This window comes from Pseudomonas syringae group sp. J309-1 (genome assembly GCF_032582135.1).
Taxonomy (GTDB): Bacteria; Pseudomonadota; Gammaproteobacteria; order Pseudomonadales; family Pseudomonadaceae; genus Aquipseudomonas; species Aquipseudomonas quasicaspiana.
Genome location: NZ_JAWHNU010000025.1, coordinates 1 through 57,671, shown reverse-complemented (window position 1 = coordinate 57,671; position 57,671 = coordinate 1). Strand labels below are relative to the sequence as shown.

The 57,671-nt window shown below is 57.5% G+C and carries 52 protein-coding genes and 1 other RNA gene (1 of these 53 running past the window's edge); 27 read left to right on the top strand and 26 right to left on the bottom strand.

Going from position 1 to position 57,671, the window contains the following annotated elements; all coding sequences use genetic code 11:
* On the bottom strand, positions 1–392 hold the 5' portion of the coding sequence (locus RX972_RS15230) for a GNAT family N-acetyltransferase (RefSeq protein WP_316876611.1). 103 nt of this gene lie to the left of the window's left edge; only the first 392 of its 495 coding nucleotides appear in the window; it begins with the start codon at positions 390–392; the stop codon falls past the left edge of the window.
* Entirely contained in the window at positions 389–1,027 is a 639-nt protein-coding gene (locus tag RX972_RS15225; protein WP_255881329.1) for a TetR/AcrR family transcriptional regulator, read from the bottom strand. The genes RX972_RS15230 and RX972_RS15225 overlap by 4 nt, the downstream gene beginning before the upstream one ends.
* A gap of 72 nt (positions 1,028–1,099) precedes the next feature.
* Between RX972_RS15225 and RX972_RS15220 the strand changes: the two genes are divergently transcribed.
* Positions 1,100–1,969: an aldo/keto reductase family oxidoreductase gene (locus RX972_RS15220; protein WP_316876608.1), complete on the top strand. Its 870-nt coding sequence runs from the start codon at positions 1,100–1,102 to the stop codon at positions 1,967–1,969.
* A 53-nt stretch (positions 1,970–2,022) separates the two neighbouring features.
* Here the strand turns inward: RX972_RS15220 and RX972_RS15215 are convergent, their stop codons facing one another.
* From RX972_RS15215 to RX972_RS15205, 3 genes are all read right to left on the bottom strand, one after another.
* Complete coding sequence (locus tag RX972_RS15215; RefSeq protein WP_316876606.1) at positions 2,023–2,526, bottom strand: hypothetical protein; 504 nt, start codon at positions 2,524–2,526, stop codon at positions 2,023–2,025.
* Between the two features lie 234 nt (positions 2,527–2,760).
* The gene (locus RX972_RS15210; protein WP_316876670.1) at positions 2,761–3,687 is read right to left on the bottom strand and encodes an alpha/beta hydrolase; all 927 of its coding nucleotides are present in this window, start codon (positions 3,685–3,687) and stop codon (positions 2,761–2,763) included.
* Positions 3,688–3,937: 250 nt separating this feature from the next.
* Positions 3,938–4,864: a LysR family transcriptional regulator gene (locus RX972_RS15205; RefSeq protein ID WP_316876604.1), complete on the bottom strand. Its 927-nt coding sequence runs from the start codon at positions 4,862–4,864 to the stop codon at positions 3,938–3,940.
* Between the two features lie 127 nt (positions 4,865–4,991).
* On the opposite strand from RX972_RS15205, the gene RX972_RS15200 reads away from it, so the two are divergent.
* The gene (locus RX972_RS15200; RefSeq protein WP_027901925.1) at positions 4,992–5,255 is read left to right on the top strand and encodes a DUF2798 domain-containing protein; all 264 of its coding nucleotides are present in this window, start codon (positions 4,992–4,994) and stop codon (positions 5,253–5,255) included.
* 291 nt (positions 5,256–5,546) lie between these two features.
* On the opposite strand, the gene RX972_RS15195 is transcribed toward RX972_RS15200, so the two are convergent.
* A complete protein-coding gene (locus RX972_RS15195; RefSeq protein WP_316876602.1) occupies positions 5,547–6,182 on the bottom strand; it encodes a LysE family translocator in 636 nt (211 codons plus the stop codon).
* A 219-nt stretch (positions 6,183–6,401) separates the two neighbouring features.
* Here RX972_RS15195 and RX972_RS15190 point away from each other — a divergent pair, with 219 nt between their 5' ends.
* Genes RX972_RS15190 through RX972_RS15175 form a run of 4 tightly spaced genes read left to right on the top strand, consistent with a single transcriptional unit; the run spans position 6,402 to position 8,535 of the window.
* The gene (locus RX972_RS15190; protein ID WP_099269707.1) at positions 6,402–6,707 is read left to right on the top strand and encodes an NIPSNAP family protein; all 306 of its coding nucleotides are present in this window, start codon (positions 6,402–6,404) and stop codon (positions 6,705–6,707) included.
* Between the two features lie 37 nt (positions 6,708–6,744).
* Positions 6,745–7,272 carry an AAA family ATPase gene (locus RX972_RS15185; protein ID WP_316876599.1) on the top strand — a complete coding sequence of 176 codons (528 nt, stop codon included), beginning with the start codon at positions 6,745–6,747 and terminating at the stop codon, positions 7,270–7,272.
* A 30-nt stretch (positions 7,273–7,302) separates the two neighbouring features.
* Positions 7,303–7,737 carry a GFA family protein gene (locus RX972_RS15180; RefSeq protein ID WP_316876597.1) on the top strand — a complete coding sequence of 145 codons (435 nt, stop codon included), beginning with the start codon at positions 7,303–7,305 and terminating at the stop codon, positions 7,735–7,737.
* A 39-nt stretch (positions 7,738–7,776) separates the two neighbouring features.
* A complete protein-coding gene (locus tag RX972_RS15175) occupies positions 7,777–8,535 on the top strand; it encodes a carbon-nitrogen hydrolase family protein (protein WP_316876595.1) in 759 nt (252 codons plus the stop codon).
* Positions 8,536–8,563: 28 nt separating this feature from the next.
* Here the strand turns inward: RX972_RS15175 and RX972_RS15170 are convergent, their stop codons facing one another.
* From RX972_RS15170 to RX972_RS15115, 11 genes are all read right to left on the bottom strand, one after another.
* The gene (locus RX972_RS15170; RefSeq protein ID WP_410478235.1) at positions 8,564–9,034 is read right to left on the bottom strand and encodes a GNAT family N-acetyltransferase; all 471 of its coding nucleotides are present in this window, start codon (positions 9,032–9,034) and stop codon (positions 8,564–8,566) included.
* 315 nt (positions 9,035–9,349) lie between these two features.
* The gene (locus RX972_RS15160) at positions 9,350–9,895 is read right to left on the bottom strand and encodes a hypothetical protein (RefSeq protein WP_316876592.1); all 546 of its coding nucleotides are present in this window, start codon (positions 9,893–9,895) and stop codon (positions 9,350–9,352) included.
* A 115-nt stretch (positions 9,896–10,010) separates the two neighbouring features.
* Positions 10,011–10,655, bottom strand: coding sequence for a hypothetical protein (locus tag RX972_RS15155; RefSeq protein ID WP_316876590.1), 645 nt, complete (start codon positions 10,653–10,655; stop codon positions 10,011–10,013).
* Positions 10,656–10,848: 193 nt separating this feature from the next.
* Entirely contained in the window at positions 10,849–12,045 is a 1,197-nt protein-coding gene (locus RX972_RS15150) for a CaiB/BaiF CoA-transferase family protein (protein WP_316876588.1), read from the bottom strand.
* 2 nt (positions 12,046–12,047) lie between these two features.
* A complete protein-coding gene (locus tag RX972_RS15145) occupies positions 12,048–12,989 on the bottom strand; it encodes a hydroxymethylglutaryl-CoA lyase (RefSeq protein WP_316876586.1) in 942 nt (313 codons plus the stop codon).
* 50 nt (positions 12,990–13,039) lie between these two features.
* Complete coding sequence (locus RX972_RS15140) at positions 13,040–14,326, bottom strand: CitMHS family transporter (protein WP_255876809.1); 1,287 nt, start codon at positions 14,324–14,326, stop codon at positions 13,040–13,042.
* Positions 14,327–14,438: 112 nt separating this feature from the next.
* Positions 14,439–15,137: an RraA family protein gene (locus RX972_RS15135; RefSeq protein ID WP_027898037.1), complete on the bottom strand. Its 699-nt coding sequence runs from the start codon at positions 15,135–15,137 to the stop codon at positions 14,439–14,441.
* Between the two features lie 13 nt (positions 15,138–15,150).
* Entirely contained in the window at positions 15,151–16,125 is a 975-nt protein-coding gene (locus RX972_RS15130) for a hydroxyacid dehydrogenase (RefSeq protein WP_316876582.1), read from the bottom strand.
* Between the two features lie 529 nt (positions 16,126–16,654).
* Positions 16,655–17,572, bottom strand: coding sequence for a LysR family transcriptional regulator (locus RX972_RS15125; protein ID WP_099269699.1), 918 nt, complete (start codon positions 17,570–17,572; stop codon positions 16,655–16,657).
* A 53-nt stretch (positions 17,573–17,625) separates the two neighbouring features.
* Positions 17,626–18,099, bottom strand: coding sequence for a response regulator (locus tag RX972_RS15120; protein ID WP_122707169.1), 474 nt, complete (start codon positions 18,097–18,099; stop codon positions 17,626–17,628).
* A 419-nt stretch (positions 18,100–18,518) separates the two neighbouring features.
* Complete coding sequence (locus RX972_RS15115) at positions 18,519–19,403, bottom strand: alpha/beta fold hydrolase (protein WP_231667196.1); 885 nt, start codon at positions 19,401–19,403, stop codon at positions 18,519–18,521.
* 305 nt (positions 19,404–19,708) lie between these two features.
* Between RX972_RS15115 and RX972_RS15110 the strand changes: the two genes are divergently transcribed.
* Complete coding sequence (locus tag RX972_RS15110; protein ID WP_316876580.1) at positions 19,709–20,620, top strand: LysR family transcriptional regulator; 912 nt, start codon at positions 19,709–19,711, stop codon at positions 20,618–20,620.
* Positions 20,621–20,932: 312 nt separating this feature from the next.
* On the opposite strand, the gene RX972_RS15105 is transcribed toward RX972_RS15110, so the two are convergent.
* A complete protein-coding gene (locus RX972_RS15105; protein ID WP_316876579.1) occupies positions 20,933–21,469 on the bottom strand; it encodes a GNAT family N-acetyltransferase in 537 nt (178 codons plus the stop codon).
* Positions 21,470–21,835: 366 nt separating this feature from the next.
* Between RX972_RS15105 and RX972_RS15100 the strand changes: the two genes are divergently transcribed.
* Positions 21,836–22,627 (top strand): N-acetylmuramoyl-L-alanine amidase, encoded by a 792-nt coding sequence (locus RX972_RS15100; RefSeq protein WP_316876578.1) that lies wholly within the window; start codon positions 21,836–21,838, stop codon positions 22,625–22,627.
* 124 nt (positions 22,628–22,751) lie between these two features.
* Here RX972_RS15100 and ffs read toward each other — a convergent pair.
* An RNA gene (gene ffs, locus RX972_RS15095) (signal recognition particle sRNA small type) lies at positions 22,752–22,848 on the bottom strand.
* Between the two features lie 454 nt (positions 22,849–23,302).
* Here ffs and RX972_RS15090 point away from each other — a divergent pair.
* Together RX972_RS15090 and RX972_RS15085 are read left to right on the top strand one after the other, a co-directional pair.
* Entirely contained in the window at positions 23,303–23,578 is a 276-nt protein-coding gene (locus tag RX972_RS15090) for a hypothetical protein (RefSeq protein ID WP_231677666.1), read from the top strand.
* A gap of 52 nt (positions 23,579–23,630) precedes the next feature.
* Complete coding sequence (locus RX972_RS15085) at positions 23,631–24,116, top strand: GNAT family N-acetyltransferase (protein ID WP_316876577.1); 486 nt, start codon at positions 23,631–23,633, stop codon at positions 24,114–24,116.
* 137 nt (positions 24,117–24,253) lie between these two features.
* On the opposite strand, the gene pyrF is transcribed toward RX972_RS15085, so the two are convergent.
* Positions 24,254–24,955 (bottom strand): orotidine-5'-phosphate decarboxylase, encoded by a 702-nt coding sequence (gene pyrF / locus RX972_RS15080; protein ID WP_164705987.1) that lies wholly within the window; start codon positions 24,953–24,955, stop codon positions 24,254–24,256.
* A 281-nt stretch (positions 24,956–25,236) separates the two neighbouring features.
* On the opposite strand from pyrF, the gene eat reads away from it, so the two are divergent.
* Together eat and RX972_RS15070 are read left to right on the top strand one after the other, a co-directional pair.
* Complete coding sequence (gene eat, locus RX972_RS15075; protein WP_316876576.1) at positions 25,237–26,601, top strand: ethanolamine permease; 1,365 nt, start codon at positions 25,237–25,239, stop codon at positions 26,599–26,601.
* Positions 26,602–26,687: 86 nt separating this feature from the next.
* Positions 26,688–26,861, top strand: coding sequence for a DUF2897 family protein (locus RX972_RS15070; RefSeq protein ID WP_316876574.1), 174 nt, complete (start codon positions 26,688–26,690; stop codon positions 26,859–26,861).
* Positions 26,862–26,897: 36 nt separating this feature from the next.
* On the opposite strand, the gene RX972_RS15065 is transcribed toward RX972_RS15070, so the two are convergent.
* Positions 26,898–27,689 (bottom strand): substrate-binding periplasmic protein, encoded by a 792-nt coding sequence (locus tag RX972_RS15065; protein ID WP_049826917.1) that lies wholly within the window; start codon positions 27,687–27,689, stop codon positions 26,898–26,900.
* Positions 27,690–28,131: 442 nt separating this feature from the next.
* On the opposite strand from RX972_RS15065, the gene RX972_RS15060 reads away from it, so the two are divergent.
* On the top strand, positions 28,132–28,674 hold the full coding sequence (locus tag RX972_RS15060; protein WP_095093612.1) for an exonuclease domain-containing protein: 543 nt from the start codon (positions 28,132–28,134) through the stop codon (positions 28,672–28,674).
* A gap of 89 nt (positions 28,675–28,763) precedes the next feature.
* Positions 28,764–29,045: a pyrimidine/purine nucleoside phosphorylase gene (locus RX972_RS15055; RefSeq protein WP_316876568.1), complete on the top strand. Its 282-nt coding sequence runs from the start codon at positions 28,764–28,766 to the stop codon at positions 29,043–29,045.
* Between the two features lie 122 nt (positions 29,046–29,167).
* On the opposite strand, the gene RX972_RS15050 is transcribed toward RX972_RS15055, so the two are convergent.
* Positions 29,168–30,946 (bottom strand): ABC transporter transmembrane domain-containing protein, encoded by a 1,779-nt coding sequence (locus tag RX972_RS15050; RefSeq protein WP_099269689.1) that lies wholly within the window; start codon positions 30,944–30,946, stop codon positions 29,168–29,170.
* Positions 30,947–31,232: 286 nt separating this feature from the next.
* Here RX972_RS15050 and RX972_RS15045 point away from each other — a divergent pair, with 286 nt between their 5' ends.
* Together RX972_RS15045 and RX972_RS15040 are read left to right on the top strand one after the other, a co-directional pair.
* Positions 31,233–31,403, top strand: a complete 171-nt coding sequence (locus RX972_RS15045; RefSeq protein ID WP_316876564.1) for a PA1571 family protein — start codon at positions 31,233–31,235, stop codon at positions 31,401–31,403.
* Between the two features lie 170 nt (positions 31,404–31,573).
* Positions 31,574–32,554 carry a zeta toxin family protein gene (locus tag RX972_RS15040; RefSeq protein ID WP_316876562.1) on the top strand — a complete coding sequence of 327 codons (981 nt, stop codon included), beginning with the start codon at positions 31,574–31,576 and terminating at the stop codon, positions 32,552–32,554.
* Position 32,555: 1 nt separating this feature from the next.
* Here the strand turns inward: RX972_RS15040 and pdxB are convergent, their stop codons facing one another.
* From pdxB to RX972_RS15025, 3 genes are all read right to left on the bottom strand, one after another.
* Positions 32,556–33,704: a 4-phosphoerythronate dehydrogenase PdxB gene (gene pdxB / locus RX972_RS15035; protein WP_316876560.1), complete on the bottom strand. Its 1,149-nt coding sequence runs from the start codon at positions 33,702–33,704 to the stop codon at positions 32,556–32,558.
* A gap of 209 nt (positions 33,705–33,913) precedes the next feature.
* Positions 33,914–34,168, bottom strand: a complete 255-nt coding sequence (gene tusA, locus RX972_RS15030; RefSeq protein WP_027898617.1) for a sulfurtransferase TusA — start codon at positions 34,166–34,168, stop codon at positions 33,914–33,916.
* A 49-nt stretch (positions 34,169–34,217) separates the two neighbouring features.
* Positions 34,218–34,688, bottom strand: a complete 471-nt coding sequence (locus tag RX972_RS15025; RefSeq protein ID WP_027898616.1) for a DUF1289 domain-containing protein — start codon at positions 34,686–34,688, stop codon at positions 34,218–34,220.
* A 395-nt stretch (positions 34,689–35,083) separates the two neighbouring features.
* Here RX972_RS15025 and acnB point away from each other — a divergent pair, with 395 nt between their 5' ends.
* Entirely contained in the window at positions 35,084–37,693 is a 2,610-nt protein-coding gene (acnB, locus tag RX972_RS15020) for a bifunctional aconitate hydratase 2/2-methylisocitrate dehydratase (RefSeq protein WP_316876555.1), read from the top strand.
* Positions 37,694–38,161: 468 nt separating this feature from the next.
* Here acnB and RX972_RS15015 read toward each other — a convergent pair whose 3' ends face one another.
* Positions 38,162–43,018, bottom strand: a complete 4,857-nt coding sequence (locus RX972_RS15015) for an NAD-glutamate dehydrogenase (RefSeq protein ID WP_316876553.1) — start codon at positions 43,016–43,018, stop codon at positions 38,162–38,164.
* 347 nt (positions 43,019–43,365) lie between these two features.
* On the opposite strand from RX972_RS15015, the gene RX972_RS15010 reads away from it, so the two are divergent.
* The 10 genes from RX972_RS15010 (at position 43,366) to RX972_RS14965 (ending at position 57,489) form a co-directional block, all read left to right on the top strand.
* On the top strand, positions 43,366–43,731 hold the full coding sequence (locus RX972_RS15010; protein ID WP_122397157.1) for a hypothetical protein: 366 nt from the start codon (positions 43,366–43,368) through the stop codon (positions 43,729–43,731).
* A 1,149-nt stretch (positions 43,732–44,880) separates the two neighbouring features.
* Positions 44,881–45,840, top strand: a complete 960-nt coding sequence (locus RX972_RS15005) for an AAA family ATPase (protein ID WP_027900522.1) — start codon at positions 44,881–44,883, stop codon at positions 45,838–45,840.
* A 4-nt stretch (positions 45,841–45,844) separates the two neighbouring features.
* The gene (locus RX972_RS15000; protein ID WP_027900523.1) at positions 45,845–46,789 is read left to right on the top strand and encodes a DUF58 domain-containing protein; all 945 of its coding nucleotides are present in this window, start codon (positions 45,845–45,847) and stop codon (positions 46,787–46,789) included.
* Entirely contained in the window at positions 46,786–47,280 is a 495-nt protein-coding gene (locus RX972_RS14995; protein ID WP_316876551.1) for a DUF4381 domain-containing protein, read from the top strand. The genes RX972_RS15000 and RX972_RS14995 overlap by 4 nt, the downstream gene beginning before the upstream one ends.
* A complete protein-coding gene (locus tag RX972_RS14990) occupies positions 47,273–48,355 on the top strand; it encodes a VWA domain-containing protein (protein ID WP_316876550.1) in 1,083 nt (360 codons plus the stop codon). The genes RX972_RS14995 and RX972_RS14990 overlap by 8 nt, the downstream gene beginning before the upstream one ends.
* Positions 48,352–50,091, top strand: a complete 1,740-nt coding sequence (locus RX972_RS14985) for a VWA domain-containing protein (protein ID WP_316876548.1) — start codon at positions 48,352–48,354, stop codon at positions 50,089–50,091. The genes RX972_RS14990 and RX972_RS14985 overlap by 4 nt, the downstream gene beginning before the upstream one ends.
* On the top strand, positions 50,088–51,749 hold the full coding sequence (locus tag RX972_RS14980) for a BatD family protein (RefSeq protein WP_316876546.1): 1,662 nt from the start codon (positions 50,088–50,090) through the stop codon (positions 51,747–51,749). The genes RX972_RS14985 and RX972_RS14980 overlap by 4 nt, the downstream gene beginning before the upstream one ends.
* Before the next feature lie 255 nt (positions 51,750–52,004).
* The gene (locus tag RX972_RS14975; RefSeq protein ID WP_122807776.1) at positions 52,005–53,249 is read left to right on the top strand and encodes an exonuclease SbcCD subunit D C-terminal domain-containing protein; all 1,245 of its coding nucleotides are present in this window, start codon (positions 52,005–52,007) and stop codon (positions 53,247–53,249) included.
* The gene (locus RX972_RS14970) at positions 53,246–56,890 is read left to right on the top strand and encodes an AAA family ATPase (protein WP_316876542.1); all 3,645 of its coding nucleotides are present in this window, start codon (positions 53,246–53,248) and stop codon (positions 56,888–56,890) included. Before RX972_RS14975 ends, RX972_RS14970 begins: the two co-directional genes overlap by 4 nt.
* A complete protein-coding gene (locus RX972_RS14965; protein WP_316876664.1) occupies positions 56,887–57,489 on the top strand; it encodes a glutathione S-transferase in 603 nt (200 codons plus the stop codon). The genes RX972_RS14970 and RX972_RS14965 overlap by 4 nt, the downstream gene beginning before the upstream one ends.
* The last annotated feature ends 182 nt before the right edge of the window (positions 57,490–57,671 follow it).

Below are 57,671 nucleotides of genomic sequence, written 5' to 3'. Positions count from 1 at the left end.
TTGAAGACATAAGCAACCAGTTGCACAAGCCCCCAACGCTCTTTTGCCTGTCCAATCATATGCTTCAACGCCAATGTGGCCAGCCCTTGTCCGCAAGCATCCTGGTCGATTCGATACCCGACCTCACCAGTCTGGCCTGACGAACTCATGCCTTTCAGATTTGCCCGCCCGACTATTCGCCCACTGGAATCTTCGATGACAAATGGATGCCAGACGCCAAGGGCAAAGTCGGCGAGATAGCAGTCGATATGCTCCGCGACACCTTGCAACGAATAGAAGTCAGGCTCGCGGGCATCAATGTGCGATTCAAACCACTCACGGTTACGGACTTCAAACGCCAGCAACGCTTCAGTGTCGGCTGAAGTTAACTCACGAATTCTAAAAGGCTTCATAGACGTTTAACGCGCTGATTAACTTGAAGATAGGCCGTCAACATCAAGGTCAATTGCTCTTCGAGGCAGGTCTCGAAGTCAGGATTGCCATGCCCTTCAAGCAAGGCTCGCACAGGTCCGACCACTGCGGTATGCGAGATCGAGGCAATCAGGGCGGGATTGTCAAAATGTGCGTCAGACGCCGTGGTCAGCATGTTCGTCATCGCGACTAGCATGCGGGCGTTTATGCGGGCGACCAGTTCAGCTCCGCCCCGCTCTGCTGCGATGGCGTAGAGCGCTTTCGATACCACCGGATCACGCAGTTTGACAGCCAGAAACGCCACGATAAAACCCGATGCCATTTCAGCGACTGTTTTTCCGTGACATCGACCGCAGGCCAACTCAACGGTATCGACAACTTCCTGCAGATGCTTTTCGAGCACCGCCGCCAGCAACGCATCGCGATTCGGGTAGTACTGATAGACGCTGCCAACCGACATGCCGGCCCGCTCAGCGACACGCGTGGTAGTGCAGCGGGTCAGCCCGTACTGGGTCAAAACCTGAAGGGTCGCCGTGTGAAGCGCCTCAACCGTCGCAACGGATCGGGCCTGAACCGCTGATTTTCTTGGCTTTAACGATGCTTTGACAGTGCTCATGGAATGCGAATTCAAAACCTGAAGGTTCCTTCATATCATAGTTTTCCCTCAAGCGAAGCAAGAGCGATAGACATGACGAATGCTTTAAACAAAAGCGGCACGTTCAATCTTGGCGACCGCCAGGTGAACCGAATCGGTTACGGCGCAATGCAGCTCGCAGGTCCCGGTGTATTTGGCCCGCCGAAAGATCGTCAAGCCGCGGTGGACGTGCTGCGTGCAGCCGTCGAGTCGGGCGTGAACCACATCGACACCAGCGACTTTTACGGGCCGCATGTGACCAACCAGATTATTCGCGAAGCACTGCATCCCTATCGAGATGACCTGACGATAGTTACCAAGGTGGGCGCCATTCGCGGCGAAGACGGCTCCTGGATTCCAGCCACGTCGAAAAAAGACCTGACCCAGGCTGTGCACGATAACCTGCGTAATCTGGGCCTGGACGTGCTGGATGTGGTGAACGTGCGCTCCATGTTCAGCGCAATGGGAACGGCCGAAGGTTCGATAGAAGAACAATTGAGCGCCGTTGCAGAATTGCAGCAGCAAGGACTCGTTCGCCATATCGGCATCAGCAATGTCACGCCCACGCAAATCGCTGAGGCGCGCAAACTCGTCAATGTCGTCTGCGTACAAAATCTCTACAACATCGCTCATCAGGACGATAACGCGGTGATCGACCAACTGGCGCGTGACGGTATTGCCTATGTGCCGTTCTTTCCGTTGGGCGGGTTCACGCCGCTGCAGTCGTCCGCGTTATCGACCGTCGCGCAGCGACTCAGCGTCACGCCAAAACAGTTGGCACTGGCATGGCTGCTGCATCGTTCTCCCAACATCCTGCTGATCCCCGGTACATCCTCGGTGACTCACTTGCGCGAAAACCTTGCCGTGAGCGAGCTGGTGCTGTCGGATGAAATCATGACAGAGCTGAACTCAATCGCAGATTGAGCCATGACAGGAAGCTGCCTTTCCCGGCGGATCGGCAGCCCTGGATGAATGCATCAGCTGGTGATGCCGGCCATGTCTTTGAAACGCGAAGGCAGTGAGGTGTTGAAGGCCAGCACTTTATCGAGGATTTCAGCAGCGGAAGTCCCTTTCGCCCTTTCAGCGTTCAAGAGCTCGGTACGATCAATAAGTGCCGAGGCGCTGGTGGATTCAAAGTACGCTTTGGACTCGGGAGTTTGTAATTCACCCGACACTGAATAACGGATGGTTGGCCATTCCGAAACGTTGATCAACTGGTAGTAGCTGCCGCTGGTAACGTCCCCCAGCAATTTCTCGGCATGGGCATCATCTTGCTTTGCAGAACTGACCAGCACGCTTCTGTAATCACTCGCTTGCGGCGCAGCAGTGGCTACGTTGGCACTGGTCGCGGTTTTCGTTACAGAGGCTGATGCCAGTACGTCGGCGAAGGCAGAAGACTTGCTGCCTTGCACATTATTGTCAACTTTTTGCGTCTGTACGCCGTTCGTCAATAACGTGTTCAGTCCATTATCAATCTTCATGCTGTCTCCAGTCGGCTGTCCATAAATGAGTGGTGGTGCAGTGCTCGCTATTCGCACCGCTACAGTTCAAGCCTTATCGATATAGCAACCCGTATGCCACTTCTTATCGCTATCCAATAACGCCGCGTTGTCTGGCCCGTAGACAGTCAGCGTGTTTTTTCATCGGGAACGCCAGGCAATAAACTGCCGCCTCCGGCAATGAATAACCGGAGCGCATGAAACATGCCTGTCAGTTCAACGCGTGACTGCGCTGATCCGGTCCGAAATCCACCGATGGCTGCGCGCAAGCACCCGTCCCGTTATCGCCGTAGGGAAGTGAATGAAGCCGTGCGCACAAACCGGCATCACGTGTACTTCCACTTCCGACGACTTCGCCCATCGTTCAGCCATCTGCACAGTGTCGTCCAGCAGCGGGTCCAGCTCACCGGCAAACATCAGCGCAGGCGGCATGCCCGTGAGGTCGCCGTACAAGGGCGATAACGGTGGTTGACGACGCTCTTCATCAGTTGCATCCGGCGTCAGCAGACGCAACGCATCGACCATGCCCGGGCCATGCAGCACCAGGGTTTCAGGACCGGCAGCGCGGACGCTTGGCGTTCCGGTCAGATCGTAAACGCCGTAATACAGGACCGTCCCGATCACTCGCCCAAGCAAATCTGGCCAGGCTTTGAGCCGTAAAAGTGTCGCCGCAGCCAGATGCCCGCCTGCCGATTCGCCGATAACGATCACGGGTAAACCGGCAAACTCCTCGCTGGCACCACTCAGTAACCAGCGCGCCGCAGAAAGACAGTCATCCATCAAACCTTCAACGGGCGTCGATACCGCGAGGCGATAGTCCACCGAGACCACGGCGACTTCGCATGCTTTCACTAAAGCAAGGTTAAGGTCGTCGTTCATTTGCGCATTGCCTATGACCCAGCCACCGCCGTGGATATCAAGCACCACGCCTTTTGCTTTGCCTTTGGGCCTCAATATCCGCACAGGGACCGAAATGCCATCGACACCGACTGAACGCTTTTCAGCCTGCTGTCCCTGCTTGGCCAGCTTGCCCGCGCCAGCGATTTGACCCGCTTTTAGCAGAGTCTGAATCACCTGAGGCGTGAAGCGATTGCGGATTCGAAAACGCGGTAGCCAGCCGAGCTTTTTGTTGAAGCGCTGCATTTCTGCGACTTCATGTTCGCTAAAGGACTGAAGCTCGTCGTGACTCAATGTGTGGTCTCCTGGCAAACAACGCATAGCCTTAGGGTTGAAACGCATACTTCTGTAGGAGCCAACTTGTTGGCGAGGCGGAATAAATGACTTTGCAGGGCCGACGTCTCGCCAACAAGTTGGCTCCTACAGGCCCCGTGTTTGCTGCACAGTAGCTTTCAGTAGAACGTCAGGTGGGGTGCGAGTTCTGATCGCCCGACATTCATTTCTGCCCAGTCGAACCGTCCTGCAACGCACCTTCCAGAAACGCGATAAACGCACGTACCTTCGCATTCAATGCCGACCGTTCTGTGACACACGCATAAATATCCATCGGCTCAGACTCGGCAGACACAGCATCGCGGTTGTCTGAGTCAAACAATGGCAGCAAACGACCGCTGTCGATAAGCGGTTGCGCGATAAAGCTGGCCAGCCGGGCAATGCCACCCCCGTTCAGGGCGATCTGCGTGAGCATGTCGATGTCATCGCAGATAAACCCGGGATTGACCTTCGCCTCGAAACGCTTGCCGTCGAGTATGAAATTCCACGGCAAAAAACGCCCGTCGGTGGGGTAACGAAACACCAGGCAGGCGTGCGTCTTCAGCTCGTAGGGCGAGACAGGTACGCCAGCCCGATCAAGGTAGGCAGGCGAAGCGCAGAACACGAATGGAAGCGATGCAATACGCCGCGCTACCAACTGATCGCTCAGTTGGGCCTCGATACGAACGCTGACGTCCACGCCCTCCAGACGATGATCGACGCGCCGGTCTGCACTGATCAACTCGATGTCAATGCGCGGGTAAGCCGCCTTGAAAGCGGGCATGAGCGGTGCCAACACATGACGCCCGAACGCCGCAGTAGTCGCGATGCGCAGCGGGCCTTGAGGATCAGTGGCGACAGCTGCGGCTTGCGAGGCAAGTTCGATATCGCGCGGGATGTGTCTCACCTTTTCGTAATAGCGCGTACCGCTTTCAGTCAGCGCCATCCTGCGCGTAGTACGCGAAAGCAGCCGTGTGCCGAGGTGTTTTTCCAGCCGACTGATGCTCTGACTTACCGCCGCCGCACTCATGCCCTGAGCACGAGCCGCCGCAGCAATGCTGCCCGCTTCTACCACGCGGATAAAGGTGTTGATCAGCCCCAGAATATCCATCGCGTTCCCGATGCCTTATTCGTTGATTTTACTTAACAGTGATTCAAGCATTACGCCGCTACCGGCATCCTCGACGGCTTGCTAGCTTGGCGGCTCTTTTGACAAACAACATTGACGAGGTTAGCCGATGCCTGCTGAAACCAATCAAAATACCTTACGTCTGCGCTTTCCCAAACGAGCGACGCCTTACATCTTTGCGCTCTACATGGCGACCATCATGGCGTTTCTGATGTGCCTGGTGATCACCCTGGCGGAGTTCGGCTTCGATGAACACTACATGAAGAATGTGATGAATGCGTATCGGGTGGCGATGCCATCCGCATTCATTTGCGTGCTCGTGGTCAGGCCAATGGTTGCCCGGCTGGTGGCGTGGACTGTTCATGGGCATTGATGAGGTTGCAGGATTACATCGATACCTGTGAGAGATTCCATGTAGGATCGCGCAGGCGGCGATCCGGCTTGCGATGTCCTTGTGGGACCGAATTCATTCGGGAAAGCGGCATATCAGACGATACGAAAGCGGCGAATTTACTGGCTCCTTCGCGAATGAATTCGCTCCCACGGAAATGTTATTTGCAAGCCAACATAGAATCTCTCACGGAGCCTGTTTCGCTTCATAACCGCAAGGTACAAAGGGAATCCGATGGGCTCAAGCGCCACGAAATGCTACAAACCCGACCATTTACCGACGCCCTTCAATCAACATTCGCATCGCCAGCCCCGCGAGTACTGTGCCCATCAGCCAGCGCTGTACGACCTGCCAGAAAGGCCTGCCCACAAAAAACGCAGCGATTGAGCCAGCCATAATGGCAATCGCCGCGTTGACGGTCACACTGATAAAAATCTGCGTAAAGCCCAGCACCAGCGATTGCATCAGTACGCTGCCGTGGTGGGCAGGATCAATGAACTGCGGCAACAACGACAAATACATCACCGCCACTTTAGGATTCAGAAGGTTAGTGATGAAACCCATCATGAACAGCTTGCGTGGGCCGTCCTTGGGCAGGTCCTTCACCTGGAAAGGAGAGCGCCCACCGGGCCGGACTGCCTGCCACGCCAGATACAGCAGATACAACGCCCCGCCGATTCGCAGGGCGTCGTAAGCATAAGGAACCGCCATCACCAACGCGGTGATACCCAACGCAGCGAGAACCATATAAACGACAAAGCCCAATGCTACGCCGCCCAGAGAAATCAACCCGGCCACCCGGCCCTGGCAGATCGAACGCGAAATCAGGTAAATCATATTCGGGCCGGGGGTCAACACCATGCCAAGTGAGATCAAGCCATAGGCAACCACGGTGGACAGTTCGGGCATGGTGTCGCTCCTTGAGAATGTTCGGAGCAAGATTAAGCCGCGAAAAGCAAAGATGTTAGACACAGATTCAAGAACAAAACGGCATACACAGACCCGTCACATGTATCCGGGAAGTCGGCAGCGACGACGTTATTTCAAGCAGAAGTATTCAGATCAGGGCTGAATTATTGATAACCTTTGCGCCCTGTTAACGAACCATTGCGAACAAGGAAAGCTCGTGTGATTACCTGCCACGTGAAGTACCAGATTGATCCGTACCAAATCCCTGCCTTTGAAATCTATTCCCGCTTATGGATACGGTTGGTAACGCGCTTGGGCGGCTTGCACCATGGCTACTTCCTGCCGGCAGAAGGTGCCAACAATATCGCCTGTTGCCTGTTCAGTTTCCCAAGTCTCTCGGACTACGAGCGCTATCGCAAAGAAGCCGAAACCGATGCTGAATGCATTGAAGCGGTGGCACTGGCGACAGAGAAAAAATTCATTGTCAGCTACGAACGTAGTTTCATGCGTCCCGTGCTTGATTGACCCCAACAAGACGGGCAATACAGCCTAAGGACACCGAATGCTCATTGTCTTCAGCGGTCTTCCCGGTACCGGTAAAACAACCATCGCCCGCGAACTCACCCGCCACATGCGTGCGGTTTACCTGCGAATAGATACGATTGAACAAGCGATCCGAAACTCCGGCGAACTTGCTCAGGATGTCGGTCGGTGCGGGTATATGGCTGCGAACGAACTCGCGCTGAGCAACCTGCAACTGGGCAGTTCGGTTATTGTTGATTGCGTTAACCCGGTCATGGAAAGCCGTAAAGCCTGGAACGAAATTGCCGCACGGGCTGGCGTCCAGTTAGTCGACATTCAGGTGGTTTGCTCGGACAAACGAGAGCACCAGCGTCGGGTTGAGAGCAGAAACAGTGATGTACCGGGGCTGACCCCGCCCACCTGGACGTCTGTGCTCAGTCATGAATACGAAGCGTGGAATAAAGCGCCGTTTACTGTAGACACTGCGTTGATGTCCCCAGTGGAGGCAATCGCAATCATCACCGGAAGATTTTTATCAGGCCTTAGCAATGAACCGGACAACAGCTAATCAACAGGCACTTCAATAAGGAATTTATAAATGCTGACAGGACAATGTCTGTGCGAAACCGTGGTTTTTTCCCTCAAGACAGAGCCGCTGTATTTCTACCGATGCCACTGCTCCCTTTGCCGCAAACAAACAGGCACCGGTTATAACTGCGCGACGATCGTTCCTGAATCCGGCTTCCAGTGGGAGGCGGGACAGTCTGAAATCAACACATGGCTCAAACCCAGCGGCTACCGGAATGATTTCTGCAAACACTGTGGCTCGACCGTTCCCAATGCCTTGCGTGGCAAACCATACATGTGGATACCCTTGGGTCTTCTGGATTCGCAAGTCCACGCCATGAAGTGTATCGGCGACTACTGCCTGAGCGACGCCATGCAATGGGATACGTTGAAGTCTGAAAGCACGTTTAATAAATCGCCGGAATCCTTGGAGTCGCTGCTTTCTGCTCTGCGTGTTGGATATTAATAATGTCCTTTACTGGAGAACTTTTAATGGAGAGCTTTCATGCCACCTGTTTTAGCTGCCGCCCAATGCGCCATTCAAGCAGGCGATATCAATGCAAACGTGAATCTGCACATCGAGTTTATGCAGTGCGCCAGTGAGCACGGAGTAAATCTTCTGGTTTTTCCCGAGCTGTCGCTCACGGGTTATGAACCCACTCTGGCCGAAGCGCTGACGCAAGATGTGAACAGTCCGGTTCTGCTCCCCTTGCGACAACTCGCGCGGGAAAACTCCATGACCACTGTCGTCGGTTTACCGCTGCGCATGCCAGGCCATGAAAAGCCATTGATCGCAGCCTTCATACTCCATGGCGACGGTTCGGTCACGGTCTATACCAAACAGCATTTACACCTTGGCGAAGAACAGTATTTCAGTGCCGGTAACGGCGGCGATTTGATAAACATCGCGGGCTCGCCCATCGCGCTGTCGGTGTGCGCTGATTTCAGCCATCCAGAACATCCGTCGGCAGCAGCCAGACAAGGCGCTCAGGTTTATGCCTCAAGCGTGCTGATCGGTGAAGCAGGTTATCCACGAGACAGTTCGCTGCTGCAAAGTTACTCCCGGCTCCACGAAATGGCCGTACTCATGGCCAATCATGGCGGGCCGACAGGTGGCTGGGCAGCGGCTGGGCGAAGCGCGTTCTGGGATGAAAAAGGTGTCTGCGTTGCTTCGACGTCTGGCGTGGGAAATCGCCTGCTGGTCGCTTCCAGGCAATTGCAGGGCTGGCAGGGCTTCGAAACTGCGGTCGAGTGTTCTGATTGAGTCTCTGCGCACCTTTGACGGCACATTTTCAGCCTGTAACACCCCGACGAATATAGTAATGATCAAACTCGCCGCTTTCCAAAAACTGAAACCCGTGGCGCGTGTAAAACCGGTTCGAGGCGCTCTCTTTAAGCGCCCCGACTTTAATCGGCAGCCCCAAAGCATCCGCCTCTTCGAATATCAGCGACAGAACCGCAGAGCCTAAGCCCAAACCTTGCGCGGCCAGCTTCAGGTACAGGTGATCAAGCACCAGTTCATCATCGTGCCGCTTGACCACGACAAAACCCACGCGCTCTCCAGCCAATTCGATATAGCGCGTATCCCGTGCATCAAAAGCGCTGGCAAAACGCTCGCGAGCACGCACCGGATCAAAGCGCCCTACCCGTTCAAGACTTTCGCGCATGGCTTCAATCCGGATGGCGACGAGATCATCGAGGTCAGTTTGTTGGGCGGGGGCCAGAGTTACGTTGGGATGGTGGTCAGTTGTAGCGAGCATCATTTGCACGCCTCTTTCATAAGGGGAGTTATATAAGATTTTCTAAGTCATCACGAACTGTTTGAGTGCTGCCATCATCGCGATCACCAATACCGCGAGCCCAATCGCGGACGTCCATTCGTCCTGAGGGGTTTGGGTAAACCAGGACCCTTTTACCGGGTACTTTCCCAGTGTAAAAATCTTCATAACTGGCCAGCCTATGGGATAGCAAATGGTACGAAAAAATAGCCCAGCCAATATTTCCATCATTATCGATGCGCCTTGAATGACTTAATCAACCTGCGATGGCGATGTGTGGGTTGATTATCAAACTCCGCCTCACTGCCATCCCGGCTTCGCATTCCACGGATAGCCGCGAACACCGTAGCGCCGTGTGTCAGCGTCATCAAGGTTTGCCTGATGACAGAAAGATATCCATGCACCACTCGTGGTGTCATCAAGCCCCGCCAGCCATTCGCTGACCTGGGCATCCAGCGCATCCGCATCGCCGTACATCATCCAGAGTTCAGTCAGATCGATCTGAACCGTTGAGCCGTGCAACTCGCTGGCAATGAACGCCTCCCACTCAGCCACACTGGTCGCGCTGTCAGCACCTAATGCCGCCTGAAGGTCCTGCCTTCTTGAGCTGTAAGTCTTCAGTGCTTTCTCGGTGGACGCAAAGCAAGTCAAAATCAGCTCGCTATCCAGCTCACCCGCATCGTTTTCGCAATGTACAAGAACGTTGACCAAGTCATCCGAATCGAACAACGCCAACCACAAAATTGGTAACTGATAACTGGCGGCCAGCAAACAGGCATCCTCCAGTTCTGCAGCCAGGGCGGGTTCGGATTGGCTGTGATTCATCAAGTAAACTCGATTTGCCATTTACAACTCCTTGACCAACGTCCGCAAATGGATTGGAAGTCTGTTCTATCATTCTGACGCGGTCAAACCAGCGCTCGCTTTATCCAGATAAAACAGTCGCAGCCCTGACCAAGGCTCAACCACAGGGATAGCCAATCTCTGCAGCGAACTCCCGGGCCTCGGCAAAATCCAGATCCGGATTGAGGGCCTTCACCAACTCCTCGGTCAACAGGCCGTGCTCGTAAATGCGTTGCACCGGCAAAAGTGGTAACTCAACTTCATAATACTCTTTGGCGAAAACGACATAAGAAGCTGCGGGTTCGCACAAGAGTGCGAATTTTGACGAGCCGTCATCAACCACATCCGACAGCGAATTTGCACACGCCACTTTATGCCAGCTTGAGTCCTCCGGGCGCCTCCAGTAGCAGTAGCTCACGCTATCCATGCTGAACGCGGGCTCATTCAGAAATGATTCAAAAGGCTGAGGAAGTTGAATCCTCGCGGCGGCTGCAAGGTCGTTATTGCAAGCATCTGATGCTTCGTGAGCAAACCCTTTTATCGCGGCACCGAACGCTCCGAAGAGCAGAAACCAATCGTCGCCCGATCCGTTGCGCATGGACGCCATCTCCTCACCACTACCCCAATGCGCATCGAAGCTGTAATACCTGTACTCCCAATCGGGTGAGACGATAGCTTCAAGCATCGCCAGTGCTTTAGCCTTTAGTCGAACAGTTGCGATGTCAGGAAGTAATACGGGGGCGAACGGAATACTGTTACGCACATTCAATTCCGGCAATTAAAAAGTTATAGGGTCGTTGGGATTGTAGCCATCATCGGAGCGGAGCGCGCTTGCCCGCGATTGCATCTGGTCAGGCTTTTGCTGACACACCGCATCGCGGGCAAGCGCGATCCTACAGAGCCCCGTTTGCTTCGCGACAGCGGTATGTCGTGGACACAAGGCACGGTCACCACCCCTAACCTTGAACCACACCAGCAGCCTGCAACGCCTGTATGTCCTCATCGCAATACCCTAACTCCCCAAGCAGTTCAGCGGAATGACTGCCAAGCTCGGGCACGTTGAGGCGTGTACCGAAACGTTGGCCATCCATTTCGAACGGTAACATCGGTACTTTCACGTCAGCACCATCAGGGGTCTTCAACGCCGCCATGCCGCCCGATGCATTCAGGTGATGATCCTCAAACAGGTCCTCCGGGCGCTGAATGGGCGAGAACGGTAAACCCGCCGCTTCGCAGCGCGCCATGACTTCGAGCTTGCTCATGCCGCCCAGCCACTCGCGTACACGCGGCAGGATGTCGTCACGCGCTTGTACCCGCTGGTTGTTCAGAGCCAGCGTCGGATCCACGGCCCACTCTTTGAAGCCGAAGGCCTTGCAGAAGCTTTGCCATTGGCCGTCGCTGACGACGCCGAGAAAAACCTGTTCATCGTCGGCGGTGGTGAACACGTCGTAAATCGCCCAGGCCGAGACCCTATTGGGCATCGGTGCAGCGGCCTTGCCCGTGACGACTTTCTGCATCATGTGCTGCGCAACGAGGAAGGCCGAGTTTTCGAACAGACCGGTCTGCACAAACTGCCCCAGGCCGGTGGAGTTGCGCTGATGCAGAGCAGCCAGAATTGAAATGGCGCTGAACATGCCGCCCATGACATCGTTCACGGAAGCCCCGGCCCGCAAAGGCCGACCGACTGGCCCGGTCATGTAGGCAAGCCCGGTCATCATCTGCACCACTTCATCGAGTGCCGGTCGTTGGTCGTAAGGTCCGGGCAAAAAACCTTTCATTGAGCTGTAGATGATCGACGGTTTGATTGCTTTGACCTGCTCGTATCCCAGCGCCAGTTTCTCCATGGCACCGGGACGAAAGTTTTCGGTGACGACGTCCGCACTGGCGATGAGCTTACGAACGGCCGACATCCCCTCTTCGGTTTTCATGTCGACGGCAAAGCTTTTTTTGTTGCGGTTGTAGGTCATCCAGTAACCGGCGCCAGAGCCACGCAAGCGCCGCGTATTGTCCCCCGATGGCGCCGGTTCAACCTTGATCACCTCTGCGCCGAGGTCAGCGAGGACCAGTCCGCAGGTTGGCCCCATGACCATGTGTACGAACTCGATCACACGAATACCTGCGAGCGGCAGCGCCTTTTCAGTCGTCGGTTGCATGTTCATTGACCCTTGCTTGCATAATGAAAATTCTTGCCAACACCGGCGTCAGGAATGAACCCGTAAAGCGGCTCACCGGGCAGCCCTTTATGCAGCCACTCGCGCGCAGCAACCAGACGATCGATGTCGACGCCAGTGCGCAGGCCCATGGATTCGAGCAGGTAAACCAGGTCTTCAGTGACGATGTTCCCCGATGCGCCTGGCGCGTAAGGGCAACCGCCCAATCCGCCTTGAGAGGCGTCAATCGTGGTCACGCCGACATCAAGCGCGGCCACAACATTGGCCAGTCCCTGCCCTCGGGTGTTGTGAAAATGGGCACTGCCCGCGACCGGCCCCAGCTCGTTGCGCAAACGGGTGAACAACTGGCGAACCTGGGTCGGGTTGGCATAGCCCACCGTGTCGGCCAGCCCCACCTCATCTACCCCAAGTCCGGCCATGGTCACGGCCATACGAATGACGTCATCGGCGGGGACTACGCCTTGCAAGGTGCAGCCAAATACAGTCGAAAGACCCGCCTCGATCAATATGTGCGGGTACTGCTGATCGCGTAGCGCAACGACAGTGCGGACTTCTTCAATAACCTGCGCATGGGTCTTGCGAATGTTTGCCAGAGAGTGGGGTTCACTGACCGAAATCGGCAGGGTGATCTTTTGCACCCCAGCGTCGAATGCGGCCTGCGCGCCTTTCAGATTGGGCACCAGAGCGGTGACGAATAATCCCGGCAAGGTTCGCGCATGAGCGACCAACTGTGCGGCGTCGGCCATCTGTGGCAGCAGTTTGGGCGATACGAACGAACCGATTTCGATTTCACGTAAACCGGACGCCGCGAGTGCCGTGAGCCACTCGATCTTGAGCGCGGTCGGCATGCTTGCCTTGACGCTTTGCAGCCCGTCACGAGGGCCGACCTCGCTGATCAAAATGTCGATGTCGTGATTGTTGTACATGAACATGACCTCGGATGCAGGCCATCGGCACAGGGCCGATGGCCAATGCTTTAGTGCAGGATGGAAAGCGCGCCGATCAGCAGCGACATCACAAACATGACGCCCACGGTGCCCACCGACCATTTGAAGGAAATACGCTGGTTGTTCGCGTAATCGACATCCAGCAAACCGCACAGCAGGTAAGTCGATGCAACCAGAGGGCTCAACACATGCACCGGTTGCCCGATCAACCCGGCGACAGCCATTTCCATAGGCCCGATGCCGTAATGGCTGGCGGTCTCGGCGAGGATCGGCAGGATGCCGAAGTAAAACGCATCGTTAGTCAGTACGTAGGTGCCCGGCATACTGATGAACGCAGTAATCAACGACATGTACTGCCCGGCCCACTGCGGGATGACGTAGATCAGGCTTTCTGAGATGGCCTTGATCATGCCGGTGCCAGTCATGATGCCGACGAAGATCCCGGCGGCGAAAATCAGTAGCGAGACCAGCATCACATTGCCGGCATGGCGCGAGATCAGGGCTTTCTGGTCTTCGATTTTCGGGAAATTGACCACCGCGCCTATACCGAAGGCCAGCATGAACAGAATCGGCAGCGGCAATACGCTCATGACCATGCAGGTAATCAGGGCAATCGTCAGCACAGCGTTGAATGCGAAGCGCCAGTCGCCGGGTGCGGACTCTTTGAAGTGATCCATGCCCTCGCCTTCGCGTAACTCGATCACACCTAAACGACGCTTCTCCATGCGCCCGAGCAGAAACGCAACAAACACAACCCATGCCACGGCCGCCAGCATCATCGGCAGCATTTCCATGAACAGGTCGGCGACGTCCACGTGCATGGCGCTGGCGGCGCGCGAAAAGGGCCCGGCCCAAGGCAGCATGTTCATCACGCCGTTGCTGAGCAGCAACACCGTCGCCATGACTTGCAGGCGAATCCCGGTGCGCCGGTAAAGCGGCAACAGCGCGGCCGTGGTGATGATGTAAGTGGTCGCACCGTCGCCGTCCAGGCCGACGCAAATCCCCAGAATGGCGCTGCCGATCACGATTTTCTGCGGGTCGCCCTGCACCACTTTCAGGATCAGTTTGACCAGCGGGTTGAATAGCCCGGCGTCGGTCATCATCGAAAAGTACAGGATCGCAAAGGTCAGCATGATGCCGGTGGGGGCAAGCATCTTCACCCCGTCGATCATCATCGGGCCAAGGCCCGCAGCGAACCCGCCGATACAGGCGAATACCACCGGCACCAGCATCAATGCCACCAACGGCGAAAGACGGCGGCTCATGACCAGGTACATGAAGCAAATGATCATCGTATAGCTGAGGATCGTCAGCATGGGTTCCCTCTTTTTTTTAGTTTTATATGGGTGACTTTTTTACAGATGCGAAGCGCCAGCTATAAGCATGGATCGCCCGTGCAGGGGTTTAACGAGAGTCAGTGAAAGGTGCTCAGACCGGCAGGCCTTTGGCGCGCAGCAGTGCGTCGAAGCGTTCCGGATCGGCAGTGCCAAGGCGATTGGTTTCGCGAATGGCCGCCTCCCGCTCAAGGTGCGCGAGGGCCTTCGGCAGCAGTGCCGCGACATCCGCCTGCGGCACCGCCAGCACGCCGTCTGCATCACCCAGCATCAAGTCGCCGGGCATCACGCAAAGTCCGGCGCAGGCAATCGGCACGTTGATTTCGCCGGGGCCATCCTTGCTCGGGCCACGATGGGTATGCCCTGCTGCAAACACTGGCAGGATGCCTTCGGCCAGCTCCTCAAGATCACGGACCGCCCCGTCGATCACAATGCCGCCGAGCTTTACTCGCAATGCCGTGGTTCGGACCAGGCCACCAATCACCGCCTGGCTGATATCGCCCGCACCGTCGATAACCAATACATCACCGGGCTGCACCATCATCAGCGCCTTGTGCACCATCAGGTTGTCGCCGGGGCGAACCCGCAGAGTGAAGGCCGGGCCACACAACTTGAGCGACAGATCGCCGTGATAAACGTGCAGGCCTCTGGCGCCGATGCCGCGCCCCAGGCAATCGCCCGCCACCGCCACAGGAATGTTCCGGAAGGCTTCGATCAGTTCAACATTGAGGTCGCCGTTACGCGGATTGATGCGGTAGCCGGTTGGCCAGTCATTGAGAGCAGAAGCGGTCATGGTGAATCTCCAGTCATAGGGAAAGCAGATCAGCGTTGACGCATGAAGTACGCGGCACAGGCTTGCCGTCGAGAAAGCCCAGAACGTTGGTGGCAGCGTCTCGGGCCATTGCAGCCAGTGCAGCCGGGGTCGATCCGCCGACATGAGGAGTCAGCACAACGTTATCCAGATGCAATAAGGGACTGTTGGACGGCAGAGGTTCGATGGCCATAGTGTCCAGACCTGCTGCATACAATTGACCGCTGCGCAGCGCATCAACCAGCGCGGCTTCGTCTACGACTTCACCGCGAGCGGTGTTGATCAGAACCGCGCCTACGGGCAGCATTGCCAACTCGGCGGCGCCAATGAGGTTGGCGGTCTGTGCAGTGAGCGGCACGTGCAGGCTCAGGACATGGCTTTCACTGAGCAATGCTGCCAGCGAGTCCACGGCCACAGCGCCCTGCAGATCGCTGTCGTCTTTGAGAAACGGATCGTAGACCCGCACCGGCATACCGAGGGCCTGACAGACCGTCGCGACTTTGCGCGCCACCTGACCAAAACCCACGAGGCCCAGCGTGCGCCCACTCAACTCCAGCCCGTCCTGCGCACGGGACCAGCGACCGGCGCGGATCTCGCTGTCCATCCAGCTGACTTTGCGTGCCGCGGCGAACATCAAGCCCAGGGTCATTTCACACACCGACTGCGCGTTGGCACCGGGCGTGACGTAAACCGGAATGCCGCGGGCACTGGCCGCAGCAACGTGGATATTGCTGACGCCAACGCCGTGTTTGGAGATGACTTTCAGGGTCGGACACGCGGCAATCGCCTGCTCGCTCAGCTCGAAGGTCCGGGAGATCACCGCATCGATCGGTTCGCTGGCCATCAACCGCTCGATGTCAGCGACCTCATGCCCGGCGCGAACAAACAACACCCGGCAGCCACGCTGCGTAAGAATGTCCAGTCCAGCTGGAGCCAGGCGCTCGGCGGTGACAAGAATTGTGTAAGTCATACAGGACGCCTTGTTTTCATTATTGGCATCGGTTCAGACATCGACGGGCGATACCTACCGCTATGGCATCCATGGTTAACTTTTTCTTCGTATAAATCTATTTCCGCTTTTTTATTCAACTATGAATTTAATTGATGCAATTACCCGCATTTCGCCCTTGCTGGGGCATTGAGTAACACCTTTGTCCCTGACACATCGCTGTCGAGCAGCAAACACTATCCCTGTAGGAGCGCACGAGCACCGCGAGGCCGCGATAGCGGTGCATCAGACAGACTGCCATCGCTGCCTCGCGGTGCTCGTGAGCTCCTACAGAAAGGAATTCCAGATCAGGTCGTTGCATTTTTGTTTGATAGAAGCCGCCACGGCATCCCTGACACCACGCTTTAACGCAGCAAACATGGACCTGTAGGAGCGCGCTTGCCCGCGATTCGATCTATCGGCCGATGGATATATCGTCTGAGCTGACGCAATCGCGGGCAAGTTGAAGCGCCGCCCCGGTCGTTCCTGCAGAAAAAGCTTTTAATTGAGGTCAAGTCAGATCGGAGTGATCAGTGAAAAGGCCCGAGCCTTCGCGCTTGAGCAGATCGACGACGTACGCAGTGGGCGGCGAGACATAGGCTTCGCGGCGCATGACCAGACCGAAGCTGCGCTTCATAGTGGTTTCCGGCAATTGCACCTCACGCAAGGTAGCGCCAATTTTGCCCACGCCGAGGTTGTGCCTGGAAATGAAGCTCAACAGCGGCGTGTGAGCAATCAGTCGCGGCATCATGTTGATGGAGTTGGTCTGTATCTGAATCTGCGGCGTGTCCAGTTGGTGGTTGAAAAAAGCATTGTCCAGCCAGCGCCGGGTCGCCACCGTGGGTGCTGCCAGCACCCACCGCCAGTCACACAACCCCGCCATGCTGATTGGCCCCTCGAACAACACATGGTCCGCACTGGCGACCACAACCACTTCATCCTGCAACAGGGCAAACGTTTCGAATTGCGAAACATCGACCGCTGACAGCGGGCAGATCAGCAGATCCAGTTGCCCGGTCCGCAACGAATTGAGCAGGATATCGTTCTGGCCGGTGACCAGCTCCAACGTCAGGTCCGGGGCTGTCTCCAGCAGTAACGACACCAGACTTGGCAGCAGGTATTCGGCGGCTGTAGGTCCACAGCCGAGGCGAACATTTCCCACCGTGCCTTTGGCGAAGTCCTGAATTTCCCGACGGGTTTCCTGCACGCCCTGACGCAAAAGCCGGGCACGCATCAGCAGCAGTTCACCGGCAGGAGTGAGGCGCATGCGCCGCCCTTCACGAAAAAACAAAGCGGTACCTAGGGTCTCTTCCAGTCGCTGAATGCTTTTTGAAAGCGCAGGCTGGGTGCGATGCAGCTTTTCACCTGCGCGCCCCAGATTGCCCAGATCAGCAATGGTTTCGAAGTAATAAAGGTCGCGTAAATCCATTCCTACACATCCACATGACGTTGGTTATTGCATTGCTGCAATTGCACATCACGTCATGATGGCCGGTGTTCAGTTGCGATACGAGAGGAATGTTCAGGTAATGCCTTCGGAGGCCCGGAGCGCTCATTAAAAATTTTCAGAGCCCCAGGATTCGGAATGTTGGCGGGCTGGCCTGCCAACCAAAAGCCGGCAATCAATGCAGCCTTTGCCAGATCATCAAGACTGTAGGGCTTACTTAAAACGCCGATTGACTCAGCTCCCCGCTCGCGGGCGGCGACAATCTGTCCCGTCACAAAGAGAGAAAAAATGCCGTACTGATCACGTAAAACATTCGCGACCTTGATGCCTTCTTCGTTCCCGGAGAGGTTGATATCAACAAACGCAATGTCTACCTGGAAATCCCTGGCAAGCCGCAATGCTTCGGCTTCGTCATAAGCGGGCCCAATAATCTCATGACCTTCCTCTTCAAGAGCATCAGCGTTCAGCAACGCCAGTATGGGGTCATCCTCGACAATCAAAATCCGCATGGTTTTCCTGAATACGTTAACAGGTGAATTGAAATACACCTCGTTAACTAAGTGACTCCCGTGACACCGGACAGTTTCATTCACTATCGCGGGTATCGACGAACTGACTCAGGAGTGTTGGCAGGAGCCTTTGACAGGCTGGCATGTTTGTATGTCAGGCAACGGCGGACCTGGAGACTTAATGCGGAGGGATATAAGGCGGAGGGTAAATTATTATTCACGCTAAAACGGCAAAAACATCCAAATGCATACCCTCGTATGCAACTAACATTCAAAAACTTAGTTTTGTCGGAATACAGAGGTAAGGGTTGAAACCTGGCGTAATCGCGAGTTCAACCGAATATGGCAGAGACAGTTAAGGATGGCGTCCGTCTGGTCACAATGAATGTGCAGGCGGACGCCATATTGGCTGACCGGTTTTACTGCTGCTTCAGCTTGCGCGTGAGAAATTCGCGGATATACCCGGCCACTTCTGGCGCATGGGTTTCAAGTGCGAAGTGACCCGCGTCCAGCAAATGCACTTCTGCATCCGGAATATCCTTGCGGTAAGCCTCTGCGCCCGGCGGGATGAACGCCGGATCGTGCTTGCCCCAAACGGCCAGCAACGGCGGCTGGTATTTGCGCAAGTACGCCTGAAACGCCGGATAAGCCGCCACGTTGGTGCGGTAGTCGAGAATCAGGTCCAGCTGGATCTCCTCTGCACCTGGCCGAGCCATATACAGGATGTCGAGGTTGTAGCCGTCCGGTGAAAGCTTCTGCGGATCAGATCCTGTTCCGTATTGCCATTCACGAGTCGTCTCCGGCGACAACGAAGCGCGACAGGCCTCGCGATTGGAGGCCGAAGGATCACGCCAGTAAGCTTGCCACGGCCCCCATTGATCACTAAAGCCCTCAAGATAGGCATTGCCGTTCTGGCTGATGATCGCGGTCACCTTTTCCGGATTTGCCGCGGCAAGACGCAAGCCGGTTGGCGCGCCGTAATCGAATATGTACAGCGCGTACTTCTTCAGACCCAAGGCTTCGGTAAAACCCTCGATCACTTTGTAGAGGTTTTCAAAGCTGTAATCGAATTGCCCCCGCGGCGGCGCTTTGGTGTTACCGAAACCTGGCAAATCCGGTGCGATAAGGCGGTACTGGCTTGCCAGCAGAGGCATCAGATCACGGAACATGTGGCTGGCGCTCGGGAAGCCGTGCAACAGCAGAAGTACCGGGGCGTCCTTTCGGCCGACTTCGCGATAGAAAACTTCTACCTCGCCGACCTTCTGAGTGTGAAACGTAACGCGAGACGCATCGTCGAGTGCCATAACGGTTTTCCTGCTTGCAGTTGAGCTGGAGGATGAAGGGGCAGCGCTCACGAATGAAGCGCCCAGCGCAGCGGCAGCGCCGACAGCAGATGCCTGTAAAACCTTGCGCCGACTGACGCCATTTGCATCGCTGGCTTCGGCTGATGGATCGAACTTGCTCATGATAAAAACCTGAGGTGAAAGAACAGAGATCCATGCTATTCGTTGCTTCCTCTGCAGAGAATTACCATCCAACTCAATTCACCATTTCAATTCCTGCAATACTGATAGCATTCGAGGCAGTCACCTCACGCTGCGAGTGGAACATGGATCGAATTCAGGAAATGACGATTTTCGCCGCACTGGCCGAGCAAACCAGCTTCGCCGGCGTTGCCCGGCACTTTGGTTTATCCACCGCGACAGTCACTCGGGCCGTGGCCAGCCTAGAGACCCGGCTGGGGATTCTGCTGGTGGTGCGTAACACTCGAAACATGCGGCTTACTGAAGCCGGAGAGCGCTTCGCCATCGATTGCCGCCGCTTGCTCGCCGATCTTGATGAGGCTGAAAACGCTGCGGCTGGTATGCATACAAGGCCCGGCGGGCTACTGACGGTGACAGCGCCTCAGATGTTCGGCGCGCTGCACGTCACACCGCTACTGACCCGCTTTCTCAGCCAATACCCGGCTGTGGAGATACGCGCGATTCTGGTTGATCGGGTTGTGTCCATGCTGGAAGAAGGCATAGATGTCGCGGTGCGCATCGGTGCCCTGCCCGACTCAACGCTGACGGCAATCCCGGTCGGCAGCGTGCGTCGTATGGTCTGCGCCTCCCCTGCCTACCTGGCCAAACACGGCACCCCGCAGCACCCGGACGATTTACGCCAGCATTCGACCATCTCGACATCCGCCTCAGAACGCCCACCGCAATGGGCCTTCCGGGTCGACGGCCGCGACTACAATGTGGACGTCGCGTCGCGGCTCAGCCTGACCTCGTTCCAGGCTGCAATCGGTGCATCCCTACAGAATTGGGGGCTGACCCAGGTGCCGTATTACCAGATACGCGAGTACCTGCGCGACGGGAAACTCAAATGCGTGCTGGAAGGGTTCGAGATCGAGCCAGAACCGGTTCATGTGGTTTATCTGGAAGGCCGCAGAGGCTCTTCGAAGGTGCGTTCGTTCGTGGATTTTTGCGTTGAAGGGTTGAGGAAGGATCTGCGGTTTTACGCGAAGAGTAGATAAGCAGCGCTGCCGCGTAACGATCGCTATAACCGTGGGAGCGAATTCATTCGCGAAGGGGCCAGTACAGACAATACATATTCAGCGTATGGCAATCAGTCTTCCCGAATGAATTCGGTCCCACAGATGGAACGAGCTTTTCCTGTTTGCGAGGCTTGCCCGCGATTCAGCCAACCCGGTAGATCAGGCACACCGCGTTATCGACCTTCGCGGGCAAGTCGGATCGTCGCCCACTCGCGCCAGCAAATTACGCGTTTGCTACGAGACAGCGCTGCGCCGAAACGGGCTCCCCCTCACAAGAGAATCTTCTACTCATTAAATTATGTTTTTAGCGAACAAGCGGTTTTCATGAGTTTCATTTTGAAAGGTGAAAGACGTCGTCCCCAAATATTCATAACCCTGCCGAGGATAAAAACCCAGCGCTCGCTCATTGCCAATCCAGACCGTGGCCCAAAGCGGTGACGCACCTCCAAGCCGCGCATATTCTTCGGCGCTTTGGAGCAATGTGTAGCCCACGCCTCGTCCGGTAAACCTTTCCTGTACGTACAGACGTTTCAACTCCGCAGCACTCGAATCGCCAATCAGTTCATGATCAGTTCGCAAGGCAACCTGTGCGAAGCCGACAAGATGACGATCAACCTCCGCCACAACGATCAAAGTATCAGGCTGGGAAATGATCTTTGAAATCGTATCCGGCAAGAAGGCATCAAGCGCTTCCTGAGCAATTGCGTCCCGGATTCCTTCGGTGGCATACGTATCGAGAAAAACCTGCATGCCGAGCACACCGATAGACAAAGCGTCGTGCGGGGTGGCGGGACGGGTGGTGACTTGAGTGGCATGTGTATTGGTCATTTAGATGCTGTGCATAGATCCAAAGCGCTGAATTACGATCGACACGGATACGTCGGGTGCGTTGCATTTTTTCCTGGACAGATGACGGTTTCAACTCAAATGCGCAAGTGCCCCCTACATCTTTAAATAAATTGGTCGGCTTCGTGGCACAAGCTCTGACGGCGAGAATAACCAATTGTAGGAGCTGCCGAAGGCTGCGAAAGCAGTGTGTCAGTTTTTACCGATTCGCAGCCTTCGGCAGCTCCTACAGAGAGCGTGCGGATATCTTAAACACCCAAAAAACCAACATGTAATACATATCTAAAGCCATACACAAAACACCCGATGCTAGCGTGCTTTCTCATTCACGCTAAGCAGGATTCACCGATGTACGCTATCGATTACAACAGTTACAGAGCCACCAAAAGCTTCAACCACCGCACCCGCTTTCTGGTGATGCACTACACGGCCTGTAACTTCCAACAATCAGTCGCCGCACTGACCGGTCCCTCGGTCAGCTCGCACTATCTCGTCCCCGACCCGAGCGATAAAACCTACACCGACGCAGGTTTCACCGACATGCGCATCTTCAACCTCGTCGATGAAAAAGAACGCGCATGGCATGCAGGCGTCAGCGAATGGGCGAGGCGTTACAACTTGAACGACACAGCCATTGGAGTAGAAATCGTTTATGTGGCTACCGAAGACAAAGGCGTTTTCACCTTCCCGCCCTATAACTGCACGCAAATAGAGGCAGTCAAAGAGTTGGCCAGGAACATCCTCCAGCGTTACCCGGACATATCGCCAGTTAACGTCGTCGGCCACAGCGACATCTCCATCGGCCGTAAAAGCGATCCCGGTGCCGCCTTCCCCTGGAAAGAACTTCACGATGCCGGAATCGGCGCGTGGTATGACGAAGCAACCAAACAAAATTATCAAACGCAGTTCAGCAGCGCCCTGCCCGCCAAGGCCGAAATGATCGCGAAACTAGGCCGTTACGGGTACGACCCAACCGCTGCGATGACTGACAGTGGATACAAAAACCTGATCCGGGCATTCCAGCTGCATTTCCGCCCGCAAAAATATGACGGCGTGGTGGATGCTGAAACAGCGGCAGCGCTATATGCGTTGGTGGACAGGTATTTTCCGAAGAAGGTGACGAAGCAGATCTATGTCTGAAGCAATTGGGGGTGAAACAGACTCGCAGACGACGCAGCACGATTCAGGAAACCCTGAAGGCTGATCAAATCCGGATTTTTTGCAGATACCCGCTAGAGCTAGCGAGTTGAAAGATAGGTGGTAACCCCATCAGCCACACCCCGGCACACAATGTTCCCGCTGTGGCTGCTTCCTTCCGGATCTGACCAGGTTCACGGGTAATCGTTGCGGGGGGACCGATGGGGTCACCATAACGACACTCACCTGTCGGCGAGCCGCGCCATTGTACCGGTCTTGAGCGAAGTTACAACCCGTAAGGCCGGATAAAAATTCGATAGGGCTCAAGCACTTGTGTGACGGGGGTTGGGTGGGTTGCAGCGCTCGGGATCGGGGCTTATAGTCGCGCCGTCGCTGCACATCAGCGATCGGGTGTGGAAGCCCGGATTGGTTATAGGAACGCAAAGCTCATACCAGCAATCGGAGACAGTAATGTCTGCGACTGTTGTGTTATGGCGGCTGTGCGCTGGGGCACTTTCGGGTGCGCCGGGTTCCTATGACCGGTCTTCCACACCCGCGCACAGCTGCCACCCACTCATGTGGAAGTGAGTATTTGGCGGCTCCCATTCGCATAGGAGCTTCAAACATGTTCAAGATCACTCCCAATCCCCCTGCCCCATCCGTCGGCGGAGGTGCAGCGTGAATCGCTTCATCCCTCTCAAGAGCAACAACACCGACAGCCCGGTGATGCACATCGACAGCCAGGCGCCTCTGGATTTTCTGTTTGCCAGTGCCGACCGGCGTATCCGTATGGCGCGCTATCTGCTGGAGACGCTGGACGGTGCCGATGACTGCGATGTGCGTTGCATCGCCAATGCCGCGCTGATGTTGCTGAGCGATGGCTGTGACGCGTTAACCGTCGTTGAGAAGCAGATATTTAGCCCGCCCTCGCCATGCAATTCTGTCAGACACTGAGCCATACTGCGCACCGCCTACTTTTCTTGTCAGACGGTGCGATTTAGCAGTGATGAATACGCAAGTTGTGAGCTACGAAACCCTCAACGAAACACAGCGCCAGCAGTTAGATGCTCTGGAGATCCTGCCAGAGCAACTGCCGTTTTCCGGGGATATTTATTGTGCGCTGAACACGTTGCTGGTCCGCCCGAGCCCGAATATTCAAGGTGTGGCGCTGTTGGTGGATGATAAGCCAGTAGGATTTTTACTGCTCAAACGTGGGGAGTTTTTACCGCACTGGGCAGTGGAAGGTTCAGCGACGTTGCATGCGCTGCAGATTGATCACCGGGTTCAGGGCAAAGGCCTGGGCAAGGTGTTTTTGCAGGGGTTGCCGCACGTTGCGCGGGCGACGTGGCCGGATATCGGGCAGCTGATGTTGTCGGTGGATGCGGATAATCTGGCGGCGCTGAATTTGTATGTCGGCCAGGGTTGGGTGGATACCGGCAAGGCCTACAAGGGCCGGATCGGGTATGAGCGGCGGTTGGTGTTGGGTTTGTAGATTGAGCGCTCAGGTGAGTCAGATAAGACCGAGGCGCCTGCATCGCTGGCAAGCCATGCTCCCACAGAAAGTCGCATTCCCCCTGTGGGAGCATGGCTTGCCAGCGATAAGGTCGCCTCGGTTTTAGCGAATAGCTGTTAAAGCCCCAACTCTGCCACAACCGCTTCCAGCGCCTTGGCCGGGTCTGCGGCCTGGCTGATCGGGCGGCCGATGACGAGGTAGTCAGAACCTGCGTCCAGCGCCTGACGCGGGGTCAGGATGCGGCGTTGATCGTCCAGAGCGCTGCCGCTTGGACGAATGCCTGGAGTGACCAGTTGCAAAGCAGGATGCGCAGATTTCAGCGCCTGAGCTTCCAGCGCGGAACACACCAGACCGTCCATGCCAGCCTTTTCAGCCAGTGCAGCCAGGCGCAGCACCTGTACTTGCGGGTCGACATCCAGACCGATGCCGGCCAGGTCTTCGCGCTCCATACTGGTCAGCACGGTCACGCCGATCAGCAGCGGCTGCGGGCCGGTGCGCTGGTCGAGCACTTCGCGGCAGGCCGCCATCATGCGCAAGCCGCCGGAGCAATGCACGTTGACCATCCACACGCCCATCTCGGCCGCGGCTTTGACAGCCATGGCGGTGGTGTTGGGGATGTCGTGGAATTTCAGGTCCAGAAATACTTCAAAACCCTTGTCGCGCAAGGTTTCGACGATGTCCGAAGCACAGCTGGTAAACAGCTCTTTGCCGACCTTGACGCGGCACAGCTTGGGGTCCAGCTGGTCAGCCAGTTTCAAAGCGGCGTCACGGGTCGGGAAATCCAGGGCGACGATGACAGGAGTCTGGCAGACGGACATGAGCGGGTTCTCTGGTAGGTCGAAATCGGCGCGCATTGTATCCGAACCTTACCGCAGACGGTAATCGAACCGCTGAACTGAATCGATTCTCCCCAATGAATACGCCCAAAAGCGGACATCACCCTGCACCAACCGCACCAAAGCTGCACCTTCCTGGCGCGCGCAAACAAGAACCGTTCTGCAAACGACGCGTTTGGGACCAATACGACTATGGTTCGACGAGTGGCATGGCGACTGCAACAGGATGTTTCGATGATTCCACAGACTTCAGGGAGCTACGCATGAACACTCAACTCAAGCCCACGCTGGGCACACTCCATTTATGGGGGATCGCTGTAGGGCTGGTGATCTCCGGCGAGTACTTCGGCTGGAGTTATGGCTGGGGCGTCGCCGGGACCTTAGGCTTCCTGGTCACTTCGCTGATGGTTGCACTGATGTACACCTGCTTCATCTTCAGCTTTACCGAGCTGACCACTGCCATCCCGCACGCGGGCGGACCATTTGCCTACAGCCGTCGGGCATTCGGGGAAAAAGGCGGACTGGTTGCAGGTCTGGCCACCTTGATCGAATTCGTGTTTGCGCCACCGGCGATTGCGATGGCCATTGGTGCTTATCTGAACGTGCAGTTTCCGGGGCTTGATCCCAAGCTGGCGGCAGTCGGCGCCTATATCGTGTTCATGACCCTGAATATTCTCGGCGTCAAGCTGGCGGCAACCTTTGAGTTGGTGGTCTGCATCCTGGCCGTGGCTGAGCTGCTGGTGTTCATGGGCGTGGTTGCTCCGGCATTCAGCTTCAGCAATTTCGCCCTTAATGGCTGGGCCGGCTCCGACATCTTTGGGGCTCCGGCCATCGCCGGTATGTTTGCGGCCATTCCGTTCGCGATCTGGTTCTTCCTGGCCATCGAAGGCGCGGCCATGGCGGCTGAAGAAGCCAAAGACCCGAAACGCACCATTCCAAAAGCCTATGTCAGCGGCATTCTGACCCTGGTGTTTCTGGCCATGGGCGTGATGCTGTTCGCGGGCGGCGTGGGCGACTGGCGCACCCTGTCAAACATCAACGACCCACTGCCACAGGCAATGAAAACCGTGGTCGGCGAAAACTCCAGCTGGTTGCACATGCTGGTCTGGATCGGCCTGTTTGGTCTGGTGGCGAGCTTTCACGGCATCATCATGGGTTACTCGCGCCAGTTCTTCGCCCTGGCTCGCGCCGGTTACCTGCCCTCCTCGCTGGCCAAACTGTCGCGCTTCCAGACTCCACACCGCGCCATCATCGCCGGTGGCATCATCGGTATTGCCGCGATCTACAGCGACGGCCTGATCAACCTCGGCGGCATGAGCCTGACGGCGGCGATGATCACCATGGCGGTATTCGGTGCCATCGTGATGTACATCATGAGCATGCTCAGCCTGTTCAAACTGCGTAAAACCGAACCATCGCTGGAGCGCACCTTCCGCGCGCCGGGCTACCCGATCGTGCCGGGCATCGCTTTGGCACTGGCGGTGGTGTGCCTGATTGCGATGGCATGGTTCAACGCGCTGATCGGCCTGATCTTCCTCGGCTTCATGGTGGTGGGCTTCATCTACTTCAGCCTGACGGCGCAATCACGTGCCGACGCGCCAGCCGATGCGATGCTGACCGGGCTTTAAATAGCGGCACATAACCGGGCACGGGACTAGACTTGAACCATTGAGCAGCGCTGCTGCTCAAACGGTTACATAAAAAGGAGAGCCCTATGCCCTGGTATGCCTGGTTAATTCTGCTGGTAGCAATTGGTTCGGTGGTGGGCGGTTTGATGGTCTTGCGCCAGTCTGCGCAAAAGCTGCCACTGACCGACGAGCAGCTCAAACGTGTCCACGAGCGCAACGCCGAGATGGATGCCAAAGAGGCTAAGGATCGCTATCGCTAACGACCAAAGACGGTGCTTCAAGCACCGTCTTTTTATTTAGCGCGCTGCATGATCCCGCTCATCTGCCACCGCCCGGTGGCTGATCATCGGGAGGACGGCAATTCGATACGGTTGGAAAATCTTCAACATCTGCCCGTTGTCCCGCAGCGCTTGCAATAGCTGCTCGAATTGCGCGCCGCTGATGGGCGCCTTGGGGCGCAGCAAAGCGAAATGCTTGTACGTCTGATCAACCCGCTCCGACACCAGCAACTGCGAAGCTTCCGCCCGGTTGCGCGCCATGAAGTCACTCAGATACGAACGCGTCACCAAGGCAATATCAGCGCGATCGCGCATTACCATCAGCAGGTTGCTGTCGTGGGAATAGGTCAGCGTGGTGTTGAAGTGTTCGTTGAGGTATTTCGGGTCGGCGTTGAACTGCGCAAATGCATAGTGATAGCCGCTGAACAGGGCCAGACGTTTGCCATGCAAATCATCGAAATAGCTTTGATCGCGACCTGTAACCTTGCGGCTGACGAAGATTTCAGCGTCTTCGAGTTTCATGTCGACGGCTTCGTGGGGGATGTTTTGCCAATCCCATTCAGGATTTTCAAAAATCGCCATATCGACGCGGCCCTGCTCGAAATCACGAAAACGACGCGGAATTGAAGTCGGTACCAGCACAAACTCATAGTCATGCTGGACTGCGTTCAGGGCGGCCACGAGCTCAGGTAATAAACCGGTGTCCGCGCCTTTTTCCGGCCGGATGGTGTAGGGCGGGAAATGCGCTGCACCAATTTTTACGACTTGCGCAGCACTCACCGGCATAGCCAGCAGCGTTGCCGCGGCCATTAACAAGGCTCGCGACGCTAATCGCACAGACAAAAACTCCAAGACTGCGCACCCCTGAAATTGATCAACCCTAGGTCTTTTTTATTGTTAAGACAATGAGCAAATGGTCCAACACGCTGTTAATTATCGCTAAGTGCCATCATTAAAGCTTCATCGGCTAACTGATCCCAGTATTGCCACTCGCTCAGCAATCTATGCTCGCCCGCGCAACCAGGCAAGCGCTCGGCCAAGAAATAAATACCGTCCCGAAAGCACTGCGTATTAGCCGCTAGCGAAAGGTCATCGCACGGATTGGCGGATCGGTTGTCGATCTATGAGTTATGTCAGCCAGGCTCAACGACTAATGGCTAATGTTGCTGGAAGTCACGTCGATAGACGTATGCAGTTGAATGTGGCTACGCTTGGTCTGAAATGGATCAACGACTTTGGACAGGAGCTTCAGATGCCGCACTGGTTGGTGATTGATCTGGAAGCCACGACCGAAGAAGGCGGCTGGCCGGTAGCAGAAATGGAGATCATCGAAATCGGGGCGACGCTGGTCAATCAGGACGGGCGCGAACTGGATCATTTCGAGCGTTTTGTGCGCCCGGTGCGTCGGCCCTTGCTGACGAACTTCTGCAGGGAGCTGACCCACATCAGCCAAAGCAACATCGACAGCGCCGCGCCGCTGACCACTGTATGGCCCGCGTTCGAGCGCTGGATCAGCCACCATCAGGCGCGAGTCGTGGGCTGGGCGAGTTGGGGTGACTATGATCGCCAGCAACTGGAGCAGGAATGGCGGCAGCACAACCTGACGAGTTTTCTGAGCACCGTGCCCCACGTGAACCTCAAGCAACGCTTCGCCAAGGAGCGCCAGTTGCAGCGGCCCATGGGACTGAACGGTGCCCTGCAACTGGCGGGCATGCAATTCAACGGTCAGCAACACCGGGCCCTGGTTGACGCCCGGAACACCGCTCGGCTGTTGCCCCTGATTCTTCCTAACTGATTGGCACTCGCGTTCTAAAGCGGGTGACGGTTTGAGCAGGCTTGGGCATACTGGCCGCCCAAATTTCCAGCCCTTATCGAGGAATCGCCATGTTCAAAGTCAACGAGTACTTCGACGGCACCGTTAAATCCATCGCCTTCGCTCAAGCTGAAGGGCAAGCCACGATTGGTGTGATGGCCGCGGGAGGATACGAGTTCGGTACTGCACAGCGGGAAATCATGCACGTCATTTCCGGCAGCCTGAGCGTCAAACTGCCAGACAGCACCGATTGGGAAACCTTCGAAACCGGCAGCCAGTTCAACGTCCCGGCCAATAGCAAGTTCCAGCTGAAAGTGGCTGTTGATACCGCTTATCTTTGTGAGTATCGCTGAGACATATCGACTTTTTGTATCCCCTATCGCGGGCAAGCCCAGCTCCCACATGAGATTACATCCCCTTGTGGGAGCAGGGCTTGCCCGCGATAAGGTCGACTCGGTTTAAATCCCGGCACGACTCAAACCACCTCATCCCCCCGCGCATTGAACTGCAATGCCGCGAGTCTCGCATACAGCGGATTGCTGACAATCAATTGCTGATGCGTCCCGACGGCGACCAGTTTCCCTTGATCGATAACGGCAATCCGGTCGGCGTTTTGCACCGTGGCCAGTCGATGGGCGATGACCAATGTAGTACGGCCTTTCATCAAGCCCGGTAACGCTTCCTGAATCAGGTGTTCACTCTGGGCATCCAGCGCACTGGTTGCTTCGTCCAGCAACAGAATCGGTGCATCCACTAACAACGCCCGGGCAATGGCCAGGCGTTGACGCTGCCCACCGGACAAGCCGAGCCCGCCATCTCCCAGATGCGTCTGATATCCGTTGGCCATTTGCAGGATGAACTCATGGGCGTGGGCAATGCGCGCAGCCGCTTCAACCTGTTCAGTGCTGGCGCTGGCATTGCCGTAGCGAATGTTGTCTTCAACACTGCCGAAAAACAGCGCGGGCGTCTGCGAGACCAGCGCAAAGTGACGACGCAAATCCTGCGGATCCAGCTGCGCAATCGGCAAGCCTTCGATGAGAATTTGCCCCGCCTGCGGATCGTAGAAACGCAGCAGCAAATCAAACAGTGTCGATTTACCCGCACCGGAGGGACCGACCAGCGCCAGGGTTTCCCCCGGTTCAATGGTCAGGGTCAGGTTATCCACCGCCTTGTGTTCGGGACGTGACGGATAGCTGAAGCTCACGGACTCCAATGCCAGACGACCGCTGATCCGCTCCGGCAATTGCAATAGACCGCTGGCCGGTGGCGTGATTTCGCTTTTGGCCCGCAGCAGTTCCGAAATACGTTCGGCCGCACCCGCCGCCCGTTGCAGTTCACCAATCACTTCGCTCAGGGTGCCGAAGGCGCTCCCTACGATCAGCGCGTAAAACACGAACGCAGCCAGTTCACCGCTGGAGATCGTACCCTCGATGACATCCATGCCACCGACCCACAGCATGACCGCCACCGCACCCAATACCAGCACGATCACCAGTGTGATCAGCCATGAGCGTTGCAGAATGCGCTTGCGAGCGGTCTGGAACGCATCTTCGGCCGTCTTCGCGAAGCGCGCCTTGTCCTGCTGCTGATGGTTGTAGGCCTGAACCGTCTTGATCTGCCCCAACGCTTCGGACACGTAACTGCCGACATCTGCGACACGATCCTGACTTTCCCGGGACAGGCTGCGCACGCGACGGCCAAAGATCAGGATCGGCGCCACCACCAGCGGCAGCGCTACAACGACAATGCTGGTGAGTTTCGGGTTGGTGATGAACAACAGAATAATCCCGCCAATTACCATCAAGGCATTGCGCAGGAACATCGACAGCGACGAACCGATTACCGATTGCAGCAACGTGGTATCGGCCGTCAGCCGCGACTGTATCTCGGAGCTTCGATTATTTTCGTAGAAGCCCGGATGCAGATTGATCAGGTGATCGAAGACCTTCTTGCGCAAGTCCGCCACCACTCGCTCGCCAATCCACGACACCAGATAAAAACGCACGAAGGTGCCAGCCGCCAGGCCCATGACCAGCAGCATGAACACACCGATGGATTGATTGAGCAGGTGCGGTGAGCGGGTGACGAAACCCTGGTCCACCAGCATTTTGATCCCCTGCCCGATCGACAGGGTAATCCCGGCTGTAACGATGAGCGCGATCAGCGCGCCAACCGTTTGCCAGCGATAAGGAGCCATGAACTGCGCCGCCAGACGAATGGCCTGGCGCTGACGACTGGAAAGCAATGAAGCCATGAAAGCTGGACCCGCATAAAAGGCTGAAGCCAGAGCCTACACCGGTCCGACGGGCATTTCTCTGCTATTACCACCCGGCAGGTATTGATGAACTATGGCGATTGGCCTTAGTCGCATGGTTATGACCGTCATGACCTTGCGCTAGACAGGATTGATCTAAGCGAACGCTGGCGGTTATGTGCAGTTTCTGGTGGACTTGACGCGCGTTTGATGTGCCAAGGGATGTCACGGCAGAGTCATTGAACGCGGTTAGTCTAAGCACAACACCTGATGAAGGAGACAGGCCATGAGCTTGCAAGCAGACAGCAATGAAGTGCCAGTCGTACGAGCCAACCCGCAGCTGCCCGTAGGCGGCGCAATCCTGGACAAGGACGGGCGCGAAGTCGTGATCACTGAGGAGATGGTTCAGGCCGCTTGTCAGGAATGCGACAAAAACTGGGTTACACCTGAAAAATAAGATTGATAAGCAGATTCCCTTGAAACCCGGCCTGAGTGCCGGGTTTTTTTATGCACGCCAAGAAAATTCCCGCAATGAACGTCGGCTTTATCCCATTGCGAGGACGCTGAGCTTGCGATTACGTCCCTGGTCTTCAACAGTCAAAATGACTCAATTCAAGGAAGACCAGCATGTCCGCAACACACTACACCTATACCCCAAAGGAACTGGAAGAGGTTTACACCGGGCTGGAGAAAACCCTGTTCGCGGTCAGAAGGGACATTGGCGATGACGGCAATCCTGCACCAAAGATCCTCGTGGTCGCCGGGGTGCAAGGTTCCGGCAAGACCTACATGCTGAACAATACCCTGCTCAAAGGTGGCCACTACGGCAACTACGTGCAGCTGTATCAGGAGAGCTTTCGTGAGCTACACCCTCGTTACGAGGAATTCGCCGGGCAGGATGTGATCAGCCGCTACAAGCACACTGAAGGCTTTATCTGGGAACTGTGCAGTCGCATCTTCAAGCATGCCCATGAAAACAGGTTCAACATCATCATGGAGACGGCACTCGACTCCAAGGCGTTCGCCAGTGTCATTTCGGGTCCGGAGCTTTCGACTTATCAGTTCGATGTGCACCTGATCGGTTGCAAGAAGGATTTCGTTCACTTGTCGACGATCCATCGCACACTGGGCGCATTGGAGAACGGGACGCTTGAGCGGTTCGTCGACATCGCTACCATCGAGACCAGTATCGAAAACGCCGAGGTGATCCTTAACGCGTTCGAAACTGCCTGCATGCGAGTCAGCGGTTCGACCATCACTATGTACGAAAGGGGTTTTGGCGTGCTAAAAAACCGCCGAAAACTTTGCAGCAGCCGTTGTGAGCGCATCGACACGCTGACGCCTTACGCATTCACCGACGAAGACGGCACGACCAGAACTGTGAAGGAGCAGACTCATCGTATCGAACGCAGCGAACAGTTGCCTCTGCCCTGCAGCTTCGCCAGTTTCATTGCATTGGTTGAAGCCCCGGTTAGTGGCGCGCTGGAACGAACACAGGCCTGGCAGGAAGCCTATAGCGCTCTGTCACGCATGCGTCCGTTCTGGAAGCAGATCCCGACGCGTCTTGCCGAAACACTGTGGGTCTACATCAAGAAGTACACCGAGTGATTCAGTCGTCGACAAGCACCGCGCCCAATGCCCGAACGACCCTGCTCAAAGGCTCTGACGGACCGTGAATTCTGACCCGTAGGCCTTCGATTTCCCGGCGCGGCGGATAGTTTTTACGCAGGGCATCGAAGGCCAGCCGCTGTTGGGTCGAGTCACCCACCAGGCTACGTCGGAAGTCGGCATCATCACGGCGCGGGTCGTAGACGCCACGGCACAGCGTGTTCATGGCCCAGACCGGGTGGGTATGGCCATCCAGAGTGACTTCTGCCAGCCAGGGCTTGGGCAGCAGATCGGAAAGACTGATCTGTACTTCCTGTCCAAGGAACCCACACAAAGCCTGATAAATCTGCGCAGTGCCCCGCTGCCGCCCATCAAGGCTGTAACCCGCAATATGCGGTGTGCCGATCACGCACAGGTCGGCGAGGTCGGTATTCACGCTGGGCTCGCCTTCCCAGACGTCGAGCACGGCTTGCAGGTCTTCGCGCGCCAGCAGCGTGTCATGCAAGGCGGCGTTATCGACCACAGCGCCACGGCTGGCATTGATCAGCCAACTGCCGTGCTTGAGTTGCTGCAACCTCGTTTGATCGAGCAAATGCCAGGTAGGATTCGCGCCCCCCTTGTCCAGCGGGGTGTGCAGGCTGATCACATCACAGCGCTGGAGGATTTCCTCAAGGCTGACGAAGTCGCCGCCTTCAACGGCTTGCCGAGGCGGATCGCAGACCAGCACATTCCAGCCCAGCGCCTTCAGCACGTTGATTAACCGACCGCCCACCTGCCCCGCGCCGACTACGCCATAAGTACGCTGCGTCAGATCCACGCCCTCGATTTCCGCGAGGGTCAGCAAACTGCCCAGGACATAATCCACTACACCACGGGCATTACAGCCCGGCGCACTGGACCACTGAATACCCGCCTCCTGAAAATAATCCAGGTCCAGATGATCAGTGCCGATGGTGCAAGTGCCGACAAAGCGTACCGGGCTGCCTTCGAGCAATTCGCGGGTGACCGGCGTTACCGAGCGCACCAACAGAATGTCCGCATCTGCTACGGCAGCCCGGTCAATGGAACGGCCGGGCAAGCGCTGAATCTCGCCGAAACCGGCAAAGAACGCGTCGAGCAACGGAATATTTTCGTCAGCAACAATTCGCATGGTGTACTCCCTGGAGGCGGCGGCAGTTTAGGCATTGATCGGGAGGGATAGGAAGGTCAACGAGCAAGTTGATGTGGAATGCAGTCGTTGTGGGAGCAGAGCTTGCTCGCGATAAGGCCGGATGCGATTCAAATCAAACCGCATCCAGCCTTATCGCGAGCAAGCTCTGCTCCCACAAAAGTCCTGTGCCAGATGCTAATCCTTCGGAATCAATCCAGCTTCTTGCGAATCCAGTACAGAAACGTCCCGTCTGCAGCCTCTTGATCGACCAGATCATGGCCCAGGAAAACACAGAACTTGGGAATGTCACGGCGTGTGGACGGGTCAGTGGCGATGACCTTGAGCAGGCCGCCAGCAGGCAGGTCGCGGACTTTCTGATGCAGCATCATCACCGGCTCAGGGCAATTGAGGCCGGTGGCATCGAGAATGGCGTCGACGGGCTGGCTTTGGATGGGTTCAGACATAAGCACTCCAGAAACTGGCGGGCATTATCCCGCGTATGCGGGCATGTCGCTAGCTGCCAAACGCATCCTTGAGGAAGCCCGGTGCGATGTAGCGTTCGTAGTGAGCTTCGGACAGCAGGAAAAATTCCCGATCAATGGCATCGCGCAAGTCAGGCAAGGCCCAGTCGCGGAACTCCGGCATCAGCACCATGCCGTAGGCTTCAATATTGGTGATGACCCGCGCGCCCCGCGCAATCAGTTGATAAGCCCAGCAATATTCCGACTGAGCAGGCACGAAGCGGATTTTTCGCAGTTCCAGTTGCGCACGCAGTTTGCCCGCGTCGAATACTTCCAGCTTGGCAGTCATCACCTGAACCAGCAGTTGTTCGAGCCTTAGCCAAACCGCCCTCTTCTGCTCTTCGTCGTAACCGTTCCAGTGGATCACTTCATGGTGGAAACGCTTGCAGCCACGGCACACCAGGTCCCCGTAAACAGTGGAACAAAGGCCGACGCAGGGCGTTTTAATGATTTGATTGGGCATGGCAGGCAGGGCAACGACAGGCGAGAACGAGCTCGCATATTAGCCCTTTGTCTAACAACGATCACCCCCGAACGTGTAGGGCTAACTTACCTTTATGGAAGATTTGCCGTAGAATCAGCGAGCCTTTTAAGGCGCCAATGTCCGTTGGAAGCTGTTTTCAAAGCGTCACGAGCACAGTCAAAGTAACCCAGCAGTCCGGTGTTGACGCAGGATTCAAGCCCTCGTCAACACTCATCAGCCGTCCTGCAGGCGTAAAACTTTGAAAACAGCTTCTGTAAGGAATTGCCGAAAACCCTGGCCAAGGAACTCGAAAAGTTTCGTCGTGCAGGTTTTTCGGGCAATTCCTGGATGAGCGTCCCGGACACCCATTTGGGACCACTGATGAGGGTAATACTGTGCTTGAAGCCTACCGTAAACACATCGAAGAGCGTGCCGCCCAGGGTATCGTGCCCCAGCCGCTTAACGCCGAACAAACTGCCGGCTTGATCGAACTGCTGAAGAATCCCCCGGCCGGCGAAGAAGATTTTCTCGTTGACCTGATCACCAATCGCATTCCACCTGGCGTTGACGAAGCTGCCTACGTCAAAGCCGGTTTCCTGTCTGCCCTGGCCAAGGGCGAAGCCACTTCTCCCCTGATCGACAAGAAGCGCGCCGTTGAACTGCTGGGCACCATGCAGGGCGGTTACAACATCGTCACCATGGTTGACCTGCTGGATGACGCAACGCTGGCCCCGGTCGCCGCCGAACAACTGAAGCACACGCTGCTGATGTTCGATGCGTTCCACGACGTGGCAGAAAAAGCCAAGAGCGGCAACGCCCACGCCAAGGCTGTCATGCAGTCTTGGGCTGACGGCGAATGGTTCAAGAAGCGCCCTACCCTGGCCGACAAGATCAGCCTTCGCGTCTTCAAGGTGACTGGCGAAACCAACACCGACGACCTCTCTCCTGCGCCAGACGCATGGTCGCGTCCTGACATCCCCCTGCACGCCCTGGCCATGCTGAAAATGGCCCGTGAAGGGATCGTTCCGGACGTACAAGGCTCCATCGGTCCGATGAAACAGATCGAAGAAATGCGCGGCCAGGGCTTCCCGATTGCCTACGTAGGCGACGTGGTCGGTACCGGTTCTTCGCGTAAATCCGCCACCAACTCGGTGCTGTGGTTCTTCGGCGACGACGTTCCTTACGTGCCGAACAAGCGCGCTGGCGGTTTCTGCTTCGGCAGCAAAATCGCTCCGATCTTCTACAACACCATGGAAGATGCCGGCGCACTGCCAATCGAATTCGACGTCAGCAACATGAACATGGGCGACGTGATCGACCTGTATCCGCATGCTGGCAAAGTCTGCAAACACGGCACTGACGAAGTCCTGACCACCTTCGAAATGAAGACACCGGTTCTGTTGGACGAAGTCCGTGCTGGCGGCCGTATCCCGTTGATCATCGGCCGTGGCTTGACCGACAAGGCTCGTGCCGAGCTGGGCCTGGGCCCTACCGATCTGTTCAAACTGCCGGAAGCACCGGTCGACACTGGCAAGGGCTACACCCTGGCACAGAAGATGGTTGGCAAGGCGTGCGGCCTGCCGGAAGGCCAGGGCGTTCGTCCAGGCACCTACTGCGAACCGAAGATGACCACCGTCGGTTCCCAGGACACCACTGGCCCGATGACCCGTGACGAGCTGAAAGACCTGGCGTGCCTGGGCTTCTCCGCTGATCTGGTCATGCAGTCCTTCTGCCACACCGCTGCTTATCCAAAGCCGATCGACGTCACCACGCACCACACGCTGCCTGACTTCATCATGACCCGTGGCGGCGTATCCCTGCGTCCGGGCGACGGCATCATCCACAGCTGGCTGAACCGCATGCTGCTGCCGGACACCGTTGGTACCGGTGGTGACTCCCACACCCGTTTCCCGATGGGCATTTCGTTCCCGGCCGGTTCTGGTCTGGTTGCGTTTGCTGCGGCCACCGGCGTTATGCCACTGGACATGCCGGAATCGATTCTGGTGCGTTTCAAAGGCAAGATGAAGCCTGGCATCACCCTGCGTGACCTGGTTCACGCCATTCCTTACTTCGCCATTCAGTCGGGCTTGCTGACTGTTGAGAAGAAAGGCAAGAAAAACGCATTCTCTGGTCGCATTCTGGAGATCGAAGGCCTTGATGACCTGAGCATCGAACAGGCATTTGAACTGTCCGACGCCTCGGCCGAGCGCTCTGCTGCCGGTTGCACCATCAAGCTGTCGAAAGAGTCGATCACCGAGTACCTGAACTCCAACATCACCCTGCTGCGCTGGATGATCGGCGAAGGTTACGGCGATGTTCGTACTCTGGAACGTCGCGCTCAAGCGATGGAAGCCTGGGTTGCCAACCCTGAGTTGATGGTTGCCGATGCTGACGCGGAATACGCTGAAATCATCGAAATCGACCTGAACGACGTCAACGAGCCAGTGCTCTGCGCACCGAACGATCCGGACGACGCCCGTCTGCTGTCCAGCGTTGCTGGCGAGAAGATCGACGAAGTGTTCATCGGTTCGTGCATGACCAACATCGGCCACTTCCGCGCTGCGGGCAAGTTGCTGGACAAGGTCAAAGGCCAGTTGCCAACGCGTCTGTGGCTCTCGCCGCCAACCAAGATGGATGCTCACCAGCTGACGGAAGAAGGCTACTACGGCATCTACGGCAAAGCTGGCGCGCGCATGGAAATGCCGGGCTGCTCGCTGTGCATGGGTAACCAGGCACGTGTAGAGCCGAACTCGACGGTTGTGTCGACTTCGACCCGTAACTTCCCGAACCGTCTGGGCGACGGCGCGAATGTCTACCTGGCCTCGGCCGAACTGGCATCCGTTGCTTCGATCCTGGGTCGCCTGCCGACCGTCGAGGAGTACATGGAATACGCGAAACAGATCGACACCATGGCAGCGGACGTATACCGCTACCTGAGCTTCGATCAGATCGCCGAGTTCCGCGACATCGCAGCGAGCGCCAACATTCCGGTTGTTCAAGCGTAAAAGCGAAACACAGCGTTAAAAGAACCCCGTCCTTGTGACGGGGTTTTTTATTGGGCTGGCTTTTATCTGTTGGAGCAGGGCTTGGTCTGAGCGGCATTCCGACGATAAACGATAGCGCGGTGTGACTGGTATCTACTTCTCATGTATCGCGGGCAAGCCCGGCTCCCACAGATATCGGCGATCCCCTGTGGGAGCCGGGCTTGGTCTGGGCGGCATTCCGACGATAAACGATAACGCGGTGTGACTTCTAGATGCGTCTCATGTATCGCGGGCAAGCCCAGCTCCCACAGATATCGGCGATCCCCTGTGGGAGCTGAGCTTGCTCGCGATAAACGATAACGCGTTGTGACTGGTAGCTACTTCTCATGTATCACGGGCGAGCCTCGCTCCAACAGGCATGGGTATCACCCATAAAAAAGCCCCACATCTCGCGATGCAGGGCTTTCTCATTACAGACGGACTAAACCATCAAACGGTAATAGCCTGGCCGCTCATGGCCAGATCCAGCAGCTCACGGTTGGCTACTGCATACATCGCGTAATCCGTGCCGCTTGCTGCGCGGATGTCTACCAGCATGGCGCGCCAGCGGTCGACCATAGCGCTGTGCTGTTCAAGCCACAGGTTCAGGCGCTCCTCGATGTCAGCAGGACCATCGGCCATCTGCAGAACCGAGATGGTGATCGCCCGTTGCTGCCAGTCGATGTCATCACGGAACGCTTCGCGGGCCAGGGCTTGCCAGTTGTTTTCCACCGGCAGGCTGCTGATCTGTTGCAAGTACCAGGTCACGTCCAGCGCGCTGCCCACTGCGAAGTAAGCCTTGGCCACGTCGGCAGCGTTCTGCCCGGTGACATCAGACGCTTCGATGATCGGCAGCAACGTGTACAAGTGGCTGGTGCCCGCAACCATGCGCGCCAACAACTCCGGCACGCCTGCTTCGACATAGGCTTGATAGCGGGTCTGCCAGACTTCGCGAGTCGGGCCTTCCAGCAGTTCGTCCAGCTTCAGACCCAGTGCAGCGAGGTGCGGACCGAAGTGCGCAACATCACGCGCCGCGTCCAGCTCGTTGCGACGGCTGCGCAGGAACCAGCGCGTCGCGCGGCGGCCGAGGCGCATCAACTCGTCCATCAATGCCAACTGAATCTCGGCAGGCACCTTGTAGTCCAGCGCCTCGATCTGACGGAACCAGTGCGGAAGGTGGAAGATGTCACGCACGATCACGTAAGCGCCCGCCACGTTGGCCGCACTCATGCCGGTGGACTCTTTGAGTCGCTGCACGAAAGTGATGCCCATGTGGTTGACCAGATCGTTGGCGATCTGGGTGCTGACGATTTCGCGCTTGAGACGGTGCTGACGCATGGCGCCGGAATACTTGGCACCCAGCGATGGCGGGAACGCGGTTTCCATGTCGCGAGCCAGATAATCATCATCCGGTACGCGGGATTCCAGTAACGCCTCGTTCAGATCGATCTTGCTGTAGGAGATCAATACCGACAGTTCTGGACGCGTCAGGCCATGACCGGCCGCCACGCGCTCACTGATCTGCTCTTCAGCAGGCAGGAACTCAATGGCGCGATCCAGCTTGCCACGGGCTTCCAGGTCCGCCATCAGGCGCTTGTACTCAGCAATGCGTTCGTAGGCACGACGCGTTGCCAGAGACAGCGCCTGGGTTTGCTTGTAGTTGTTGCCCAACACCAGGTTGCCGACTTCGTCGGTCATGCTTTCCAGCAGCTGATTACGCTGCTTTTCGGTCATGTCGCCGGCCTGCACCACTTCGTTGAGCAGGATCTTGATGTTCACTTCATGGTCGGAGCAGTCGACGCCCGCCGCGTTGTCGATGAAGTCAGTGTTGGAACTGCCACCATTGAGCGCGAACTCGACACGACCCAGTTGAGTCATGCCCAGGTTACCGCCCTCGCCCACCACCTTGCAGCGCAGCTCGTCACCGTTGACCCGGTGCGCGTCGTTGGCCTTGTCACCGACATCGGCGTGGCTTTCTTCGCTGGACTTGACGTAAGTCCCGATGCCGCCGTTCCACAACAGATCAACCGGCGCCTTGAGCAGCGCATTGAGCAGCTCGGTCGGGGTCAGCTTGTCAGCCTTGATGTCGAAGCGTTCTTTCATCTGTGGCGTGATGGCGATGCTTTTCGCACTGCGCGGGAAGATCCCGCCGCCTGCCGACATGATGCTGGTGTCGTAATCGGTCCAGGCCGAACGCGGCAGGTCATACAGACGCTTGCGCTCGATGAAACTGCTGGCTGGATCCGGGTTTGGATCAATGAAGATATGCAGGTGGTTGAACGCCGCCACCAGTTGCAGCTTGTCGGACATCAGCAAGCCGTTGCCGAACACGTCACCGGCCATGTCACCGATACCGATGACGCTGATGCTGTCCTGCTGCACGTTGATGTTGCGCTCACGGAAGTGACGCTGCACACCGACCCACGCACCTTTGGCAGTGATGCCCATTTTCTTGTGGTCATAACCGGCCGAACCACCGGAAGCAAACGCGTCGCCCAGCCAGAAGCCGTAGTCGATGGCGATGCCGTTGGCGATGTCGGAGAAGGTCGCAGTGCCTTTGTCCGCCGCGACCACCAGGTATGGGTCATCGTCGTCATGACGCACGACGTTGGCCGGCGGAACCAGCCCGCCCTCTTTCAGGTTGTCGGTGATATCCAGCAAACCGGAGATGAAGATGCGATAGCAGGCGATACCTTCGGCCTGGATATCATCACGGCTACCACCCAATGGCAGGCGACGCGGCAGGAATCCGCCTTTGGCCCCCACAGGCACGATCACCGAGTTCTTCACGTGCTGGGCTTTCACCAGACCCAGGACTTCAGTACGGAAGTCTTCTTCACGGTCCGACCAGCGCAGGCCACCACGTGCCACATTACCGAAGCGCAGATGCACGCCTTCGACACGCGGCGAGTACACGAAGATTTCAAACTTCGGCACCGGCTTGGGCAGCTCTGGAATCAGGCGCGGGTTGAATTTGAAGCTGAAGTAGCTCTTGTTCTGACCGTTGGCGTCAGGCTGGTAGAAGTTGGTGCGCTGGGTGGCTTTGATCAGGTCCAGATAACGACGCAGGATGCGGTCTTCATTGAGCACCTGAACGTCGTCCAGGGCGGAAAGAATCGCCTGCTCCAGACGCAATTGCTTGTCGTCCAGATCGTCAGTGGTCAGTTTGCGCGCCAGATAGAAGCGGGTTTTGAACAACCGGGTCAGCTCACGGGCAATGTCCGTGTGGTTGTTCAGGGTGCTGGCGATGTAGCCAAGGTCGAAGCCCAGGCGAATCTGTTTCAGGTAACGGGCGTAGGCACGCAGCAACGCCACGTCACGCCACGGCAGACCGGCAGTCAGAACAAGGCGGTTGAACGCATCGTTCTCCGCATCGCCACGCACGATATGGACAAAAGCGTCCTGCAGCGTGTCGTTGAGTTGCTGGATGTCGATTTCCAGACCTTCAGCGGCCGTGAACGCGAAGTCATGAATCCAGAACTCACGGCCATTGGTGTGGCGCAAACGATAAGGAAACTCACCCAGCACACGCAGGCCAAGGTTTTCCAGAATCGGCAATACGTCAGACAGGGCCAGCGGTGTGTCGGCGTGGTACAGCTTGCAATGCAACTGCGCCTTGTCCCCGGACAACGGCTGATAGAAGCTCATCACCAGCGGCTTGGCTTCGCTCAGGTTAAGCAAGTGCTGCATGTCGACCACGGCCGAATGCGCTGCGAAACGCTCGCGATAACCTGCCGGGAAGCCTTTCGGGAAATCCGCCAGCACATTGGTGCCGTGGGCTTCGCCGAAGCTTTCGACCACCAGGCTGGCGTAGTCGTCTTTCCAGGAGCGGCAAGCCTGAATCACTTCGTTTTCCAGCTGCACCGGATCGATGTTCAGCGCGACCTTCGGGTCCACCCGCAGAATCAACTGCACGCGGGCCAGCACCGACTCGGAGAAGAAGGTCCAGAACTCGCAGTCACTGGCCTTGAGGCGTTCCATCAGGACTTGCTGGATCTTCTGCCGCACTTCAGTGGAATAGATGTCGCGTGGCACATAAGCCAGGCAATAGCAGAAGCGACCATAAGGGTCTTTGCGCAGGAACACGCGAATCTTGTTGCGCTCCTGAATCTGCACGATGGACATCACGGTATTGAACAGCTCGTCCACCGGAGTCTGGAACAGATCATCGCGAGGCAGAACTTCGACGACTTGCGCCAGCTCTTTCCCAAGGTGAGCCTTGGGATGGAAGCCGGAGCGGTGCTCGATTTCAGCCACCTTGCGGCGGATGTACGGAATCTCGCGAACGCTTTCGCCATACACCGAGGAGGTGTAGAGGCCCATGAAGCGGCATTCCTTGAGCACCTTGCCCGAGGCGTCGATCTGGCGGATCGACACATAATCAGGATACGCCGGGCGGTGCACACGGCTCGGGTGCGCGGCCTTGGCGAACGACAGCAGCATCGGCTCGTGCAAGTAGCTGACGGCGTAGTCTTCGATGTGCAGATCTTCGTGACTCAGGCCGGCACGCAGACGTTTGGTCAGCCCGAGGAAAGACGATTCGTCGTACACCAACTGACCGCCATCGGCCTCATTGCTGACAACAAACTCCTCGTAACCGAGGAAGGTGAAGTGGTTATCCACCAGCCATTGCAAGAACGCCTTGATTTCGGACTTCTCGCCCTCGTCGACGGCGTACTGCACAGAATCGATGCCCGCCAGCAGCTCATTCAGCTTGGCCTTCATCGGTTCGAAATCTTCTACGGCAACCCGTACTTCGCCGAGCACTTGCTCCAGTTCACGGGCCAGCACGTTCAACTCGCTGGCGTTGGCACAGCGGTCGATCTCCAGGTACATCAGGGATTCTTGCAGCACGTCTTCGCCGCTGGTGCCTTTAGGTAGCAATTCCAGCAGCTCGCCCTTGCTGTCGCGACGCACGCTGAGCACGGTGGTTTGCAAGGTGTGGATGCTGTAACCGCGACGGTTCAGCTCGGTGCGCACCGAGTCCACCAGAAATGGTAGATCGTGGTGCAATACTTCAACGGCGGTGTGCGTGGATTGCCAGCCGTGACGTTCGTAATCGGGGTTGTAAACGCGGACCTGCGGGGTGGCATGTTCAAAACGTTCAAGCAGACGCCAGGCTGACAAGGTGCAGCCCGCCAGGTCGGACAACCGACGCTGGGTGAGTTCGTCGAGGGAAATAATGCCGAAGAATTGCTCAGCGAACAGCGCCACTTGTGGCAGTGCCTGTTCACTGATGTGCTGCGCCAGTGCTGCTTGCAGTTGATGCTGAAAGTCAGACTTGCTGGCTGCGGTGAAGAACGCCATCTGAGGTACTCCGCTTGTGCTTTTTTAGAAGGAAGCTTGAAGGAAGTGTTGCCTGCACATGCTGTGCCTGGATGAAACGGCAGAGGCACAGCATAAGCCAAAGAACTAACGCTTGCCGCGAACGACTCGTCACATTTGCTTTCTGCATCCCTTGCCGGAAAAAACAACACGCAGGGTAGGATTTCTCCCACTACCGTTCATCCGCCCCCCCAGCTTAACGACAGCCGACAGGCAGTTACTTGTCGTGCTGCGACATATTCGGTCATCTGGTTGCAGGAAACTCTTGGGCATTGCTTGCCAATCGCTGGCAAAATTGCTCCTTGTCCGCTTTTAAGCCAGGAACGTTCATGCAAATCAAGACTGCCAGCTTTATCGTCAACCCCTGTGATGACGAGTACGACGACATGGCGCTGCTGTGCTGCCACGGTGAAACCGGCGATCTGTTTTCGCTGACGCGCTTCCCGGACGAGCAGGAAGTCGAGATCACGGTACGCGATGACAAGGTGCTTGCAGTTTCGCAGCTCAAGGTGACGTTCAGTGCCGAGCGTCTGCTGGTTGAGCTTGATCCGGCGGATGGCAAGGCGCTGGATGGGCATCACCTTTATGAGATCAGCCATGGCATGGCGGCGGATGAGTTGAAGGAGGTTGAAGAGACGCTGGTGATTATTCTTGAGGGTGTTGGGGTTTATGTGAGTGAGCTGGCTGGGTCTTGATCGGGCCTGATTAAGACTTGAGTATTAATGCTTCTTCCATTGACTGATTCATGAGTACATATCCGTTACCGCAGCAACGGCTTATATCGGTTGCGCTTTTACAGCGCCTCACTTTTGATGGAGCGCAAAAGTAAGCAAAACGCTCTTGCCCCACCACTCGGCACCTCGCTGTCGCTCGGTGTACCCGCCCACAGATCCTGAACCGTGGGCCGCCGCAACGGGCCATCCATGGCCCAATGCGGCTAACCCGGCGTCCTGCCGGGTTGCCCACGCTTCAGGATCTGCGTTCGGCCAGCGTGGTTTAACGGGGCGCCTCAGATCAAAATCAAAAGCGCGGCGGCCTGACAGCCGACCTGATGTGTGAATTTGCCGGGGTTCTGTAGGAGCTGCCGAAGGCTGCGAAGCGGTGTGTCAGATCAAGAATGCGTTGGTTGTTGGGACGTCTCGCGAACAAGTTCGCTCCTACCCAGACTGTGTGAAAACCTCCCGAGCCAATTAGCTGGCTAAAAAACGCTCAAAAAACCGCGCTCCTGCGTGAGTTTGAGGTCTGTCACCCACACAAACTTTTAAAGATTTCACGTGAGCGCGCGCAGTTTGTTTTTGTCTGAGGGTTTTCACACGATCTGTACCGGGCCGAGGCGATCCTGCCGTATTCGCTTTGCTTTTGACCTGCTTTTGATCTGCTTTTGATTTTAGGCGCCCCGTTGAATCACGCTGGCCGAACGTAGATCTGAAACCGTGGGCAACACGGCAGGACGCCGGGTTAGCCGCACCGGGCCATGGATGGCCCATTGCGGCGGCCCACGGTTTCAGATCTGCGGGCGGGCATCCCGAGCCTAGGCGAGGGACCGAGTGATGGGGCAAGAGCGTTTTGCTTACTTTTGCGCTGTTCAAAAGTGAGGCGCTGTAAAAGCGCAACCAATATCAGCCATGACCGCTATAACGGATATGAACACAACAACAAGAAGCACCAAAAAGCCCCACCCCCCCAATTCTGTAGGAAAAATCCTCAAGCTTTGTAGCGTTATCCTCAAAACCACACAAAAAACCCCAGAGCCGTTAGTCGCCAGCCCCCTCTATGGATTAAAGTATCGCCCCCAGCTTCGGCGTTGATTGACGCCGCTGATTACCTGCCAGGAACAGTCACCGATGGAACATCGTGAAGCGCTGATAGCGCTGCGAACCTTTCTTTCCACGCAGATCCTCGGTCAGGAAAAACTGATCGAACGTCTCCTGATCGCCCTGCTCGCTGACGGCCACATGCTCGTCGAAGGCGCTCCCGGCCTGGCCAAGACCAAAGCGATCAAAGAACTGGCAGAAGGCATCGAAGCACAATTCCACCGCATCCAGTTCACCCCCGACCTGCTGCCTGCAGACATCACCGGCACCGAGATCTATCGTCCGGAAACCGGCAGCTTCGTCTTCCAACAGGGGCCGATCTTCCACAATCTGGTACTGGCAGACGAAATCAATCGCGCGCCCGCCAAGGTTCAGTCGGCACTGCTCGAAGCCATGGCCGAGCGTCAGGTCAGCGTCGGTCGCAGCACCTACGACCTGTCGCCACTGTTCCTGGTCATGGCCACCCAGAACCCCATCGAGCAGGAAGGCACCTATCCGCTGCCTGAAGCCCAGCTCGACCGCTTCCTGATGCACGTCAAGATCGGTTTCCCGGACGCCTCGGTAGAACGCAAGATTCTGGCCCAGGCCCGCGGCGAAGCCCTGAATGGCGAGACCAAGCCAGAACGTCGGGTCAGCCAGCAGGCGATTTTCGCCGCGCGCAAGGAAATCCTCGGCCTGTACATGGCCGATGCGGTAGAGGAATACCTGGTGCAACTGGTTATGGCGACCCGTACCCCGGCCAAATTTGACGCGGAAATGGCCGAGTGGATTTCCTACGGTGCCAGCCCTCGTGGCTCTATCGCTCTGGATCGTTGCGCGCGAGCACATGCCTGGCTGGCCGGGCGTGATTTCGTCAGCCCGGAAGACATCCAGGCAGTCCTGTTCGACGTATTGCGCCACCGGATCATCCTGTCGTTCGAAGCAGAAGCCGCCGGGATCGATCAGGACCGTGTGATCCAGCGCATTCTTGATGTCGTGGCTGTTGCGTGAAGCCATGCAACCCAACCTGATCGATCAGCCGGGTATTCGTGTCAGCCTCACAGAGCTGATCGAGATGCGTCATCGCGTCCGCGAAGTCCAGCTGTTCTCCACCCCGAGCCAGCGCAGCCCGTTGATTGGCCTGCACCACTCCAAGCTGCGCGGCCGGGGTGTGGATTTCGATCAGGTGCGGGTTTATCAGGCAGGCGATGACGTACGTAGCATCGACTGGCGAGTGACGGCCCGAACCCAGGAGCCGCACACCAAGCTGTTTCATGAAGAACGCGAACGACCGATTTTCATTCTGGTCGAGCAAAGCCGCAGGCTGTTTTTCGGCTCGGGCCTGATGTTCAAATCAGTGCTCGCCGCTCAGGCTGCGGCGTTGATCGGCTGGGCGGCGTTGATCCACAACGACCGGGTCGGCGGCCTGGTATTTGGTGACAACGAGCATTACGAAATCAAACCACGGCGCAGTAAACAGAGCCTGTTGCAGTTGCTGAACCGCCTGGTGCGTGTCAACCAGTCGTTGCACACCGAAACCGCTGCAGACCGCGATGCGTTCGGTATTGCTTTGCGTCGCGCGCGGGAAGTGCTGCGGCCGGGCAGTCTGGTGATCGTGCTGTGTGACGAGCGCGCGTTGTCCGATGCAGCCGAGCAGCAACTGAGTCTGCTGTCCCGGCATTGCGATCTGCTGCTGTTGCCGTTGTCCGATCCATTGGATCACGCCCTGCCCGCTTCCGGCCTGTTGCGCTTTGCCGAGCGTGGCGCGCAGTTGGAGATGGACACCCTGAACCCCGAGCTGCGTCAGGCCTACCGCGCTCAGGGCGAGGCGCGTAAAGATCGCTGGGAAATGCTTGCGAAGAAACTGCGCGTCTTGCTGATGCCGCTGAACACTCAGCAGGAAATGGTCGAGCAACTGCGTGAATACCTCAGCGCCCAGCGTCCGGTGACACGCAAATGAACCCGCTGGATCAACTGCAACCGCTGATTGCCCCGCCAGCCGTGGGCTTCTGGCCGCTGGCACCGGGCTGGTGGTTACTGCTGCTGTTGATTCCGCTGGCCGGTTGGGGGCTGTGGCGGATGCGGCATATATTGCCCGTGAAAACCCGGGTTAGCCGCGCCGAACAGCCTCTGGACCCGGTGCGCGTTGCGGCGCTGACCGAGCTGGCCAATATGCCCAAACCCTACGACGGGGCTCCCGCAGGCGCCTGGCTGCAGCAAATCAATGGTCTGCTGAAAAGGCTGTGCCGCAACCATTATCCGTACAGCCAGAGCCACACACTGAATGGCCGCAAATGGCTGGCATTTCTCGACAACCGCTGCCCTGCCGCGGGCTTGACGCGCTGGATGGTATTGGTAGAGGGCGCTTACAAACCCGAATGCAAGCTCGACGACAAAGCCATCAACGGCCTGACGCAATCCGTCGAAACCTGGATTCGCAAACATGTTTGAGTTCGCCTGGCCGTGGATTTTCGTCCTGCTGCCCTTGCCGTGGCTGATGCGCTTGCTGCTGCCGACCGCCGACAGTGGCGAAGCGGCGCTCAAGGTCAGTTTCCTCGCTGATCTCGAAGAGCTGGTCGGACGAAGGGCCAAGGTCGCGCTGCCCGGCTGGCGTCAGCAATTGCCGTTCATTCTGATCTGGCTGTTGCTGCTGGTGGCCGCCGCCCGTCCGCAATGGCTCGGTGAACCATTGCCCCTGCCGTCGAGCGGACGCGATCTGCTGGTGGCGGTGGATGTTTCCGGCTCCATGGATTACCCGGACATGGAGTGGAAGAACGACGACGTCAGCCGTCTGGTGCTGGTTCAGCATCTGCTCGGCGACTTCCTGCAAGGCCGTAAAGGTGATCGCGTCGGGCTGATCCTGTTTGGCAGCCAGGCATTCGTGCAAGCTCCGCTGACGTTCGACCGCCACACCGTCCGCGTCTGGCTGGATGAAGCGCGAATCGGCATCGCCGGTAAAAACACTGCGATTGGCGATGCCATTGGCCTCGCCCTGAAGCGCCTGCGGCTGCGCCCGGCACAAAGTCGCGTTCTGGTGCTGGTCACCGACGGCGCCAACAATGGCGGGCAGATTGATCCGGTGACCGCTGCGCGTCTGGCGGCTGAACAACAGGTGAAGATTTACACCATCGGGATCGGCTCGGACCCGAATAAAGAAGGTTCGCTGAGTATGCTCGGGCTCAACCCCAGCCTGGATCTGGATGAGCCGACCCTCAAGGAAATCGCTCAGTTGACCGGCGGCCAATACTTCCGCGCACGGGATGGCGATCAGCTGGAAAAAATTCGCCAGACCCTCGACGCGCTGGAGCCCGTGGCTCAGCAGCAGACTCAGGCACGCCCGGCCCATGCGCTTTATCAGTGGCCGCTGGCATTGGCGATGCTGTGCAGCGTGTTGCTGGTAGTTCATGAACGCTGGCCAAACAATCCCGTTCATCGGCTGCTCACTCGTCAACGCTTCATCCGCGACGGTCAGCACTGGCGTCAGCGGGTCGGGCAGCAAGTCAAACGTCTGGGGCGCCGCCGATGATTGCGCTCTGGCCGCACTGGTTCCGCCCTTGGTGGTTACTGCTTCTGCCGTTGCTGGGCTGGCTGCTTTGGCAACTCTGGCACCGACAGAAACGTGCCGGGCGCTGGCAAATGATTCTGCCCGCGGCTTTTCATTCCGTGCTGCTCAGCGGCGGCCGCGGTCGCGACAGTAAAAAACCGTGGGTGGTGCTCGGCATTGCCTGGCTGCTGGCCTTGCTCGCACTGCTCGGCCCCGGCTGGCAGCGGGTTGAACAACTGAGCCAGAAGCCGGTTGATCCCCTGGTCGTACTGCTGGAACTGACCCCGGAAATGCTCGCCACCGACGCCCCGCCGACCCGGATGGAACAGGCCCGGCGCAAGCTGCTGGACCTTCTGCAGGCGCGCAGCGACTCGCAGACGGCGATCATCGTCTACGCCGGCAGCGCCCACACACTGGTACCGCTCTCCGACGACCAGATCACGATTCGCAACCTGCTGGATGCGGTCAAACCGTCGATCATGCCGCAGGCCGGGCATCGTGCAGATCTGGCCGTACACAAAGCGCTGGCCTTGCTCAAGCAAGGCGAGCTGGGACGCGGGCGCTTGCTGTTGATCGGGTCGTCATTGAGCGAGCAGGAACGCCAGGGCATCCGACAGGCGCTGGCTGGCCAGTCTCCACCATTGCTGATTCTCGGCGTCGGTACAGCGGAAGGCGCACCGGTCGAGCAGGAAAAAGGCGGTCTGCTCAAAGACGACCAGGGCGCGATCCTGTTGCCGCGTCTGGACAGCGCCAGCCTTACTGACTTCGTCGGGCAGGTCGGCGGCCAGTACCGACAGTTGCGCATGGACGACCAGGACCTGCGCGAACTGGGTTTGCTGGACAGCCCGAAACAGGTGCAAAGCGACGGACAACTGATCCAGCTCGACAGCTGGAGCGACCAGGGTTACTGGTTCCTGCTGCCGTTGTTGCTGTTGGCCGCCTGTGCCGGGCGTCGAGGCTGGTTGCTGTGCCTGCCACTGCTGCTGGTACTGCCACAAAACAGCTACGCTTTCGACTTTGCCGATCTGTGGTTGCGTCCCGACCAGCAGGGCCAGCGATTGCTTGAAGAGCAACGCCCTGCTGAAGCCGCACAACACTTCGAAAATCCACAATGGAAAGGCATCGCGCTCTATCAGGCCGGAGATTACGCCAGCGCCGCCCAGCGTTTTGCCGAGGGCAGCAGCGCCGCCGACCATTACAATCGCGGCAATGCGCTCGCGCACAATGGCGACCTGGAAGCAGCACTGGACGCCTACGAACAGGCACTGGAAAGCCAGCCAGACTTGCAACCTGCGCTGCAAAACAAAGCGCTGGTGGGACAAGCACTGGAACAGAAGAAGGCCGCGGAACCTGATGACGCTGATCAGGCTCAAACCCGCGACGACGATAATGACGGCGAAAACCCGCAGAATCAGGCCGCTGCCAGTCAACGCTCCGAGAACCAGCAAGCAACCGAGTCTGCCGAGGCAAACAGTGCCGATGGTGAACCATCACCCGGAGAGTCGTCTGCGCAGACCAAAGGCAATCCGCAATCCGGCTCCCCCATGGATGACGAGGAAACCACCCGGCCACCGATCCGGCCCGCCGACGGCAACATCAATGGCGAAAGGCGTCAGGCGCTGGAGCAATGGCTGCGGCAGATCCCGGATGATCCCGGCGAGCTGCTACGGCGTAAATTCTGGTACGAACAGCAACAGCGTCAGGAAAAAACCCAATGAGTCGCGCCTACACCCTATTGTTCGGCTTGATGCTCAGCCTCGTTGCGCTGCCGGGTCAGGCTGCGGAACTGGTGGCGAGTGTCGACCGCACGCGACTCAATTCCGGGGAAACAGTGGAGCTGACCCTGGAAACCAGCGACGTCACTCAGTTCGGCAAGCCTGACCTGAGCGCCCTTGAGGGTAGCTTTGACGTCGGTGGCACTCGTCAGATCAACCGACTCAACACGCTGGATGGCGGCAATCAGGCAACCACGCGCTGGATCATCACGCTGCTGCCGAAACAGACCGGCTCGGTGGAGGTGCCTTCCCTGCAACTGGGCGCGCTGAAAAGCCAGCCGATCACCCTGCAAGTCACGCAAAGCGACAACCCGGATCACGCCAGCCAACAGGCTCCGGTGTTCGTCGAAGCGACCCTGGATAAAGACAATGTATATGTCCAGGCCCAGGCCGCATTGACCCTACGCGTCTATCACTCGGTGTCGCTGTTCGATGACAGCAACCTGAGCCCACTGGAAGTGCCTGAAGCGCGAGTCGAAAAACTCGGCGATTCGCGCACCTATGAAAAGCTCATCAACGGCATCCGTCACGGCGTGATCGAGATGCGCTACGCGATCTATCCGCAACAAAGCGGCACGCTGGTGATCCCGCCGCAGACGTTCAGCGCGACTCTGGTTCAGCCCAACAGTGAAGGCCAGTCGAGCAATGAACCCGGCACGCCCTTCGGCCCACAGCCGGGCAAAGTCATGCGTGTCAGTTCTGCAAAGTTGCCTTTGACGGTCAAACCCAAGCCCGCCAATTACCCGGCCAATGCGCCCTGGTTGCCCGCGCGCAGTGTCAACCTCAGCGAAAGCTGGAGCCCGGAACCCGGCAAAAGCCAAGTGGGCGACTCCCTGACCCGTACCATGACCGTCAAAGTCGAAGGCTTGTCCGGCGCGCAACTGCCGCCCTTGCCTGCCACTGAAGTCAGCGCCCTGCGACGTTATCCGGACCAGCCCAAACTGGCCAATGTAACCAGCGATCGCGGCCTGATCGGCACTCGCGAAGAGCGCGAGGCACTGGTGCCCACTCGCCCGGGTGCCATTGATTTACCGAGCGTGGACGTGGTCTGGTGGAACACTCTGGAAGACCATCTGGAACACACCAGTCTGCCCGCCCGCACCTTGCAGATCAGTATCAACCCGAGCCTGGCGGTAGACACACCAGTCAGCAGTGATTTGAACGGCGTTACCGTGATCGGCCCGCCCGTCTGGCCGTGGCAGATGAGCACACTGTTTTTCGCGTTCACTACGCTGATCGGTTTTGTGCTCTGGTGGCGTGCCCGCAGCCAGCCTGCCGTGGCCCGCGCCGTGCAAACAGGACCCAGTCCGCGTACGGTGCTGGATGATCTCAAGCGCGCCTGCCTCGCCAATGACCCGCAAGCGACCCGACAGGCACTGGATGCCTGGGCGCGGCAGCAACCGGAAACCCTGGCCGACATGGCCGCCCGCTTCGTGCCGCTGTCCGACGCACTGGATGGCCTCAATGGCGCGCTGTACAGCGAAACCGGCCAGCTGTGGCTGGGCGAACAACTATGGCGAGCAGTACGCACCCTGCCCGCCGCCGAACACATTCAGGACGCGACCGGCGAGCAAAGCTTGCCGCCGTTGTATCCAAAATAGAAAACCTTGGTCGACTGCGCATGCCCTGTGGTACCGCGCTAACTCGCGGCAAACCCGGTTCAATGTGGGAGCGGTGCTTGCCCGCGATAAGAACACCGCGATCTATTCCTCAGACTGCGTCGCACTTATCGCGGGCAAGCACCGCTCCCACATAAAAATCGCATGCATTCAGTGACTTATAATTCACACAGAAATTGCACAGGTTCAAAAGCGCATTCAACCGGCCAAGCCCCCAATTCAGGATTGAGATTACCCATGCGACTGTTCCACACCTCCGACTGGCACCTCGGCCAGAACCTTCACGGCCAGGAGCGGGACTTCGAACACGCCAGCTTTCTGACCTGGCTGCTGGCCCGACTGAAAGAGCGCCAGCCCGATGTACTGCTGATCGCGGGAGACATCTTCGACACCGTCAACCCGCCGGTCAAATCCCAGGAGCGGCTGTACGACTTCATCGTCAGCGCCCACGAGCAGCAACCGTTACTGACCATCGTGATGATTGCCGGCAACCACGACTCCGGTTCGCGCATCGAACTGCCCGCGCCCTTAATGCGCCGCTTGCGCACCCATGCCTTGGGCCGCGTACTGTGGCTTGATGACGGCACGCTGGATGTCGAACGCCTGTTGCTGCCACTGCCCGACGCCAAAGGTGAAATCGGCGCATGGTGCCTGGCCCTGCCTTTCCTGCGCCCTGCTGAAGTCACCGGCGCGACACTGGGCGACGATTACTTGCGTGGCATTGGCCGCGTACACGAACTGCTGATCGAAGCGGCTAATCTGAAACGCCAGCCGGGTCAGGCGCTGATCGCCATCAGCCACGCCCACATGGCCGGTGGTTCGGTGTCGGAAGACTCCGAGCGCAGCCTGATTATCGGTAACGCCGAAGCTCTGCCCGCCAGCCTGTTCGGCCCGAGCATCACTTACGTCGCCCTCGGCCATTTGCACAAACCGCAGCGGGTCAACGGCGAAGAGCGCATTCGTTATTGCGGCTCGCCCATTCCTTTGTCGTTTTCGGAGATTGGCTATCAACACCAGATTCTCGAAATTGACTGCGACGGCGAGCAACTGCGCAGCGTCGAAACCCTGCTGATTCCCCGCGCCGTCAATCTGCAACGAATCGGCCCGGCACCGCTGGCCGAGCTGCTGTTGCAGCTTAAGGATTTGCCGGACATCGACTTGTTGGCCGACGTTGATCGCCAGCCCTGGCTGGAAGTTCGGGTCCGCCTGGACGAACCGCAGCCGGACCTGCGTAACCAGATCGAAGAAGCCCTGCAAGGCAAAGCCGTGCGCCTGGTACGTATCGGCGCCGAATATGCCGGTAAAGGCAGCGGTGACGGTGGCGACAGCGACGAAGGCCTGATCGAGCTGGATCAGCTCAGCCCCCAGGAACTGTTCAGCCGCGCGTGGCTGGATAACTACGGCAGCGAGGTCGACGAACAAACCCTGAGCGACTTCGCCACCCTGTTGCAGGAAGTCCAGCTGGAGAGCGAGCAACCATGAAAATTCTCGCCATCCGCCTGAAAAACCTCGCCTCCCTCGCGGGTCCGTTCGAACTGGACTTCACCGCAGAGCCGTTGGCCAGCGCCGGTTTGTTTGCCATTACAGGGCCGACTGGCGCGGGCAAAAGCACCTTGCTCGACGCACTGTGTCTGGCGCTGTTCGGGGCCATCCCGCGCCTGAGCAACATCGGCCAGTCACGGGTTCCGGAAATCGACGGCGACATCAGCACCAACGACCCGCGCACCTTGCTACGGCGTGGCACCGGCAGCGGTTATGCCGAGGTGGATTTCGTTGGGATCGACAAACGCCGCTACCGCGCTCGCTGGGAAACCAACCGCGCGCGGGATAACGCCACGAAAAAACTCCAGGCCAGCCGTCAGACCCTGACCGATCTGGACAGCGAACAGATCCTTAGCACGCAGAACAAATCCGAATACAAAACCATGCTTGAAGCCCGCTTGGGCCTGAACTTCGAGCAGTTTACCCGGGCAGTTATGCTCGCTCAGAGCGAATTCAGCGCCTTCCTTAAAGCGGATGACAAAGAGCGCAGCGAACTGCTGGAAAAGCTTACTGATACGGCGATCTACAGCCAGTTGGGCCGCCGGGCTTTCAGCAAGAGCAAAGAGGCAGAAAAGCTCTACGAGGATCTCAAGCTAATGGCGACGGGCATCGCGCCCATGCCGCCGGAGCAGCGCGCAGAACTGGAACAACATTTCAGCGAAGCCCAACAACAGCTCAAGACCCAGCAAGCGCAACAGCGTCAGTTGGAACTCAAGCAGCAGTGGCTCACCGAACTGCTACGCCTGCGAGACGAACACCTGAGCGCCAGTGAACAATTGGCCAGCGCCCAGCAGGACTGGGAAAACCAAAGCAGTCAGCGTCAGTTGCTCGGCCAGCTGGAACGCCTTGCCCCGCAGCGGCACCTGTTCGCCCAGCGCCATCGACTCGACGCCCAGTTGAACCCGCTCAGCGCGCAAATCGCCGAGCACGCGCAACGCCAGAATGACCTGCAAGCGCGCCAAACCGGGCTTGAAGAAAAGCTGCTCGCCGCCACTAGCGCTCTTGAACTGGCCGAACAACAGAAAAAAACCGCCGCGCCGATCATCGGTCAGGCGTTCGAACAGCAAGGCAACCTCACGCACCTGAACAAGGAAGTGCAGGACGCAACGCTCCACGCCGAAGCGGCCGAGCGCACAAAAGCCGACAGCCAGGCGGCGCTGAATCAGTTGCTCGATCAACAGCGCTTGCTGGATGAACGCCTGCAAACCATTGCCGGGCAATTGGAAAAAAGCGCCGTACTCGCACCTCTGAGTAAAGCGTGGACGGCCTATCGGCCGCGCTTGCAGGAAGCCGTCAAGCTTAGCGCGCGGCTGAATAAAGGCCGTGAAGAACTGCCAGAACTGGAAAAGAATTCGACCCGTGCCGAGCAGGAACTGACTGACCGGCGCAACGCCCTGCAAGGGCTGTACAGCGAAGCACAGGTCAAGGCCGAAGCAGTCAATGCCGAGATCCAGCGTCTCGGTCAATTGCTCCACGACAATCGCCAGCAACACAGCGCTATCGACTCCCTGGAGCGCATCTGGCAACGGCATCAGGACATCGAAAAACGTCTGCAGGATGTCGAGTTGCAGCAACAGCAGGCCAATGAGCAGCGCAACAAAAGCATTGCCAGCGGTCTGCAGTTCAAGACCGAACATGAAGCCGCCGAGCAGGCGCTGAAAGTCACTGTCGAGCTGCTGCAACGTCAGCGCCTGGCCCGCAGCGCCAGCGTTGAAGAGCTGCGCGCTCAGTTGATTGATCAGCAGCCTTGCCCCGTGTGTGGCAGCGAAGATCATCCTTATCATCAGTCTGACGCCCTGCTCCAGGCGCTGTCCGGCCATGACGACAGTGAAGAAAACAGTGCGCGATTGAAGGTCAGCCAGCTCAGCGAAAAACTCGCCGAGTTGCGTGCCGAAGTCACCGAACTCAACGCCCGCCTGAAACAGGCCCGGCCGCAACTGGAACAGCTCTCTGAACAGTTGCAAAAGCTCACGCCTGAACTTGAAGCGCATCCGCTTTATGCGCGCTTGCTGGAACAACCCGAACAGCTACGCAGCGACTGGCTGAGCGAGCGGCTGCATGCACTGACTGAAGAAATCGCCACCAGCGAGCAGCGCCAGCGACTGCTGCTCAAAGTGCAGCAGGATGCCGAGCAGTTGCAGCAAAACGTACAAAGTGCCCGCGATGCCAGCCAGCACGCGATGAAAATGCTCGACGATCAACAGCGCAATATTGCGCTGGATAATCAGGCCTTCGAAGCCGCACTGCAAGAATTCGAACCGCTGCTGCCCGCCGAAAGCCTGTCACGCTGGCGGGAAGCGGCCACCGACAGTTTCATGCAACTGGACAACGATATCGCCCAGCGTCTGGAACAACTGGACCGCCAACAGGAAGAACAACAGGAACACGCTGAGCGCGCACGTCGGATCGAACGCGAACAGGACAGCCAGCACAATCTGGAACAGGAGCGTGCGAAACAGCAACAACGCCTCGCCGACCTGCAAGCCCAGCAACTGGCCAGCCAACAACGCCTGGCTGAAATGCTGGGCGACCACACCAGCGCCGAGCAATGGCAGCAGCAACTTGAAACCGCGCAGGAACAGGCACGTCGGGCGCAAGCCGCCGTCAGCGATGAGCTGCAACAGGCACGTAGCGAGTTGATCAAACTGGCCACGGGGCTCGAAAGCGAACAGTCGCGCTTGCAGGCATTGCAGCAAGAGGTGGCCGAGCTGGATCAGCATATCTACGAGTGGCGCAGCGCTCATCCCGAGCTGGATGACGCCGCCCTGGAGGTGCTGCTCGGCTACAGCGACGAAGGTGTCAGCCAGTTGCGTCAACAATTGCAGCAGAGCGAAAAGACCCTGGAGCAAAGTCGCGTCCTGCTTCAGGAACGGGACAAGCAATTGCAACAGCATCAGGCCCATCACAGCGACGTGACCGATGCCGAACAGTTGACCGCTGCCTTGCTGGAGGCGCAAAAGCTGTGCGCCGAACAGGAACAGCAATGCGCTGATCTGCGCGCGCAACTTAGCGAAGACGAGCGCCGCAACAACGCCAGCCGCGAATTGCAGGAGCAGATCGCCAACGCTTATAGCGAATACCAGCGCTGGGCAAGACTGGCGGCGCTGATCGGCTCGGCCGAAGGCGACCGATTCCGCAAGATTGCCCAGGCCTACAACCTTGATTTGCTGGTGCATCATGCCAACGCCCAGCTCAAGCAACTGGTGCGTCGTTACCGCCTCAAGCGCGGCGGCAGCATGCTCGGGTTGCTTGTGATGGACACGGAAATGGGCGACGAACTGCGCTCAGTGCATTCCCTGTCCGGCGGCGAAACCTTCCTGGTTTCATTGGCGCTGGCACTCGGGCTGGCCTCCATGGCATCGAGCACGTTGAAAATCGAATCGTTGTTTATCGACGAAGGCTTCGGCAGCCTCGACCCCGAATCCCTGCAGTTGGCCATGGACGCGCTGGATGGCTTGCAGGCTCAAGGCCGTAAGGTCGGGGTGATCTCCCACGTGCAGGAAATGCACGAAAGGATTCCGGTGCAGATTCAGGTGAAGCGTCAGGGCAATGGCTTGAGTACGGTCGAGGTCAGTAACTGATGAAGGCAGTGCTTTATTCGTTCCGCCGCTGCCCTTACGCCATGCGTGCCCGTGCGGCCCTGCGCTATGCAGGCTGCGCCGTGCAAATCCACGAAGTCAGCCTCAAGGCCAAACCGCCGGAGATGCTTGAGCGATCGCCGAAAGGTACGGTGCCGGTACTGGTGCTTGAAGATCAGGTAATAGACCAGAGCCTGGACATCATGCACTGGGCGCTGGCGCAGAATGATCCGGATGGCTGGCTGTTGATCGACAACGGCGACGGCCGCCGGGACATTCAGGCGTTGATCGAAGAGAACGATCAGGTGTTCAAGCAGCATCTGGATCGCTACAAATACTTCGTGCGCCACCCGGAATATCCGCAGGCGCATTACCGGCAACAGGGCGAGGTGTTCTTGCAGAAACTGGAAGCGCGCTTGAAGGACCGGGATTTTCTGATAAAGGATCGATTGAGTCTGGCAGATACCGCGGTCGCGCCGTTCATACGGCAATTCAGCGCGGTGGATCCGGATTGGTTCGCGACAAGTCCGTATCCGAAGTTGCGTGGCTGGCTGGATCGGTTCATTCAGTCAGCTTTGTTTAAAGCAGTGATGGTGAAGTAAAAACGGATTTCAGGAGCACACCGTCCCTGTGGGAGCGAGGCTTGCCCGCGATAAGGGCACCGCAGATATCAGGACTATCGTATTCAGCCTTATCGCGGGCAAGCCTCGCTTGTATGGTTAGACTTGAAGGGGTGGTGGGACGAACAGTTCGCATCTGACTGCTGCAACAGTACAGACCGTGG

What these genes read in the sequence shown, in the direction of transcription:
- RX972_RS15120 (WP_122707169.1), bottom strand. Translation starts at nt 18,099, where the DNA reads ATGCGGATTTTGATTGTCGAGGATGACCCCATACTGGCGTTGCTGAAC.
- RX972_RS15210 (WP_316876670.1), bottom strand. Translation starts at nt 3,687, where the DNA reads ATGCAGCGCTTCAACAAAAAGCTCGGCTGGCTACCGCGTTTTCGAATC.
- RX972_RS15200 (WP_027901925.1), top strand. Translation starts at nt 4,992, where the DNA reads ATGCCTGCTGAAACCAATCAAAATACCTTACGTCTGCGCTTTCCCAAA.
- RX972_RS15100 (WP_316876578.1), top strand. Translation starts at nt 21,836, where the DNA reads ATGTACGCTATCGATTACAACAGTTACAGAGCCACCAAAAGCTTCAAC.
- RX972_RS15110 (WP_316876580.1), top strand. Translation starts at nt 19,709, where the DNA reads ATGGATCGAATTCAGGAAATGACGATTTTCGCCGCACTGGCCGAGCAA.
- RX972_RS15175 (WP_316876595.1), top strand. Translation starts at nt 7,777, where the DNA reads ATGCCACCTGTTTTAGCTGCCGCCCAATGCGCCATTCAAGCAGGCGAT.
- RX972_RS15220 (WP_316876608.1), top strand. Translation starts at nt 1,100, where the DNA reads ATGACGAATGCTTTAAACAAAAGCGGCACGTTCAATCTTGGCGACCGC.
- RX972_RS15065 (WP_049826917.1), bottom strand. Translation starts at nt 27,689, where the DNA reads ATGGCCGCGGCAACGCTGCTGGCTATGCCGGTGAGTGCTGCGCAAGTC.
- RX972_RS15105 (WP_316876579.1), bottom strand. Translation starts at nt 21,469, where the DNA reads ATGACCAATACACATGCCACTCAAGTCACCACCCGTCCCGCCACCCCG.
- RX972_RS14985 (WP_316876548.1), top strand. Translation starts at nt 48,352, where the DNA reads ATGATTGCGCTCTGGCCGCACTGGTTCCGCCCTTGGTGGTTACTGCTT.
- RX972_RS14995 (WP_316876551.1), top strand. Translation starts at nt 46,786, where the DNA reads ATGAACCCGCTGGATCAACTGCAACCGCTGATTGCCCCGCCAGCCGTG.
- RX972_RS15140 (WP_255876809.1), bottom strand. Translation starts at nt 14,326, where the DNA reads ATGCTGACGATCCTCAGCTATACGATGATCATTTGCTTCATGTACCTG.
- RX972_RS15000 (WP_027900523.1), top strand. Translation starts at nt 45,845, where the DNA reads ATGCAACCCAACCTGATCGATCAGCCGGGTATTCGTGTCAGCCTCACA.
- pyrF (WP_164705987.1), bottom strand. Translation starts at nt 24,955, where the DNA reads ATGTCCGTCTGCCAGACTCCTGTCATCGTCGCCCTGGATTTCCCGACC.
- RX972_RS15125 (WP_099269699.1), bottom strand. Translation starts at nt 17,572, where the DNA reads ATGGATTTACGCGACCTTTATTACTTCGAAACCATTGCTGATCTGGGC.
- RX972_RS14975 (WP_122807776.1), top strand. Translation starts at nt 52,005, where the DNA reads ATGCGACTGTTCCACACCTCCGACTGGCACCTCGGCCAGAACCTTCAC.
- RX972_RS15070 (WP_316876574.1), top strand. Translation starts at nt 26,688, where the DNA reads ATGCCCTGGTATGCCTGGTTAATTCTGCTGGTAGCAATTGGTTCGGTG.
- RX972_RS15010 (WP_122397157.1), top strand. Translation starts at nt 43,366, where the DNA reads ATGCAAATCAAGACTGCCAGCTTTATCGTCAACCCCTGTGATGACGAG.
- pdxB (WP_316876560.1), bottom strand. Translation starts at nt 33,704, where the DNA reads ATGCGAATTGTTGCTGACGAAAATATTCCGTTGCTCGACGCGTTCTTT.
- RX972_RS15160 (WP_316876592.1), bottom strand. Translation starts at nt 9,895, where the DNA reads ATGGCAAATCGAGTTTACTTGATGAATCACAGCCAATCCGAACCCGCC.
- RX972_RS15040 (WP_316876562.1), top strand. Translation starts at nt 31,574, where the DNA reads ATGTCCGCAACACACTACACCTATACCCCAAAGGAACTGGAAGAGGTT.
- RX972_RS15185 (WP_316876599.1), top strand. Translation starts at nt 6,745, where the DNA reads ATGCTCATTGTCTTCAGCGGTCTTCCCGGTACCGGTAAAACAACCATC.
- RX972_RS15050 (WP_099269689.1), bottom strand. Translation starts at nt 30,946, where the DNA reads ATGGCTTCATTGCTTTCCAGTCGTCAGCGCCAGGCCATTCGTCTGGCG.
- RX972_RS15195 (WP_316876602.1), bottom strand. Translation starts at nt 6,182, where the DNA reads ATGCCCGAACTGTCCACCGTGGTTGCCTATGGCTTGATCTCACTTGGC.
- RX972_RS15115 (WP_231667196.1), bottom strand. Translation starts at nt 19,403, where the DNA reads ATGGCACTCGACGATGCGTCTCGCGTTACGTTTCACACTCAGAAGGTC.
- RX972_RS15055 (WP_316876568.1), top strand. Translation starts at nt 28,764, where the DNA reads ATGTTCAAAGTCAACGAGTACTTCGACGGCACCGTTAAATCCATCGCC.
- RX972_RS15025 (WP_027898616.1), bottom strand. Translation starts at nt 34,688, where the DNA reads ATGCCCAATCAAATCATTAAAACGCCCTGCGTCGGCCTTTGTTCCACT.
- RX972_RS15170 (WP_410478235.1), bottom strand. Translation starts at nt 9,034, where the DNA reads ATGATGCTCGCTACAACTGACCACCATCCCAACGTAACTCTGGCCCCC.
- RX972_RS15135 (WP_027898037.1), bottom strand. Translation starts at nt 15,137, where the DNA reads ATGACCGCTTCTGCTCTCAATGACTGGCCAACCGGCTACCGCATCAAT.
- RX972_RS15085 (WP_316876577.1), top strand. Translation starts at nt 23,631, where the DNA reads ATGAATACGCAAGTTGTGAGCTACGAAACCCTCAACGAAACACAGCGC.
- RX972_RS15130 (WP_316876582.1), bottom strand. Translation starts at nt 16,125, where the DNA reads ATGACTTACACAATTCTTGTCACCGCCGAGCGCCTGGCTCCAGCTGGA.
- RX972_RS15045 (WP_316876564.1), top strand. Translation starts at nt 31,233, where the DNA reads ATGAGCTTGCAAGCAGACAGCAATGAAGTGCCAGTCGTACGAGCCAAC.
- RX972_RS15215 (WP_316876606.1), bottom strand. Translation starts at nt 2,526, where the DNA reads ATGAAGATTGATAATGGACTGAACACGTTATTGACGAACGGCGTACAG.
- RX972_RS14980 (WP_316876546.1), top strand. Translation starts at nt 50,088, where the DNA reads ATGAGTCGCGCCTACACCCTATTGTTCGGCTTGATGCTCAGCCTCGTT.
- RX972_RS14990 (WP_316876550.1), top strand. Translation starts at nt 47,273, where the DNA reads ATGTTTGAGTTCGCCTGGCCGTGGATTTTCGTCCTGCTGCCCTTGCCG.
- tusA (WP_027898617.1), bottom strand. Translation starts at nt 34,168, where the DNA reads ATGTCTGAACCCATCCAAAGCCAGCCCGTCGACGCCATTCTCGATGCC.
- RX972_RS15005 (WP_027900522.1), top strand. Translation starts at nt 44,881, where the DNA reads ATGGAACATCGTGAAGCGCTGATAGCGCTGCGAACCTTTCTTTCCACG.
- RX972_RS15180 (WP_316876597.1), top strand. Translation starts at nt 7,303, where the DNA reads ATGCTGACAGGACAATGTCTGTGCGAAACCGTGGTTTTTTCCCTCAAG.
- RX972_RS15060 (WP_095093612.1), top strand. Translation starts at nt 28,132, where the DNA reads ATGCCGCACTGGTTGGTGATTGATCTGGAAGCCACGACCGAAGAAGGC.
- RX972_RS15225 (WP_255881329.1), bottom strand. Translation starts at nt 1,027, where the DNA reads ATGAGCACTGTCAAAGCATCGTTAAAGCCAAGAAAATCAGCGGTTCAG.
- eat (WP_316876576.1), top strand. Translation starts at nt 25,237, where the DNA reads ATGAACACTCAACTCAAGCCCACGCTGGGCACACTCCATTTATGGGGG.
- RX972_RS15205 (WP_316876604.1), bottom strand. Translation starts at nt 4,864, where the DNA reads ATGGATATTCTGGGGCTGATCAACACCTTTATCCGCGTGGTAGAAGCG.
- RX972_RS14970 (WP_316876542.1), top strand. Translation starts at nt 53,246, where the DNA reads ATGAAAATTCTCGCCATCCGCCTGAAAAACCTCGCCTCCCTCGCGGGT.
- RX972_RS15150 (WP_316876588.1), bottom strand. Translation starts at nt 12,045, where the DNA reads ATGCAACCGACGACTGAAAAGGCGCTGCCGCTCGCAGGTATTCGTGTG.
- RX972_RS15145 (WP_316876586.1), bottom strand. Translation starts at nt 12,989, where the DNA reads ATGTACAACAATCACGACATCGACATTTTGATCAGCGAGGTCGGCCCT.
- RX972_RS15015 (WP_316876553.1), bottom strand. Translation starts at nt 43,018, where the DNA reads ATGGCGTTCTTCACCGCAGCCAGCAAGTCTGACTTTCAGCATCAACTG.